The 56056-nt window shown below is 57.9% G+C and carries 52 protein-coding genes, 2 tRNA genes, 3 rRNA genes and 1 other RNA gene (2 of these 58 running past the window's edge); 40 read left to right on the forward strand and 18 right to left on the reverse strand.

The genetic code is table 11. The features are described 5' to 3' along the window. From secY to J8Z22_RS01430, 9 genes are all read left to right on the forward strand, one after another. On the forward strand, nt 1–360 hold the 3' portion of the coding sequence (gene secY / locus J8Z22_RS01390) for a preprotein translocase subunit SecY (RefSeq protein ID WP_028115042.1). It extends 963 nt beyond the left edge of the window; 360 of the gene's 1323 nt are visible here — the last part of the coding sequence; the start codon falls outside the window, past its left edge; it ends in the stop codon at nt 358–360. Between the two features lie 23 nt (nt 361–383). Then, the gene (gene rpmJ / locus J8Z22_RS01395) at nt 384–497 is read left to right on the forward strand and encodes a 50S ribosomal protein L36 (protein WP_083938388.1); all 114 of its coding nucleotides are present in this window, start codon (nt 384–386) and stop codon (nt 495–497) included. A gap of 142 nt (nt 498–639) precedes the next feature. Next, the gene (rpsM, locus tag J8Z22_RS01400; protein WP_028115043.1) at nt 640–996 is read left to right on the forward strand and encodes a 30S ribosomal protein S13; all 357 of its coding nucleotides are present in this window, start codon (nt 640–642) and stop codon (nt 994–996) included. Nucleotides 997–1009: 13 nt separating this feature from the next. Next, entirely contained in the window at nt 1010–1399 is a 390-nt protein-coding gene (gene rpsK, locus J8Z22_RS01405) for a 30S ribosomal protein S11 (RefSeq protein ID WP_028110678.1), read from the forward strand. Nucleotides 1400–1429: 30 nt separating this feature from the next. Further along, nucleotides 1430–2050 (forward strand): 30S ribosomal protein S4, encoded by a 621-nt coding sequence (rpsD, locus tag J8Z22_RS01410; protein WP_028115044.1) that lies wholly within the window; start codon nt 1430–1432, stop codon nt 2048–2050. A gap of 25 nt (nt 2051–2075) precedes the next feature. After that, nucleotides 2076–3068 (forward strand): DNA-directed RNA polymerase subunit alpha, encoded by a 993-nt coding sequence (rpoA, locus tag J8Z22_RS01415; RefSeq protein WP_028115045.1) that lies wholly within the window; start codon nt 2076–2078, stop codon nt 3066–3068. A gap of 38 nt (nt 3069–3106) precedes the next feature. After that, on the forward strand, nt 3107–3505 hold the full coding sequence (gene rplQ, locus J8Z22_RS01420; protein ID WP_028115046.1) for a 50S ribosomal protein L17: 399 nt from the start codon (nt 3107–3109) through the stop codon (nt 3503–3505). Between the two features lie 100 nt (nt 3506–3605). Further along, complete coding sequence (locus J8Z22_RS01425) at nt 3606–4970, forward strand: nodulation protein NfeD (protein ID WP_252008435.1); 1365 nt, start codon at nt 3606–3608, stop codon at nt 4968–4970. Beyond that, entirely contained in the window at nt 4960–5736 is a 777-nt protein-coding gene (locus J8Z22_RS01430) for a slipin family protein (RefSeq protein ID WP_252008437.1), read from the forward strand. Before J8Z22_RS01425 ends, J8Z22_RS01430 begins: the two co-directional genes overlap by 11 nt. 24 nt (nt 5737–5760) lie before the next feature. Here J8Z22_RS01430 and ccmE read toward each other — a convergent pair whose 3' ends face one another. From ccmE to ccmA, 5 genes are read right to left on the reverse strand one after another with little or no spacing between them, the layout of a single operon-like run. Then, a complete protein-coding gene (ccmE, locus tag J8Z22_RS01435) occupies nt 5761–6246 on the reverse strand; it encodes a cytochrome c maturation protein CcmE (protein WP_028115049.1) in 486 nt (161 codons plus the stop codon). Continuing rightward, the gene (gene ccmD / locus J8Z22_RS01440) at nt 6243–6455 is read right to left on the reverse strand and encodes a heme exporter protein CcmD (RefSeq protein WP_028115050.1); all 213 of its coding nucleotides are present in this window, start codon (nt 6453–6455) and stop codon (nt 6243–6245) included. Before ccmD ends, ccmE begins: the two co-directional genes overlap by 4 nt. Then, complete coding sequence (gene ccmC, locus J8Z22_RS01445) at nt 6456–7202, reverse strand: heme ABC transporter permease CcmC (RefSeq protein WP_028115051.1); 747 nt, start codon at nt 7200–7202, stop codon at nt 6456–6458. A 1-nt stretch (nt 7203) separates the two neighbouring features. Continuing rightward, nucleotides 7204–7890 (reverse strand): heme exporter protein CcmB, encoded by a 687-nt coding sequence (gene ccmB, locus J8Z22_RS01450; protein ID WP_028115052.1) that lies wholly within the window; start codon nt 7888–7890, stop codon nt 7204–7206. A gap of 10 nt (nt 7891–7900) precedes the next feature. Further along, nucleotides 7901–8542 (reverse strand): cytochrome c biogenesis heme-transporting ATPase CcmA, encoded by a 642-nt coding sequence (gene ccmA, locus J8Z22_RS01455; protein ID WP_028115053.1) that lies wholly within the window; start codon nt 8540–8542, stop codon nt 7901–7903. 334 nt (nt 8543–8876) lie between these two features. On the opposite strand from ccmA, the gene J8Z22_RS01460 reads away from it, so the two are divergent. Beyond that, complete coding sequence (locus tag J8Z22_RS01460) at nt 8877–9176, forward strand: cytochrome c5 family protein (RefSeq protein ID WP_028115054.1); 300 nt, start codon at nt 8877–8879, stop codon at nt 9174–9176. A 124-nt stretch (nt 9177–9300) separates the two neighbouring features. Here J8Z22_RS01460 and ccmI read toward each other — a convergent pair whose 3' ends face one another. Beyond that, nucleotides 9301–10548: a c-type cytochrome biogenesis protein CcmI gene (ccmI, locus tag J8Z22_RS01465; protein ID WP_028115055.1), complete on the reverse strand. Its 1248-nt coding sequence runs from the start codon at nt 10546–10548 to the stop codon at nt 9301–9303. 407 nt (nt 10549–10955) lie between these two features. Here ccmI and J8Z22_RS01470 point away from each other — a divergent pair, with 407 nt between their 5' ends. From J8Z22_RS01470 to J8Z22_RS01515, 10 genes are all read left to right on the forward strand, one after another. Continuing rightward, nucleotides 10956–12920, forward strand: a complete 1965-nt coding sequence (locus J8Z22_RS01470; protein ID WP_028115056.1) for a heme lyase CcmF/NrfE family subunit — start codon at nt 10956–10958, stop codon at nt 12918–12920. 14 nt (nt 12921–12934) lie between these two features. Next, nucleotides 12935–13492 (forward strand): DsbE family thiol:disulfide interchange protein, encoded by a 558-nt coding sequence (locus tag J8Z22_RS01475; protein ID WP_028115057.1) that lies wholly within the window; start codon nt 12935–12937, stop codon nt 13490–13492. Next, on the forward strand, nt 13492–13974 hold the full coding sequence (nrfF, locus tag J8Z22_RS01480; RefSeq protein WP_028115058.1) for a heme lyase NrfEFG subunit NrfF: 483 nt from the start codon (nt 13492–13494) through the stop codon (nt 13972–13974). The genes J8Z22_RS01475 and nrfF overlap by 1 nt, the downstream gene beginning before the upstream one ends. Before the next feature lie 3 nt (nt 13975–13977). Next, the gene (locus J8Z22_RS01485; protein ID WP_035416484.1) at nt 13978–14517 is read left to right on the forward strand and encodes a TlpA disulfide reductase family protein; all 540 of its coding nucleotides are present in this window, start codon (nt 13978–13980) and stop codon (nt 14515–14517) included. Between the two features lie 529 nt (nt 14518–15046). Beyond that, nucleotides 15047–16602, forward strand: a 16S ribosomal RNA gene (locus J8Z22_RS01490). Between the two features lie 362 nt (nt 16603–16964). Next, nucleotides 16965–19853 (forward strand): 23S ribosomal RNA (locus tag J8Z22_RS01495). 94 nt (nt 19854–19947) lie between these two features. Beyond that, nucleotides 19948–20062: ribosomal RNA gene (gene rrf / locus J8Z22_RS01500) — 5S ribosomal RNA — on the forward strand. The 16S, 23S and 5S rRNA genes sit together here with 2 tRNA genes alongside, the layout of an rRNA operon. A gap of 46 nt (nt 20063–20108) precedes the next feature. Continuing rightward, a tRNA-Thr gene (locus J8Z22_RS01505) sits at nt 20109–20184 on the forward strand. A 61-nt stretch (nt 20185–20245) separates the two neighbouring features. Beyond that, nucleotides 20246–20321 (forward strand) — tRNA-Thr (locus J8Z22_RS01510). A 103-nt stretch (nt 20322–20424) separates the two neighbouring features. After that, nucleotides 20425–21726, forward strand: a complete 1302-nt coding sequence (locus tag J8Z22_RS01515; protein WP_252008439.1) for a CinA family nicotinamide mononucleotide deamidase-related protein — start codon at nt 20425–20427, stop codon at nt 21724–21726. Here the strand turns inward: J8Z22_RS01515 and J8Z22_RS01520 are convergent. The 3 genes from J8Z22_RS01520 to argE all read right to left on the reverse strand — a co-directional run bounded on the left by J8Z22_RS01520 (nt 21723) and on the right by argE (nt 26217). Next, nucleotides 21723–22265 (reverse strand): DUF1439 domain-containing protein, encoded by a 543-nt coding sequence (locus J8Z22_RS01520; RefSeq protein ID WP_028112788.1) that lies wholly within the window; start codon nt 22263–22265, stop codon nt 21723–21725. The two genes, J8Z22_RS01515 and J8Z22_RS01520, sit on opposite strands and share 4 nt — an antisense overlap. 48 nt (nt 22266–22313) lie before the next feature. Beyond that, entirely contained in the window at nt 22314–24956 is a 2643-nt protein-coding gene (gene ppc, locus J8Z22_RS01525; RefSeq protein WP_028112789.1) for a phosphoenolpyruvate carboxylase, read from the reverse strand. Nucleotides 24957–25056: 100 nt separating this feature from the next. Continuing rightward, nucleotides 25057–26217 carry an acetylornithine deacetylase gene (gene argE / locus J8Z22_RS01530; RefSeq protein ID WP_028112790.1) on the reverse strand — a complete coding sequence of 387 codons (1161 nt, stop codon included), beginning with the start codon at nt 26215–26217 and terminating at the stop codon, nt 25057–25059. 205 nt (nt 26218–26422) lie between these two features. Here argE and argC point away from each other — a divergent pair, with 205 nt between their 5' ends. Genes argC through argH form a run of 5 tightly spaced genes read left to right on the forward strand, consistent with a single transcriptional unit; the run spans nt 26423 to nt 32220 of the window. Continuing rightward, nucleotides 26423–27430, forward strand: coding sequence for an N-acetyl-gamma-glutamyl-phosphate reductase (gene argC, locus J8Z22_RS01535; RefSeq protein ID WP_252008441.1), 1008 nt, complete (start codon nt 26423–26425; stop codon nt 27428–27430). Beyond that, a complete protein-coding gene (gene argB, locus J8Z22_RS01540; protein WP_252008443.1) occupies nt 27427–28197 on the forward strand; it encodes an acetylglutamate kinase in 771 nt (256 codons plus the stop codon). Before argC ends, argB begins: the two co-directional genes overlap by 4 nt. Before the next feature lie 12 nt (nt 28198–28209). Continuing rightward, entirely contained in the window at nt 28210–29112 is a 903-nt protein-coding gene (locus tag J8Z22_RS01545) for an ornithine carbamoyltransferase (protein ID WP_028112793.1), read from the forward strand. A gap of 11 nt (nt 29113–29123) precedes the next feature. Further along, entirely contained in the window at nt 29124–30332 is a 1209-nt protein-coding gene (locus J8Z22_RS01550) for an argininosuccinate synthase (RefSeq protein WP_028112794.1), read from the forward strand. 1 nt (nt 30333) lies between these two features. Next, nucleotides 30334–32220, forward strand: a complete 1887-nt coding sequence (argH, locus tag J8Z22_RS01555) for an argininosuccinate lyase (RefSeq protein WP_028112795.1) — start codon at nt 30334–30336, stop codon at nt 32218–32220. Between the two features lie 57 nt (nt 32221–32277). Here the strand turns inward: argH and J8Z22_RS01560 are convergent, their stop codons facing one another. Next, nucleotides 32278–34839, reverse strand: coding sequence for a penicillin-binding protein 1A (locus J8Z22_RS01560; protein WP_252008445.1), 2562 nt, complete (start codon nt 34837–34839; stop codon nt 32278–32280). Between the two features lie 164 nt (nt 34840–35003). On the opposite strand from J8Z22_RS01560, the gene pilM reads away from it, so the two are divergent. From pilM to J8Z22_RS01605, 9 genes are all read left to right on the forward strand, one after another. Further along, the gene (gene pilM, locus J8Z22_RS01565; protein ID WP_051252627.1) at nt 35004–35918 is read left to right on the forward strand and encodes a type IV pilus biogenesis protein PilM; all 915 of its coding nucleotides are present in this window, start codon (nt 35004–35006) and stop codon (nt 35916–35918) included. Further along, entirely contained in the window at nt 35905–36474 is a 570-nt protein-coding gene (locus tag J8Z22_RS01570; protein WP_028112797.1) for a PilN domain-containing protein, read from the forward strand. Before pilM ends, J8Z22_RS01570 begins: the two co-directional genes overlap by 14 nt. After that, nucleotides 36471–37055, forward strand: a complete 585-nt coding sequence (locus J8Z22_RS01575) for a type 4a pilus biogenesis protein PilO (protein ID WP_252008447.1) — start codon at nt 36471–36473, stop codon at nt 37053–37055. The genes J8Z22_RS01570 and J8Z22_RS01575 overlap by 4 nt, the downstream gene beginning before the upstream one ends. Further along, a complete protein-coding gene (locus J8Z22_RS01580) occupies nt 37052–37588 on the forward strand; it encodes a pilus assembly protein PilP (RefSeq protein ID WP_028112799.1) in 537 nt (178 codons plus the stop codon). Before J8Z22_RS01575 ends, J8Z22_RS01580 begins: the two co-directional genes overlap by 4 nt. Continuing rightward, entirely contained in the window at nt 37588–39597 is a 2010-nt protein-coding gene (locus J8Z22_RS01585) for a type IV pilus secretin PilQ (RefSeq protein ID WP_252008449.1), read from the forward strand. Before J8Z22_RS01580 ends, J8Z22_RS01585 begins: the two co-directional genes overlap by 1 nt. Before the next feature lie 148 nt (nt 39598–39745). Beyond that, on the forward strand, nt 39746–40261 hold the full coding sequence (gene aroK, locus J8Z22_RS01590) for a shikimate kinase AroK (RefSeq protein ID WP_028112801.1): 516 nt from the start codon (nt 39746–39748) through the stop codon (nt 40259–40261). A gap of 20 nt (nt 40262–40281) precedes the next feature. Continuing rightward, a complete protein-coding gene (gene aroB, locus J8Z22_RS01595; protein ID WP_028112802.1) occupies nt 40282–41364 on the forward strand; it encodes a 3-dehydroquinate synthase in 1083 nt (360 codons plus the stop codon). Then, nucleotides 41357–42832, forward strand: coding sequence for an AAA family ATPase (locus tag J8Z22_RS01600; protein WP_252008451.1), 1476 nt, complete (start codon nt 41357–41359; stop codon nt 42830–42832). The genes aroB and J8Z22_RS01600 overlap by 8 nt, the downstream gene beginning before the upstream one ends. 39 nt (nt 42833–42871) lie before the next feature. Beyond that, complete coding sequence (locus J8Z22_RS01605) at nt 42872–43693, forward strand: Dam family site-specific DNA-(adenine-N6)-methyltransferase (protein WP_252008453.1); 822 nt, start codon at nt 42872–42874, stop codon at nt 43691–43693. 13 nt (nt 43694–43706) lie between these two features. On the opposite strand, the gene J8Z22_RS01610 is transcribed toward J8Z22_RS01605, so the two are convergent. From J8Z22_RS01610 to J8Z22_RS01620, 3 genes are all read right to left on the reverse strand, one after another. Continuing rightward, complete coding sequence (locus J8Z22_RS01610) at nt 43707–43886, reverse strand: DUF2970 domain-containing protein (RefSeq protein ID WP_252008455.1); 180 nt, start codon at nt 43884–43886, stop codon at nt 43707–43709. Further along, nucleotides 43883–44134: a hypothetical protein gene (locus tag J8Z22_RS01615; RefSeq protein ID WP_035415768.1), complete on the reverse strand. Its 252-nt coding sequence runs from the start codon at nt 44132–44134 to the stop codon at nt 43883–43885. Before J8Z22_RS01615 ends, J8Z22_RS01610 begins: the two co-directional genes overlap by 4 nt. Nucleotides 44135–44252: 118 nt before the next feature. Continuing rightward, entirely contained in the window at nt 44253–44897 is a 645-nt protein-coding gene (locus tag J8Z22_RS01620) for a TorF family putative porin (protein WP_252008457.1), read from the reverse strand. 187 nt (nt 44898–45084) lie between these two features. Here J8Z22_RS01620 and rpe point away from each other — a divergent pair, with 187 nt between their 5' ends. From rpe to trpS, 3 genes are read left to right on the forward strand one after another with little or no spacing between them, the layout of a single operon-like run. Beyond that, nucleotides 45085–45759, forward strand: coding sequence for a ribulose-phosphate 3-epimerase (gene rpe, locus J8Z22_RS01625; protein WP_252008459.1), 675 nt, complete (start codon nt 45085–45087; stop codon nt 45757–45759). Next, nucleotides 45759–46457, forward strand: a complete 699-nt coding sequence (locus tag J8Z22_RS01630) for a phosphoglycolate phosphatase (protein ID WP_028112805.1) — start codon at nt 45759–45761, stop codon at nt 46455–46457. The genes rpe and J8Z22_RS01630 overlap by 1 nt, the downstream gene beginning before the upstream one ends. Then, nucleotides 46454–47455 (forward strand): tryptophan--tRNA ligase, encoded by a 1002-nt coding sequence (trpS, locus tag J8Z22_RS01635; protein WP_028112806.1) that lies wholly within the window; start codon nt 46454–46456, stop codon nt 47453–47455. The genes J8Z22_RS01630 and trpS overlap by 4 nt, the downstream gene beginning before the upstream one ends. Before the next feature lie 52 nt (nt 47456–47507). On the opposite strand, the gene dolP is transcribed toward trpS, so the two are convergent. Genes dolP through J8Z22_RS01655 form a run of 4 tightly spaced genes read right to left on the reverse strand, consistent with a single transcriptional unit; the run spans nt 47508 to nt 50857 of the window. After that, a complete protein-coding gene (gene dolP / locus J8Z22_RS01640) occupies nt 47508–48068 on the reverse strand; it encodes a division/outer membrane stress-associated lipid-binding lipoprotein (protein WP_028112807.1) in 561 nt (186 codons plus the stop codon). Between the two features lies 1 nt (nt 48069). Next, nucleotides 48070–48660 (reverse strand): phosphoheptose isomerase, encoded by a 591-nt coding sequence (locus tag J8Z22_RS01645; RefSeq protein WP_028112808.1) that lies wholly within the window; start codon nt 48658–48660, stop codon nt 48070–48072. 11 nt (nt 48661–48671) lie between these two features. Continuing rightward, on the reverse strand, nt 48672–49007 hold the full coding sequence (locus tag J8Z22_RS01650; RefSeq protein ID WP_252008461.1) for a YraN family protein: 336 nt from the start codon (nt 49005–49007) through the stop codon (nt 48672–48674). Continuing rightward, the gene (locus J8Z22_RS01655) at nt 49004–50857 is read right to left on the reverse strand and encodes a penicillin-binding protein activator (protein WP_245595584.1); all 1854 of its coding nucleotides are present in this window, start codon (nt 50855–50857) and stop codon (nt 49004–49006) included. Before J8Z22_RS01655 ends, J8Z22_RS01650 begins: the two co-directional genes overlap by 4 nt. A gap of 60 nt (nt 50858–50917) precedes the next feature. Between J8Z22_RS01655 and rsmI the strand changes: the two genes are divergently transcribed. The 3 genes from rsmI (at nt 50918) to J8Z22_RS01670 (ending at nt 54552) form a co-directional block, all read left to right on the forward strand. Then, nucleotides 50918–51757 (forward strand): 16S rRNA (cytidine(1402)-2'-O)-methyltransferase, encoded by an 840-nt coding sequence (gene rsmI, locus J8Z22_RS01660; protein WP_252008463.1) that lies wholly within the window; start codon nt 50918–50920, stop codon nt 51755–51757. A gap of 19 nt (nt 51758–51776) precedes the next feature. Further along, nucleotides 51777–52160, forward strand: an RNA gene (gene rnpB, locus J8Z22_RS01665) — RNase P RNA component class A. 787 nt (nt 52161–52947) lie between these two features. Beyond that, nucleotides 52948–54552 carry a methyl-accepting chemotaxis protein gene (locus J8Z22_RS01670; RefSeq protein ID WP_252008465.1) on the forward strand — a complete coding sequence of 535 codons (1605 nt, stop codon included), beginning with the start codon at nt 52948–52950 and terminating at the stop codon, nt 54550–54552. 74 nt (nt 54553–54626) lie between these two features. Here the strand turns inward: J8Z22_RS01670 and J8Z22_RS01675 are convergent, their stop codons facing one another. Further along, nucleotides 54627–56056: the 3' portion of a SulP family inorganic anion transporter gene (locus J8Z22_RS01675; RefSeq protein WP_028112812.1), read on the reverse strand. It continues 58 nt past the right edge of the window; only the last 1430 of its 1488 coding nucleotides appear in the window; its start codon lies beyond the right edge, outside the window; it ends in the stop codon at nt 54627–54629.

Raw genomic sequence — 56056 nt, forward strand, 5'->3', positions numbered from 1 at the left:
ATCGTTTTCTTCTGTTTCTTCTACACTGCGTTGGTGTTTAACCCGCGCGAGACGGCAGATAACCTGAAGAAATCTGGTGCGTTCATCCCTGGTATTCGTCCAGGTGAACAGACCGCCCGTTATATCGATAAAGTGATGACTCGCCTGACTCTGGCAGGTGCGGCATACATCACCTTTATCTGCTTGATTCCGGAATTTATGATGATCGGACTGAACGTTCAGTTCTACTTCGGCGGTACTTCACTGCTGATTATGGTCGTGGTTATCATGGATTTCATAGCTCAAGTACAGACTCATATGATGTCTCATCAGTATGATTCTGTTCTGAAAAAGGCGAATCTTAAGGGCTATAGCCGTTAAGTCGCCCAGACGGAGTAGCAAAAATGAAAGTTCGTGCGTCCGTAAAAAAGATGTGTCGTAACTGCAAAGTTATTAAACGTCACGGCGTTGTGCGTGTTATCTGCTCTGAGCCGAAGCACAAACAGCGTCAAGGTTAATCAGAGATCTCTCTGAGCTAACCAACAAAAAACGTAGCGCTAGGCTGACCTTGGTCGGCCTATGCGTTGTTGCAAACTAGTCGATTGTCGAGTATCCTACCGGGCTTTTCACAATCGATCCTTGGAATTGAGGAGTGCTATAGTGGCCCGTATCGCTGGCATTAACATTCCTGAGCATAAACATGCGGTTGTTGCTCTGACCGCCATTTTCGGCATTGGCCGTACTCGCGCACAGCAAATCTGTGTCGAGGCCGGTATTGCTGAAGATGTGAAGATTAAAGATCTGGACGAATCTACCATTGATAAGGTTCGTGACGTTGTAGGTCAATTCACCGTTGAAGGTGATCTGCGTCGTGAGATCTCTATGAACATCAAGCGTCTGATGGACCTGGGTTGCTACCGCGGCCTGCGTCATCGTCGTAGCCTGCCACTTCGTGGTCAACGTACTAAGACTAACGCTCGTACCCGTAAGGGTCCGCGTAAGCCGATCAAGAAGTAAGGGGAACTAAGCAATGGCTAAAACTCCTTCTCGTACCCGTAAAAAGGTACGTAAGCAGGTTGCAGACGGTGTGGCCCACGTGCACGCATCTTTCAACAACACAATCGTGACCATCACCGATCGCCAAGGTAACGCTCTTGCATGGGCCACCGCAGGCGGCTCCGGTTTCCGTGGTTCTCGTAAATCTACTCCGTTCGCTGCTCAGGTAGCTGCCGAGCGTTGTGCCGAAATGGCCAAAGAGTACGGTTTGAAGAACCTGGAAGTTGAAGTTAAGGGTCCGGGTCCGGGTCGTGAGTCCTCTATTCGTGCGTTGAATGCTGCGGGTTTCCGCATCACCAACATCACCGATGTGACTCCAATTCCGCACAACGGTTGTCGTCCGCCTAAGAAACGTCGCGTATAACGCCCGTTTCAGGATAGTTGGAGAAAGAACATGGCAAGATATTTGGGTCCTAAGCTCAAACTAAGCCGTCGTGAAGGAACAGACCTGTTCCTGAAAAGCGGCGTACGAGCAATCGATTCTAAATGTAAGATCGATAATGCTCCTGGTCAGCACGGTGCTCGTAAGGCCCGTCTGTCTGACTACGGTCTGCAGCTGCGTGAAAAGCAAAAAGTTCGTCGTATCTACGGCATTCTGGAAAAGCAATTCCGCAACTACTACAAAACTGCTGCTAGCAAGAAAGGCAATACTGGTGAAAACCTGTTGCAGCTGCTAGAAAGTCGTTTGGATAACGTTGTTTACCGCATGGGTTTCGGTGCTACTCGCGCTGAAGCACGTCAGCTGGTAAGCCACAAAGCAATCATGGTTAATGGCCGTGTTGTTAACATTCCATCTTTCGTTGTTGCCGCTGACGATGTGGTAAGCATCCGTGAGAAGGCTCAAAAGCAAGCTCGTATTAAGGGCGCTCTTGAGATTTCAGAACAACGTGAGAAGCCGACTTGGGTTGAAGTAGACAGCGCTAAGCTGGAAGGCACTTTCAAGCGCCTGCCAGAGCGTAGCGATCTGTCTGCCGACATCAATGAACAGCTGATCGTCGAGCTTTACTCTAAGTAAGGCTTAACCGTTAAGAGAGGACACAATGCAGGGTTCCGTTACCGATTTTCTTAAGCCACGTCTTGTCGATGTCGTGCAAGTCAACCCAACTCGGGCTAAAGTGACTCTGGAGCCGCTTGAGCGTGGCTTCGGTCACACTTTAGGTAATGCGCTTCGTCGCATCTTGCTCTCTTCAATGCCTGGCTGTGCTGTAACCGAAGTTGAAATTGACGGCGTGTTACATGAGTACAGCAGCAAAGAAGGCGTGCAGGAAGACGTGCTTGAGATTCTGTTGAACCTGAAGGGTTTGGCAGTAAAAATCGAGGGCAAGGACGAAGTGACACTGACACTGAGCAAGTCTGGTTCAGGCCCTGTTACTGCAGGTGACATTACCCACAGCGGTGATGTCGAGATCATGAATCCTGATCACCTCATCTGTACTCTGACTGGCGATGACGCTGAAATCAGCATGCGCATCAAGGTTGAGCTGGGCCGTGGTTATGTACCCGCGTCTGCCCGCGCTCAATCCGATGAAGACGAGCGTCCTATCGGTCGTCTTCTGGTTGATGCGTCCTTCAGTCCTGTTGTACGAATTGCCTACAATGTAGAAGCAGCTCGTGTTGAACAACGGACTGACTTGGACAAGCTGATTATCGACATGCACACCAACGGCACCCTGGATCCTGAAGAAGCGATCCGCCGTTCAGCCACTATTTTGGCTGAGCAACTGGATGCGTTCGTTGAGCTGCGTGACGTGAGCGAGCCAGAAGAGAAAGAAGAGAAGCCAGAATTCGATCCAATTCTGCTGCGTCCTGTCGATGATCTGGAACTGACTGTTCGTTCGGCGAACTGCCTGAAAGCAGAAGCCATTCATTATATCGGTGATCTGGTTCAGCGCACTGAGGTTGAGTTGCTGAAGACCCCTAACTTGGGTAAGAAGTCTCTCACTGAAATCAAGGATGTACTGGCCTCTCGTGGTCTGTCCCTTGGTATGCGGTTGGAAAACTGGCCGCCAGCCTCACTCGCCGACAACATGTAACCAGGTCTGGTAAAGATTTAGGTTAAAAGGATAAGGTCATGCGCCATCGTAAGAGTGGTCGTCAACTGAACCGCAACAGCAGCCATCGCCAAGCTATGTTCCGTAACATGGCAAGCTCACTGGTACGTCATGAGATCATCAAGACTACCGTGCCTAAGGCGAAAGAACTGCGTCGCGTAGTTGAGCCCCTGATTACACTTGCTAAAACTGACAGCGTTGCCAATCGTCGCCTGGCGTTTGCACGTACTCGTGACAACGATGTAGTAAGCAAGCTATTCAATGAGCTGGGTCCACGCTACCAAGAGCGTGCAGGTGGTTACACCCGCATTCTCAAGTGTGGATTCCGTGCCGGTGATAACGCCCCTATGGCGTACATCGAGCTGGTAGACCGCCCACAGGCGGACGCTACCGAAGAAGCAGCCGCTTCTGAAGAGTAATAAAAAGGCCGGTCTCTGACCGGCCTTTTTCTTTTCCCTGTTTTATTCCCCAAACTCCGTCCTTTACTAAACTTGTACTAGGCCTCCAGCTGAGGTGCCTATGCGAGTCTCCCTGTTGTTTTGCTTAAGCCTGCTGCTGTGCGTTGCGCCTTTATGGGCGAGTGACGGTGTCGAGTCCGGGTCTGTGCCGGCCAATGAGGTGTGGGTGGTGCCCATCAAAGGGGTGATCTCCCCGGCCTCATCACAACTGCTGTTGAGAACCCTGGAACAGGCCCGTGAGGCCGAGATCCAGCTGCTGATCGTGGCCATGGACACTCCCGGAGGACTGGATACCTCAATGCGGGAGATGATTCAAAGCATCCTGGCCAGTCCGGTGGCCGTGGTGGGCTACGTCAGCCCTCAGGGAGCCAGGGCAGCCAGCGCCGGCACCTTTTTAATGTACGCCAGCCATGTGGCGGCCATGGCGCCTGCCACTAATCTGGGGGCGGCGACGCCGGTGGCGTTGACCCCCTCTTCCCCGTCCGACAGTAAGCCCGAGCAAGCGAAGGAGCAGGCGCCGGATAACGCCCAGAGTCTGCGCAACAAAGCGGTTAATGACGCGGTGGCTTACATTCGAAGTCTGGCTGAGCTCAGGGGGCGCAACGCCGACTGGGGCGAAGCTGCGGTGCGTCAAGGCGCCAGCCTGTCGGCCACCGACGCCCTGGAAGCCGGGGTGATTGATCTGATGGCGGCCAACGTGGCGGATCTGCTGGTTCAACTCGACGGGCGGGTGGTGACGCTGGCATCCGGTGAGCGAACGCTCACCACCGCTCAGGCGTCGGTGGTGCATAAGGACCCCGGTTGGCGCTATCGACTGCTGGCGACATTGACCAATCCGAATGTGGCGTTGTTACTGATGATGTTGGGCTTCTATGGACTGGTGCTGGAGTTTTACAGCCCGGGTGTTGGCTTGCCGTCGGTGGTGGGCAGCGTGTGCCTGTTGCTCGGTCTGTATGCCCTGAACTTGTTGCCGGTGAACCTGGCCGGTGCCGCCTTGATGGTGCTGGGGATTGCGCTGATGGTGGCCGAAGCCTTCGCCCCGAGTTTCGGCCTGTTTGGCATTGGCGGGGTGGCGGCCTTTGTGGCCGGTGCGGTGTTGCTGATGGACACCGATGTGCCGGAATTTCAATTGGCTCTGCCGCTTATCAGTGCGTTGGCGGTGGTCTCGGCGCTATTTACTGCGGTGGTGGTCAAGATGGCATTGGCCAGTCGGTCGGTGGCGACCGTGACCGGCATCGATACCCTGATCGCCCGCCGAGTGTTGATCGATGCCCGTTACCTGGACAGTGGCGTGGTGGAGCTCAATGGTGAGGTGTGGTACGCCCGAGCCAACCAACCGCTGTCTGAGGGGCAGTGGGCGCGAGTCGAGGCCATCGATGGTCTGACACTGGTGTTGCATCCTGAGGAGACGGACGATGATTGCTGAGAGCTTTGGTGCCTACTTTGGCATAACCGTGACCCTGCTGGTGCTGGGGTTGCTGATCAGCACCTTTCGGATTCTGCGTGAGTATCAGCGCGGCGTCATTTTTCTGCTGGGGCGGTTCTATAAGGTTAAGGGGCCGGGGTTGATCGTGGTGGTCCCGATCGTGCAGCAGATGGTGCGGGTCGATCTTCGGACGCTGGTGATGGATGTGCCGACTCAGGATGTGATTTCCCGCGATAACGTATCGGTGCGGGTGAACGCGGTGGTGTATTTTCGAGTGGTGGATCCTGAGAAAGCGATCAACCAGGTGGAGGATTACCATGAGGCCACCAGTCAGTTGTCACAGACGACGTTGCGGTCGGTGCTGGGGCAGCACGAGTTGGACGAGATGTTGTCGCAACGGGATGTGCTCAATGTGGACATTCAGAAGATTCTTGATAAGCAGACCGACGTCTGGGGCATCAAGGTCAGTAATGTCGAGATTAAGCACGTGGATCTGGATGAAAGCATGGTGAGGGCGATTGCCCGTCAGGCCGAGGCGGAGCGGGTACGCCGGGCCAAGGTGATTCATGCCACCGGTGAGCAAGAGGCGTCCACCAAGTTGGCCGAGGCAGCAGCGGTGCTGGCCAGCGAGTCGGGGGCATTGCAATTACGTTACCTGCAGACCCTGACCGAGATCGCCGGCGATCGCTCCAGCACCATCGTGTTTCCGTTGCCGATGGAGCTGGCTCAGTGGCTGAAAAAAGACAATAAAAAAGCCGGTCCATGACCGGCTCTTAAACTGGATTAGCTGCTAGTAACTGGCACTGGGTGCCTGAGTGTCGTAATCCATCTTTTCATGCTTTTTGCCCATGGCCTCGGCCACTTCCGGCGGCATGTAGTTTTCGTCGTGCTTAGCCAGTACTTCGGTGGCGTCAATCACGGCGAATTCGGTCATCGGACCCTGAGCGACAATGCCTTGTCCTTCACGGAACAGGTCAGGCAGCATGCCGTCGTAGCGAATGGTCACGGCCGGTCCGGTGTCGGCGACCTGGAATTCGACCTTGAGGCTGTCCGGGTCGCGCTTTACGGAACCTGGAACCACCATGCCACCGATTCGCAGGCGCTGACCGATCTCAGGTTTGATACCGGTGCCTTCTTTGCCCATATGGATCTCGGTGGCGGTGTAGAACAGATCCAAGTTGCTGTTGAGTGCATACAGCAGCAGTGAGGCGATGGCCGCCACCCCACCGATTAAGGCCGAGGCGAAGACCAGGCGTTTTTTACGGCGTGGGTTCATGCAGCTTTGCTCCTGTGTTGTTTCAGGCGGGCTTCTCGAGCCTGCTTCTGACTGATCTGTTTAATGACGCGCTTGCGCTGGGACAGGCAACTTACCACCAGAATGCCGTAAACAGCAAATGATACCCCGTAGGCCAGCCACACGTAGAAGGCATAATCGCCCATGCTCAGAAACTCAGACAGGCTGCTAAATTGGAAGTTCAAGTTCATTTATCGTTTCTCCTCAGCAGCAACAATGTCACGCACCCAAGGGCGCATGGCATTTCGGGCCAGCACTTCGGCTCGGAACCTCAAGATGGTCAGGGCACCAATCATCATGGCAAAGCCAAAGATATTCAGCAACAGTGGCAGCAACATCTCCGGGGGCATGGCGTTGCTCTTGCCGACGGTGATGGCGTTCGGTTGATGCAGGGTGTTCCACCACTCTACGGAGTACTTGATGATCGGCAGGTTGATGGAGCCGACGATGGCCAGGATGCCCGAAGCCTTGGCGGCCAGCACCTTGTCTTCAAACGAGGCATACAGGGCGATGACACCCAGATACAGGAACAGCAGCACCAGTTCCGAAGTCAGTCGCGCGTCCCATACCCACCAAGTGCCCCACATGGGCTTGCCCCAGGTGGCACCGGTAAACAGGGCGACGACGGTGACGGCGGCGCCGATGGGGGCGATGGCCGCTGCGGCGATGTCGGCTAACTTGACTTGCCAGACGAGGCCAATGAAGGCGGCAATGGCCATGGCGAAATACGCGGACATGGACATGGACGCGGCGGGCACATGGATAAAGATGATGCGGTAGGAGTTACCTTGTTGGTAATCCACGGGAGCAAAGCCTAAACCCAGTACGGTGCCGGTGGCGATTAACAGAATAGCCAGGATGGCAAACCAAGGCAGCATCTTACCAGCAAGCTGGTATGCCTTTTCTGGGTTGGCGTAGGGGTGAAGCCATTTCCACATATCAGTTTGTACTCACTCTCAATGACGCTCCAATTGCAACCGGAGCCAGGACTAATGCGCCTACCAACATCGCTGCCAGAATCGACAGGTGGCCGGTGAAGGGCAGGTTCATGCCGGCAGCGTCGATGGCGCTGGTGGCAAAAATCAAAATCGGAATATAGAGCGGCAGAATCAGCAGACTGATCAGTACCCCTCCTTTGCGCAGCCCGACGGTCAGTGCTGCACCAATGGCACCCAGTAAGCTTAGAACCGGTGTGCCCAAAGCTAAAGTGGCCATCAAGGCACCGTAGCTGTTGCCATCCAGATAGAGCAGGGTGGCCAGCAGGGGCGAGGCAATGATCAGTGGAACGCCGGTGACGATCCAGTGTGCCAGTACCTTGGCCAGCACCATCAGTGATAATGGCTGCGGGCTCATCATCATCTGTTCCAGTGAGCCGTCGGCAAAGTCGGTCTTAAACAGCCGCTCCAGTGACAGCATGGCCGACAGCAGGGCTGCCACCCAGATGATGCCCGGTGCGATGCGGGCCAGAACCTGAGGTTCCGGGCCGATGCCCAGGGGAAACAAGCTGACGACGATAAAAAAGAACATCAGCGGATTAAAGATATCGTTCCGGTGGCGAAAGGCCACCTGGAGATCCCGTTTCAGGACCGTATTGAAGGCCCGGCTGTAGCTTACATCTCTGCTCATGTTGGGATCCCTAATCGAATTGATATTCCAGGCGGAGCTTCTTAAGGCGGTCCGCCCCCACCAGTTGCAGATCCTGGTGAGTGGTCAAAATAACGCAGCCGCCACGATTGGCGTGATCCAGCATCAACTGCTCCAGTTCGGCAACGCCCTTTTTATCGATGGCGGTCAGCGGTTCATCCAAAATCCAGATTTTGGCCTCGCTGTGCCACAGGCGGGCCAGGGCAATGCGCCGATGCTGACCGGCGGACAGGTGCCCGGCGGGGTGTTCCTCGAATCCGGTCAGGTTCACTTTCGCCAGAGTGGCGCGAATATCGACGTCATTATATCCGGCAATGTTTAGATTGAATGCCAGATTTTCTTCCGCCGTCAGTTCGCTTTTTACACCGGGCAGGTGCCCCAGATACAGAAGGTCGGCGTGAAAGTCATCACGAACCTCGGTGGTGGGATTGCCTCGGTAGTGAACGTCGCCGGCGTACGGGCGTGACAGGCCAGCCAGAATGCGCAGCAAGCTGGTTTTGCCGGCGCCGTTGGGGCCCTCGATTTGGATGATGTCGCCCCCATGGACGGCAAAGCTGAGGCCATCGAACAGGATGCGCTCCTCGCGGATGCACGTGAGCTCGTTGGCACTGAGTAGTCGATCGCTTTCCTGCATTCTTTTACTGTTCACACCTGTATTAGATGAAGCCGATTCTATCATAACCCGACCGTGTTACTTGGGGCTTGCTCGCATTCTCGACACTTGCTAGGGGGAGCTGGATCACAGCCGCCACTATGGTGCCTGAACTTAACGTATTTCGTTTTATTTAACAAAAGATTAGCTATTATGACTCCGGTGCCGACAGATAAGTTGCATCTCGATGCCGCAAATGGTGATTTGTGTCAAAAAAAGATGAACGACCGTGATGTCTGTGGTATTTTAATGTCGAGCTTGCCGGTGAGAATGCTTCACCGAGGCGCATAATAATGTCAACAATTTGGAACGTAGCATGAAAAAGATTATCGCTTTTGCTGCAGTAGCTATGCTGGCTTCTGCGACCAACGTTATGGCCCAAGAGGGTGAAGCGGTCTACAACAAAGCTTGTCAGACCTGCCACGCCATGGGCATCGCTGGTGCACCGAAGTTGAACGACGCAGCTGCCTGGGAGCCTCGTATGGCTAAGGGCATGGATACTCTGGTTCAGAGCGTCAAGACTGGTCTGAACGCCATGCCTCCTGGTGGCATGTGCATGGACTGTAATGACGATGACTACAAGGCAGCCATCGAATTTATGGCAGCCAAGAAGTAAGTCTGAACAGACTGCAATGATTTCAAAAGGCCCGCATCGTGCGGGCCTTTGTGTTTTCTGGTTCGAATTCAGCCCAAAAAAAGACCCGCACGATGCGGGTCTTTTTTGTGGCTAGGGTCGTGGGTTACTGCACCAGGGTGTCGATAACCACTTGAACTTCGCTGCCCAGTTTGACCGCGTCGTGCTTGCCCAGCAGATCCCCAGGGGTGGGGGCAGGGTTGCTGTCGTGATTGATCACCACTTCGATGGCCACCTGTTCCTGGCCGCTCAGGACCATCTCCGGGGTCATGGCGTCGCTGTCGCGCAGCACCACCAGAGTCGGCAGGTCAGAGACTTTCAGGCGCTTAATGGCCACAGGCATCATGCCACCATTGAGCGGACGGGCCATCACCAGCACGTTGGCATTGGCGTCGGCTTTGGCCAGCATCTCATCGGAGACGCTGATGGACACGCGTACGCTGTTGGCGCGGGCTTCGACGTCTTGATTCAATTCTGGGTTGTCGACGCTGTCGGTGCCCAGGAAGCTCTTAGCCTGCATGATGGCGCCTTGAATCGCCTGACGGTCAAAGTCATCCCGAGGGCTGGTCAACAGAATTTCCCAGTGGCGGATGGCGTCTTCGTAGTTGGCGCTGAAGAAGGCATCCATTCCCAGCAGCAGGCGGGTTGATGGATCTTTAAAGTCGCTTTCCAGTGCCTTCTTGATGATGGCGTCGATCTCCGGAGTCATCTTTTCACCGGCCAGGTAGTACATGGCGGTGGCCTTAGGTCCCAGCAGTTCGGCGTGCTCGCCCACCAGGTCGATGGTGGTATCGAAAGCGGCGATCGCTTTCTCATACTGGCTGCCTGAGATGTAGGCGTGCCCCAGAGAGAACCAAGCCTGGCTGTTGTTAGGCTCGTTCATGACGGTGCCTTCCAACTGGGAGATGCGCATCTGTTGCATCTGCTCCGGGGTCATGCCCTGGTGAGGGTTGGCCTGTGCTTCCGCTTCTGGACGGGCATTCTGCCACTCGTCGAAACGACCCAGGTCCAGGTAGGTGTACCCGGAGATGGTCACCACGGCAACGCTCAAAATGATTGGCCACAGTGGTCCGCGTCGATCGTTGACGATGTCGGAGTCGTTGCTGTCGTTGACGTCCTGCAGCAGGTTCAATTCCTGCTCCTGCTTCAATACATCGAACTCTTGCTGGGTCAGGCGACCCTCTTGCATCTCCACTTCAAACTCGGCGATGCGCTCGTTGAACAGTTTTACGTTGGTTTGCTTGCGTAACTCTGTTTGTTGGGCCCCTTTTGCCTTGCTTCTGAAAAAGGGCAACCAAACCAACAGTAAAGCCAATGCGGTAAGGCCCGCGATACCGATCCAAAAAGTCGTCATAGCTGCTTCTGTAGTCTGTGATTTGCTTAAAAGTGGAGTGTTTCGCAGTCAGGGGCGCGTCACACCAACTTGAAAAATTTGCAGAAGGATTATACGACAACGACGTTCATTGGCTAGTGAAGCCGATCCGGTCGTGCCCTAAGCAATCGCATTTGCGGTGGTTGTCACATTATCCGAATCTAATACAAAATGTTAAGAAACTTTTTGTAAGCTTTGCGTATCAAAGGGTGGAGCACCGTCAGGGCATGCTGGAAAGGCATGGGTGTGAGCTATATCGTTTTAAGCGTGATTAAAGGCAGACAAGCAGCGCAACTCTGCCTAAAATGGCGTCAATGAGCATTATTCGGTAGGGAGCCCAGTCCGGCTCTCGGCCGATAAACGGATTAATTCCCTCGCAGAGGTACTTCATGTTTCCGGAACTTGGACATTACGCACTCATCATCGGCATGGCCTTCGCGGCACTGATGTCGATCGTCCCCCTAATCGGGGTGGCAAGGCGAGATGCCTTCCTGGTGAGTTACAGTCGCCCCTTGGCCTACGGTATGTTTGTGTTTATGGCACTCTCCGTCGTGTGCCTTGGATACGCATTCGTCACCGATGATTTCTCGGTCGCCTATGTGGCTCACAACTCCAACAGCCACCTGCCGACGGCGTTTAAGATCGCTGCCATCTGGGGTGGTCACGAGGGCTCCCTGTTGTTCTGGGTGTTCTCCATGTCCGTATGGGGAGCGGCGGTTGCGTTGTTCAGCCGTAACCTGGACGATGCCTTTACCGCCCGTGTTCTGGCGGTGATGGGGATGATCACTGTAGGCTTCTGTCTGTTCATGCTGCTGACCTCCAGCCCGTTTGAACGCTTCCTGCCGAATGTGCCTGCCGAAGGCCGGGACCTGAACCCGATGCTGCAGGACGTGGGCCTGATCTTCCACCCGCCGATGCTGTATCTCGGCTATGTGGGTTTCTCTGTGGCCTTTGCATTCGCCATTGCGGCATTGATGAGCGGCCGTCTGGATTCGGCCTGGGCTCGCTGGTCCCGCCCCTGGACGCTGGCAGCGTGGGTATTCCTGACCGGTGGTATCGCTCTGGGTTCCTGGTGGGCGTACTACGAACTCGGCTGGGGTGGCTGGTGGTTCTGGGATCCGGTAGAGAACGCATCGTTTATGCCTTGGTTGGTGGGTACCGCTCTGGTGCACTCGCTGATCGTGACCGAGAAACGGGGCACCTTCCGTAACTGGACCATCTTGCTGGCCATCTTTACCTTCTCTCTGAGTCTGCTGGGTACCTTCCTGGTGCGTTCCGGGGTACTGACGTCGGTGCACTCGTTCGCGGCTGACCCTACCCGGGGCATGGCGATTCTGGGGCTGTTGGGATTGGCGGTCGGTGGTTCGCTGACGCTGTTTGCGGTGCGGGCGACTCAATTTGCCAGCCCGGCCAAATTCGAACTGTTCTCCAAAGAAACCATGATGCTGGGGTGCAACATTCTGTTGGTGGTTGCCACCGGTTCGGTGTTGCTGGGTACCCTGTACCCGTTGCTGGGTGACGCCCTGGGTCTGGGTAAGATCTCCGTAGGTCCTCCGTACTTCAACACCGTGTTCAACCCCATTGTGTTGACGCTGTTCGTGCTGATGGGCATCGGTCCGTCGATTCGCTGGAAGAAAGCCAAAGACAGCGAGATGCGTCAGTTGCTGGTGCCCGGAGCGATCGCTTTGGTGGTCGGTCTGGCGACGCCCTTCATCGTTAAGGGCGAGATGAACCTGTGGGTCAGCGCTGGCGTGGCCACCGCACTGTGGATCACTCTGACTCTGCTGATTGACGTGTACCGTAAGTCGAAAGAGAACGACGGCAGCTTCACCACCAAGCGCTTTACCCGCAGCTACTGGGGTATGCAGGTGGCGCACATGGGCATCGCCATGGCCATTGTTGGTGCGGCGATGGTTTCTCACTACGCCGAAGAGAAATCCGTACGCATGGGCCCAGGCCGGACTCACGAGCTGGCGGGCTACACCTTTGCCTACAAAGACACTCGTATGGTACAAGGTCCTAACTACACCGCCGAACAGGCTCGCATTGTTGTGACCAAAGACGGTGAACCGGTAACCACCCTGTACCCTGATCGTCGTAAGTACAATGTTCGTACCATGGACATGACTGAGGCGGGCATCGACTGGGGCTTCTTCCGGGATCTGTACGTGACCATGGGCGATCCTCTGGACGCGACCGACTACGCGGTTCGACTGAACTACAAGCCGTTCGTTCGCTGGATCTGGATCGGTGGCGTGCTGATGATGATTGGTGGCACGCTGGCCGCGACCGATAAGCGCGCCCGAAGCCGTAAATCTGCTCCTGTTAAGGATGCTCAGGTCGCGACAGCCTAAGGTAGATGTGAACAATGAAACGCGTATTACTGTTTTTACCTCTGCTGATTTTTATCGGCATGGCAGTGTTCTTGTATAAGGGGTTGTTCCTCAACCCCAAAGAGCTGGACTCGGCACTGGAAGGCAAGCCAGTGCCGGCGTTCACGCTGGAATCACTTGAAGACGCCGAACTGACTATCAGCAACACCGACCTCAATGGCGAGGTCTACCTGCTGAACGTCTGGGCGACCTGGTGTCCGTCTTGTAAGTACGAGCACCCGTTCCTGAACCGTCTGAATCAATCTGGTACGGTGCCAATTTATGGCATCAACTACCGGGATGAGCGCGGCCTGGCGCTGCGCTACCTGGCTAAGAGCGGCGACCCCTATACTAAGAACCTGTACGATCCTGATGGACGTCTGGGTCTGGACCTGGGTGTCTACGGTGCTCCGGAGACCTTTGTGGTCGATGCCAAGGGTGTGATTCGTTATCGCTTTGCCGGAGTGCTGGGACCTCAGAACTGGGCAGAGACCTTTATGCCGCTGATCTCTGAGTTGCGTAAAGAGGCGCAAGCCGCCAAGGGAGGTGCGTAATGAGAGCGTTGATGAAAGTTCTGTCGACCTTTGCCTGCCTGGCGCTGTTTGCCGGCCTGGCTCACGCCACCCCCATCGATACTTACGAGTTTAAAAACGACTCGAACAAAGAGCGGGGCATTCAACTGGCGAACGAACTGCGGTGTCCGCAGTGTCAGAACCAGAATTTGATTGACTCCAACTCGCCGGTGGCCCGGGATCTGCGACTGCAGGTCTATGCCATGGTTGACGAAGGCAAGAGTGACGACGAGATCGTCAAGTTCATGACCGATCGCTACGGTGACTTTGTTCGCTATCGTCCGGCCTTTGACAGCCGTACGCTGGTGCTGTGGTTGGGGCCGGTGGCCTTTGCGGTATTCGGAATTGGGATTGGTTTGTTCTTCATTCGTGGTCAGCGTCAGCGCAATAAGAAAGCGCCGGCAGCGATCAGCGAAGCCGAACGGCAACGCCTGGCTCAGATGCTGAAAGAGAACCGGGACTAATCGATGATCAGAATGATGATTCTGGCGCTGACGCTGCTTTCGAGCAGCGTCTTTGCGTTTCCGGGGATGAATAAAGCCGGCGACGATCCTGCGCTGCAGCGTTTTGTGGAGCTGACCTTTCCTCAGCAGTTGGAGGCCTTCACCATCACCGATGCTAAAGGTGAGGCAGTGGATCTGGCGCAGTACAAAGGCAAACTGGTGGTCTTGAACCTATGGGCGACCTGGTGCCCCCCTTGTGTTCGGGAGTTGCCTTCATTGGCTCGATTCCGCACCCAGTTGGAGCAGCATGACGCCGTGGTGCTGCCGGTGGCCATCGATCAGGACCCTGAGGTTGTGCCACCGTTCTTAGCGGATTTGGGGTTGGCATCGTTTTCGACCTTGTACGACACCACCAATGAAGTGGGACGGGTGCTACCGACGGATCTGGTTCCGGCGACCTTTATTCTGAATGAGAAGGGTGAGCTGGTGGCCTTCGTCCGCAGCTTTGTCGATTGGGATAACCCCAAGGTTCAGGCATTGGTAGAGAAGTACCTGCCGCAATAATGGGCCGTTTGGTGATAGAAAAGCTCCCGCAAGGGGGCTTTTGTCTATTTAGTGCCCGGTCGATCACTTTTGATCGTTTTAGGGGTTGCCTTAGAAATTACGATCCCTATAATGCGCTCCTCGTTGACGGGGCAAACACTTTCGAGTGAAACACTACTGGTCAACAGGGCGTCAGCCACTCAGATAACTCGGTAAAAAAGTCCTTGACTCGCCAAGTTAAATGATTAAAATGACGCTCCACTTGAGACATTGAGCTGAAAGGCTTAAAACATCAAGTTAAGTCGAACAGCAGCGGCTTCAAATTAAATTTGAAATTGTGCTTGACGGCGACAGAGGAAAGCGTAAGATACGCACCTCGCTTCGCTACTCCAACGAGCTAGCAAGCAACGTTCTTTAACAATTAGTCAGACAATCTGTGTGGGCACTCGCGCAGGATTGATATCTCATATATCAATGTTGCACTGAGTGACTATAACAAGTTAATTCAGTAATTCATTGAGTCGAAGTTTTCGGACTTCAAAAAACTTTTTAATTGAAGAGTTTGATCATGGCTCAGATTGAACGCTGGCGGCAGGCCTAACACATGCAAGTCGAGCGGAAACGACAACAAAGATTCTTCGGATGATTTGTTGGGCGTCGAGCGGCGGACGGGTGAGTAATGCTTAGGAATTTGCCCAGTCGAGGGGGATAACCATTGGAAACGATGGCTAATACCGCATACGCCCTACGGGGGAAAGAGGGGGATGCTTCGGCACCTTTCGCGATTGGATAAGCCTAAGTGAGATTAGCTAGTTGGTGGGTAAAGGCTCACCAAGGCGACGATCTCTAGCTGGTTTGAGAGGATGATCAGCCACACTGGAACTGAGACACGGTCCAGACTCCTACGGGAGGCAGCAGTGGGGAATATTGCACAATGGGCGCAAGCCTGATGCAGCCATGCCGCGTGTATGAAGAAGGCCTTCGGGTTGTAAAGTACTTTCAGCGAGGAGGAAAGGTTAGTAGTTAATACCTGCTAGCTGTGACGTTACTCGCAGAAGAAGCACCGGCTAACTCCGTGCCAGCAGCCGCGGTAATACGGAGGGTGCGAGCGTTAATCGGAATTACTGGGCGTAAAGCGCATGCAGGCGGTTGATTAAGCGAGATGTGAAAGCCCCGGGCTTAACCTGGGAACTGCATTTCGAACTGGTCAACTAGAGTCTTGTAGAGGGAGGTAGAATTTCAGGTGTAGCGGTGAAATGCGTAGAGATCTGAAGGAATACCAGTGGCGAAGGCGGCCTCCTGGACAAAGACTGACGCTCAGATGCGAAAGCGTGGGGAGCAAACAGGATTAGATACCCTGGTAGTCCACGCCGTAAACGATGTCTATTAGGAGTCTGTGCCCTTGAGGCGTGGGTTCCAAAGCTAACGCATTAAATAGACCGCCTGGGGAGTACGGCCGCAAGGTTAAAACTCAAATGAATTGACGGGGGCCCGCACAAGCGGTGGAGCATGTGGTTTAATTCGATGCAACGCGAAGAACCTTACCATCTCTTGACATCCACGGAAGCTTAGGGAGACCTGAGTGTGCCTTCGGGAACCGTGAGACAGGTGCTGCATGGCTGTCGTCAGCTCGTGTTGTGAAATGTTGGGTTAAGTCCCGCAACGAGCGCAACCCTTGTCCTTAGTTGCCAGCACGTAATGGTGGGAACTCTAGGGAGACTGCCGGTGATAAACCGGAGGAAGGTGGGGACGACGTCAAGTCATCATGGCCCTTACGAGATGGGCTACACACGTGCTACAATGGTCGGTACAAAGGGTTGCCAGCTAGCGATAGTGAGCCAATCCCATAAAGCCGGTCGTAGTCCGGATTGGAGTCTGCAACTCGACTCCATGAAGTCGGAATCGCTAGTAATCGTAGATCAGAATGCTACGGTGAATACGTTCCCGGGCCTTGTACACACCGCCCGTCACACCATGGGAGTGGGCTGCAAAAGAAGTGGGTAGTTTAACCGTTCGCGGAGGACGCTCACCACTTTGTGGTTCATGACTGGGGTGAAGTCGTAACAAGGTAGCCCTAGGGGAACCTGGGGCTGGATCACCTCCTTACGAAACAGATACGGTTTTGCGTTGAGTGTTCACACAGATTGTCTGAAATCATCCTAACGGATGATTTTGGCGTTTTTGCTTATGGCAAAAACTTGCTCTTTAACAATTTGGACAAGCTGATAAATTTCTCGAGATATTTGCAATTTTTGCAAGTGCCTTGAATATCTGGCGATAAATTAACGTATTGGTTGTTTAATCGATTAATACAAACCCGAAAAGACCGTTTCGCGACGGGATTTTGGTTTCAGGTTAGGCGAGATTTGAGCGAGTGAGGGAGTTAACGTCCGTTAATGACCGACACGAGCGAAAAACTCAACGACACCTGAGAGCAAAAGAACCAGCGAAACCCATTGGGGTTGTATGGTTAAGTGACTAAGCGTACACGGTGGATGCCTAGGCAGTCAGAGGCGATGAAGGACGTAGTAACTTGCGATAAGCGATGATTAGGCAGTAACAGCCACTTGAGTCATCGATTTCCGAATGGGGAAACCCGGCCACGTAAGTGGTCACTGTGCACTGAATACATAGGTGTATGGAGCGAACCAGGGGAACTGAAACATCTAAGTACCCTGAGGAAAAGAAATCAATTGAGATTCCCTAAGTAGCGGCGAGCGAACGGGGATTAGCCCTTAAGCGTAGAGGGTGTTAGTGGAACGGTCTGGAAAGTCCGGCGATACAGGGTGATAGCCCCGTACACGAAAACTAACTTTGCGTGAAATCGAGTAGGACGGGACACGTGATATCTTGTCTGAACATGGGGGGACCATCCTCCAAGGCTAAATACTCCTGACTGACCGATAGTGAACCAGTACCGTGAGGGAAAGGCGAAAAGAACCCCTGTGAGGGGAGTGAAATAGAACCTGAAACCGTGTACGTACAAGCAGTGGGAGCCGACTTGTTCGGTGACTGCGTACCTTTTGTATAATGGGTCAGCGACTTACATTTTGTAGCGAGGTTAACCGCATAGGGGAGCCGTAGGGAAACCGAGTCTTAACTGGGCGAATGAGTTGCAAGGTGTAGACCCGAAACCCGGTGATCTATCCATGAGCAGGTTGAAGGTTGGGTAACACCAACTGGAGGACCGAACCCACTAATGTTGCAAAATTAGGGGATGACTTGTGGATAGGGGTGAAAGGCCAATCAAACCGGGAGATAGCTGGTTCTCCTCGAAAGCTATTTAGGTAGCGCCTCGTATCTCACCATTGGGGGTAGAGCACTGTTAAGGCTAGGGGGTCATCCCGACTTACCAACCCTTTGCAAACTCCGAATACCAATGAGTGCAATTACGGGAGACACACGGCGGGTGCTAACGTCCGTCGTGGAGAGGGAAACAACCCAGACCGCCAGCTAAGGTCCCAAAGTTCTAGTTAAGTGGGAAACGATGTGGAAAGGCTCAGACAGCCAGGATGTTGGCTTAGAAGCAGCCATCATTTAAAGAAAGCGTAATAGCTCACTGGTCGAGTCGGTCTGCGCGGAAGATGTAACGGGGCTAAACTAGACACCGAAGCTGCGGATGCACACTTGTGTGCATGGTAGAGGAGCGTTCTGTAAGCGGTTGAAGGTGTGTCGAGAGGCATGCTGGACGTATCAGAAGTGCGAATGCTGACATGAGTAACGTTAAAGCGGGTGAAAAACCCGCTCGCCGGAAGACCAAGGGTTCCTGTCCAACGTTAATCGGGGCAGGGTGAGTCGACCCCTAAGGCGAGGCCGAAAGGCGTAGTCGATGGGAAACGGGTTAATATTCCCGTACTTCTTCTTACTGCGATGGAGTGACGGAGAAGGCTAGGCCAGCGCACTATCGGATGTGCGTTTAAGGTTGTAGGCTGTGTGTTTAGGCAAATCCGGACACACATTAGGCTGAGAGCTGATGACGAGGTGCTACGGCACTGAAGTGGTTGATGCCATGCTTCCAGGAAAAACTTCTAAGCTTCAGGTAAGAAGGAATCGTACCCCAAACCAACACTGGTGGTCAGGTAGAGAATACCAAGGCGCTTGAGAGAACTCGGGTGAAGGAACTAGGCAAAATGGTACCGTAACTTCGGGAGAAGGTACGCCGCTGACGGTGATGGGACTTGCTCCCTAAGCTGTTGGCGGTCGCAGATACCAGGTGGCTGCAACTGTTTATCAAAAACACAGCACTGTGCAAACTCGTAAGAGGACGTATACGGTGTGACGCCTGCCCGGTGCCGGAAGGTTAATTGATGGGGTTATTCTTCGGAAGAAGCTCTTGATCGAAGCCCCGGTAAACGGCGGCCGTAACTATAACGGTCCTAAGGTAGCGAAATTCCTTGTCGGGTAAGTTCCGACCTGCACGAATGGCGTAATGATGGCCACGCTGTCTCCACCCGAGACTCAGTGAAATTGAAATTGCGGTGAAGATGCCGTATACCCGCGGCTAGACGGAAAGACCCCGTGAACCTTTACTACAGCTTGGCACTGAACATTGACCCTACATGTGTAGGATAGGTGGGAGGCTTTGAAACCATGTCGCTAGATGTGGTGGAGCCGACCTTGAAATACCACCCTTGTAGTGTTGATGTTCTAACTTAGGCCCCTGAATCGGGGTTGAGGACAGTGCCTGGTGGGTAGTTTGACTGGGGCGGTCTCCTCCCAAAGAGTAACGGAGGAGCACGAAGGTTGGCTAAGTATGGTCGGACATCATACGGTTAGTGCAATGGCATAAGCCAGCTTAACTGCGAGACAGACACGTCGAGCAGGTACGAAAGTAGGTCATAGTGATCCGGTGGTTCTGCATGGAAGGGCCATCGCTCAACGGATAAAAGGTACTCCGGGGATAACAGGCTGATACCGCCCAAGAGTTCATATCGACGGCGGTGTTTGGCACCTCGATGTCGGCTCATCACATCCTGGGGCTGAAGTCGGTCCCAAGGGTATGGCTGTTCGCCATTTAAAGTGGTACGCGAGCTGGGTTCAGAACGTCGTGAGACAGTTCGGTCCCTATCTGCCGTGGGCGTTTGAGAATTGAGAGGAGCTGCTCCTAGTACGAGAGGACCGGAGTGGACGAACCTCTGGTGTTCCGGTTGTCACGCCAGTGGCATTGCCGGGTAGCTAAGTTCGGAATCGATAACCGCTGAAAGCATCTAAGCGGGAAGCGAGCCTCAAGATGAGTTCTCACTGGGACTTTAAGTCCCCTGAAGGGCCGTGGAAGACTACCACGTTGATAGGCAAGGTGTGTAAGCGTTGTGAGGCGTTGAGCTAACTTGTACTAATGACCCGTGAGGCTTAACCATACAACACCCAATGGGTTTTGATATCCCAGATAGTTAAGCGCTTGCAAGAATGCAAACGAGAAAATCAGCTTGTGCGAATTGATAACAGTTTTTGTCTGACGACAATAGCGCTGTGGCCCCACCTGATCCCATGCCGAACTCAGAAGTGAAACACAGTAGCGCCGATGGTAGTGTGGGAGTTCCCATGTGAGAGTAGGTCATCGTCAGACTCCCTTTTAGAGAATCGACGCAGTCGGTTGTCTGCACAGTTTGTGTGCTGATATAGCTCAGTTGGTAGAGCGCACCCTTGGTAAGGGTGAGGTCCCCAGTTCGACTCTGGGTATTAGCACCATCTTTTGAAGAACCCTGACCTCGTGTCAGGGTTTTTTCTTAGGATTTTTCCTGAGAAATACGCTGATATAGCTCAGTTGGTAGAGCGCACCCTTGGTAAGGGTGAGGTCCCCAGTTCGACTCTGGGTATTAGCACCAGACTTTAAGCCCTGACCTGACGGTCAGGGCTTTTTTTATGCCTGCGATTCATTGCTTTCCCGTTGGCGCTTCTCTAGTGTGGCTATCAACAAGGAGATGCACTATGAAGATTGAGATGATCTGCACCGGTGAAGAGGTGCTGTCGGGTCAAATTGTCGATACCAATGCCGCGTGGGTGGCCAATACTCTGATGGAACAGGGGTATGAACTGAGTCGAAAAACCACGGTTGGCGATCGAATGGATGATCTGGTGGCGGCGTTTCGTCACAGCGCCGAACGGGCCGACCTGGTGATCGTCAATGGTGGCCTGGGGCCGACCAGCGACGACCTCAGTGCCGAAGCCGCGGCACAGGCGCTGGGAGAGCCGGTAGTGATGTTTGAGCAGTGGCGAGCGGTAATGGAGCAGATGTTCAGCGCCCGGGGCCGGGTTATGACGCCGAGCAACTTGAAACAGGCGATGCTGCCTCGTTCGGCCATTGTGGTGGACAACCCGGTGGGTACCGCCTGCGGATTTCGAGTGCGGCTGGGCAAGGCCTGGCTGTTCTTCACTCCGGGGGTGCCCCATGAGCTGTTTCGTATGGTGAATGAACAACTGCTGCCGTTCTTACATGATCTGGACCCTCAGCAAGGGGGCTCGGTCAGTGTGCACAAGTTGTTGACCCTGGGCCAGGCAGAGTCGGCCATGGCCAATGACATCGATGCGTTGACCGTGCCCTGTCCAGAGGGGGTCACGGTAGGCTATCGGGCATCGATGCCCCATATTGAGGTTAAGCTGTTTCGGCGCTCGGCGGTGGATCTGGCACAGTGGCACGCCTATGTGGAGGCGGTGAAGGTTGCCCTTGGCGATTCGCTGGTGGCGGAAAATCAACCGCTGCTGGCCAATGAGATTCACCGATTGCTGACGGAGCAGGGGGCGACCCTGGCCCTGGCCGAGTCGTGTACCGGCGGTATGATCGCCGATCAGCTGGTGACGCTGGCAGGCAGTTCGGCCTATCTGCAGGGATCACTGGTGACCTACAGCAATGAGGCCAAGCAAATTTGCTGTGGTGTCCAGGCCAGTACGCTGCAGCAGCATGGGGCGGTGTCGTTGCCGACGGTGGTGGAGATGGCCGAGGGGGCCCGTGCTCGCCTGCGCAGCGACTACGGCGTCAGTGTTAGCGGCATCGCCGGCCCGGATGGTGGTACTGAAGATAAGCCGGTGGGTACCGTCTGTTTCTGTGTCAGCGGCCCTACAGGCAGTTGGAGCCAGACCCTGGCCTTTGGTTCCGGTGCCAACCGTTCCAGAACGCTGATCCGCAAGCTGTCGGCAGCGGTCGCCCTGGATATGCTGCGGCGACTGTTATTGGGGCAGCCGGTTATTGCCGACTACCCGTTCCTGAAGCGGGTGGACCGCCTTCCCGGTTAATCACCGCTGCGTAAGTGAAACCTCAGGGCGCCGGGCTCAATGGTGAGTTCGCGCCCGAACTGGGCCAGCAACTCCTGCTTCCAGTCTTTTTGATCCAGGGTGTAGATGGGTTGATTGCTAAGGAATAGCTGCACCGCGGTCAGGCTCTGGCTGGACAGTTGTTGCAGCGGTCCGTTCAGCTCCTTCGGGGTGGCGGTGATCTCCACCACCTGCAGATCCCTCAGGTAGATGCTCTGATCTTCCGGCCGGTACCAGGGGACGGCCGACAGGGTGGCGGTCAGCGAGGCCCGGATCGGCAGCAGTGGGGTTCGAATCACCAACTCGGAAACGGTACTCACTTCCACGTTGTCGCCGCTGCGGCCAATGGCGACGTCGATGCGATTGAGGGTCATCTCGGCATCGACAAAGGGCAGTGGCGATTGCCGTTGCTGCACCGTCATGTTGTCGCTGAGGTAATCCTGCAGCTCATTCTCGGTCAGGGTGTAGCTGGTGGCGCAACCGGTCAGCGCCAGTATCCACGGGATCAACAGCCAGCGCATGCGCGTCCTCCTGTAAAAAAGCGGGCCGGAGCCCGCTGTGATTGATGGTTAGCCGGTGTTGCGCATGCCGGCGGCGATGCCGGCGATGGTGATCATCAGTGCCTGACGAATGTCGTCCAACTCCTCCTCCTTGCCTCGGCAACGTCGTAGCAGTTCCGCCTGCAGGAAGTTAAGGGGATCGATGTAGGGATGACGCAGCTCCACCGATTCCCGGTTCCAGGGGGTGTGCTCCATCAGTGCCTGTTCCTGAGTCAGTTGCAGCACGGTTTGAATGTCCTGCTCCAGCTGTTGGCGCAAGGTGGTACCCAGACCATGCAGATCCTGCGGTACCAGTACCCGGTCGTAGTAAGCCGCCAGGTGCGGTTCGGCCTTGGCGTACACCATCTCCAGCATCGACAGTCGAGTGCGGAAGAATGGCCAGGATTGGAACATGGCGGTCAGGGTAGGCTGATCGCCGGCATCGATGGCTGTTTTCAAGCCTGCCCCGGCGCCGAGCCAGGCTGGCAACATCAGGCGGTTCTGAGTCCAGGCGAAGATCCACGGAATCGCCCGCAGGGACTCGACGCCGCCGTCGGCACGGCGTTTGGCAGGGCGACTGCCCAGGGGCAGATCGGCCAGTTCCTGCTCCGGGGTTGCGGCACGGAAGTAGGGCACAAACTGTGGCTCGTCGCGGACGATGCTGCGGTAGGCGTCCACCGAACTGGCGGCAATGCTGTCCATCAGTTCCCGCCAGGCCTGCTTAGGCTGAGGCGGTGGCAGCAGGGTGGCTTCCAGGACTGCCGAGGTATAGAGGGCCAGGCTCTGAACTGCCACCTTGGGCAGGCCAAACTTAAAGCGGATCATCTCGCCTTGCTCGGTCACTCGCAGGCGACCGTCGACTGAGCCTGGAGGCTGAGACAGGATCGCTTCGTGAGCCGGGCCGCCGCCTCGACCAATGCTGCCGCCACGGCCGTGGAACAGGGTTAAATCCACGTTGGCGGCTTTGCACACCTCAACCAGGGACTCCTGCGCCCGGTACTGGGCCCAGGAGGCGGCCATCACACCGGCGTCCTTGGCGGAGTCGGAGTAACCGATCATCACCTGCTGTTTGCCGCGGATGTACCCATGGTACCAGTCGATGGCCAGCAACTGTTCGATGCTGTCGGCGGCGTTTTGCAGGTCATCCAGAGTTTCGAACAGCGGCACGATGGGCATGGTGAACGGGCAGCCACACTCTTTGAGCAGCAGGGCTACCGCCAACACATCCGACGGTGAACTGGCCATGGAGATGACGTAGGAACCCATGGCTTCCGCCTGCTGTAGGGCGATCAGCTTGCAGGTGTCGAGTACCTCTTTGGTGTCGTCGGAAGGGGTCCAGTTGCCGGGCAGCAGCGGCCGTCGGTTGGCCAGCTCCCGCAGCAGGAAGGCTTGCTTCTCTTCCTCCTGCCAGTGTTCGTAGTCGCCCAGTCCCAGGAAGCGAGTGATCTCGGCCAGGGCACTCTCGTGACGGGCCGCATCCTGACGAATATCGAGTCGAATCAGACCGATACCGAAGCAGTGAATCCGGCGCAGGGTATCCAGTAGCAGACCGTTGGCGATCAGGCGCATCTTGCATTGCAGCAGGCTGTCGTAGATCAGTTGCAGTGGCTGCAACAGGTCGTCACGGGATTGAATTCGTTGTTCTGGCTCCAATGAGGAGGGGAATCCGTCCAGTTGGGCGTTGACCTCTTCCAGGTTGATCAGCAGGCGATCGCGCAGGCGGCGTAATTCCACCCGGTAGGGTTCGTTGGTGGTGCCGACCCGGGCCGCCAACTCGTCGCTGCACTCAACCATGGACAGTTCGCTGATCAGGGTTTTGACGTCCTGCAGGTACAGGCTCAAGGCCATCTTGCGGTTTTTCAGCAGCACTCGGGCGCTGACTTTGGCGGTGACATTGGGGTTGCCGTCGCGGTCGCCTCCCATCCAGCTGGAGAACTTCACCGGTACGGTGTCTGGTGGTAACTGCACGCCGGCGTGGGCTTCGAGGCGATCGTTCAACTGGCGCAGGAAGTCCGGTACCGCGTGCCACAGGCTGTCTTCGACTGCGGCCCAGCCCCAGGAGGCTTCGTCTTCCGGTGTGGGGCGCTGGGTGCGAATCTCATTGGTGTGCCAGATCTGGGCAATCAGCTGACGCAGGCGCAGGCTCTGCTGGTGGCGTTCTCGCTCGCTCAGCTGAGGGTTTTCCAGTTCGGCCAGGCATTCAATGATGGCGCTGTATTTGGTGATCAGGGTGCGGCGGCTGATTTCGGTTGGGTGGGCGGTCAGGACCAGATCGATCTCCAGCCGTCCTAACTCCTTCAGCAACACCTGAGGATCCAGTTGCGCCTTGCCATTGAGCAGGCGTCCGAACAGCAGGTCCACCGGATCCGGTACGCACACCAGCTGGTCGCAGTTGCGGGAGATGGTGTGGAACTGTTCGGCCAGATTGGCCAGGTTCAGAAACTGGTTAAAGGCGCGGGCAAAAGGGACTAATTCTTGATCGGAGAGCTGATTCAACAGTTCCAGCATCTTGTGGCGGGCGCCGGGCTCGCGCTGTCTGGAGGCTTTAGCCAACTGGCGGATGGTCTCCACCTTATCGACGAAACCTTCACCCAAATGATCGCCGATGGTGTCACCCAGCAGCTGCCCCAACAGGTTGACGTTGGCTTTGAGTGGTGCGTTGATATCGCTCATCTTGATCGTACTCCTTAGCAAAGATACCGCTTTCGCAATCGTTCAAAGTATCACGAATGACCCGGCTCAGATAGCCTCGGTCACCATATTAACCAGTGGTTTACTCGGCCAATAAACAGAATTTATTGATGAAATTACTTAATAGCCTGGGGGTGGCGGTGAGATAGTCCATGTGAACAAACTCATCCGGCTGGTGGGCTTGCTCGATGCTTCCCGGGCCAAGCACCAGCGTCTGGCAACCCAACTGGTTGATGTAGGGGGCCTCGGTGGCGTAGTTCACCGCCTCGGCGTCCTGGCCACTGAGTTGCTGGGCCAGATCCAGCAGGGTGTTGTCCCCCTGGTAGGCAAATGGCTCCGACCCAGGAAACAGCGGAGTAATGCTGATGCAATCCGGGTATCGGTTCATTACGGGTGCCAGCGCCTGCTCCAGCAAATGCTGCAGTTGCGACAGGTTCATGCCGGGCAGGGGGCGCATGTCGAGGTTGAGTTGGCAGCAGCCGCAGATGCGGTTGACCGCGTCACCCCCATGGATGTGGCCAAAGTTCAGGGTCGGGTAGGGCACACTGAAGCCAGGTTGATTGTAGCGGTCTGCCAGAGTGCGCTTCAGGGTCATCAATTCGCCAATCACCCCATGCATGACTTCGATGGCGTTGAGCCCCTTTGCGGGGTCCGACGAGTGGCCGCTGCGACCGCTGACCCGAATGCCATGAGCGGCGTGGCCTTTATGCATGTGCACCGGGCGCAGGCCGGTGGGCTCGCCAATCAAGGCGTAATCTGGTGCGATCTGTTTGCTGGCGGCGAAGGCTTTGGCACCGGCCATGGTGGTCTCTTCGTCGGCGGTGGCCAGGATGTACAGTGGCCGCTTCAGTGTCGACAGGTCGAATTGCAGCGCCGCTTCCAGGATCAGGGCGAAGAAGCCCTTCATGTCACAGGTGCCCAGGCCATACCAGCGCTGATCCTTTTCGGTAAGCTGAAACGGATCCTGACTCCAGCGTCCCTCATCATAGGGAACGGTGTCGGTATGCCCGGCCAGCAACAGGCCGCCGGCACCCGCCGGGCCGATGCGGGCCAATAGGTTGGCCTTGTTCGTTTGGCCGGGCAGTGGCAGTACCTCACACTGAAATCCCAGATGGCTGAACCAACCGTACAGCAACTCAATGACCGGCAGGTTGCTCTGATCCCATTCCCCCTCCAGGCCGCTGATGGAGGGGGTGGCGATGAGTTGCTGGAAGCGCTGTTTCAGGTCCGGGAAATTCTTCATAATTATTTATTCAAATTATTTGCATAAGTATAAATTGATGGTAGTCTATCAGGGTGACAGTAAATAGACGACAACTACCGCTATGAAATTTGCATTCTGGAAACATCAGCCCGCCCCACTACGACGACGATAAAGTCGGTCGTCGCCTCCGTTATGGCTGCCCCCACGTTTTCCTGTTGTTACGTTTGCCAATGGACTCTTCCTCATGACCACTATAGCCATAATTGGTGCATCCGGGTATGCCGGTGCCACGCTGGCCAAATTGATTGCCACCGATGACTCCCTGACCCTGGGCGGGTTGTACGTTTCCGAAGCCAGCGTCGACGCCGGCACGCCGCTCAGCAGCTTGTATCCGGAGATGCTCGGGCTGGTGGACCAACCGCTGCAAGGGCTGAGTGCCGAGGCGTTGCAGCAACTGTGTCAGGATCACCAGGGCGTGTGCCTGGCCACCGAGCATCAGGTCAGCGCGACTCTGGTCCCAACCCTGTTGGAGGCCGGACTCAGCGTGTTTGACCTGTCCGGCGGCCATCGCTTCAAGGATGCCGCCATCTACCCCGAGTACTACGGCTTCGAACACCCCCACCCAGAGCACCTGCTGCAGGCGGAATACGGCCTGGTGGACTGGTACCCGCACACCCTGAATAAGAGCAAGCTCATTGCCGTGCCCGGGTGTTACCCCACCGCCTCTCTGTTGGCGCTCAAGCCGTTGCAGCAAGCCGGTTTGCTGGCCGAGTCGGCGATGCCGGTGATCAATGCGGTCAGTGGAGTCAGTGGCGCTGGTCGCAAGGCGCAACTCAACACCCATTTCTGTCAGGTCAGCCTGACGCCCTACGGCGTTCTGGGGCATCGGCATCAGCCAGAGATCGAGACCTACCTGGGGCATCCGGTGGTGTTTACCCCACACCTCGGAAATTTTAAGCGCGGCATCCTGGCGACCATCGTCTGCCAACTGAAAGCGGGAATTACCGATTCTGAGATTGCCGAGGCTTATGCGGTGTATCAAGGCAATGCCGGCGTCAAACTGCTACCACAGGGGAGCTGGCCTAAGGTGGATGACGTCGCCGGCAGTGACCGCTGCCTGCTGGCCTGGAAGTTCGATGCCGGCAAACAGACTCTGGTGGTGGCCAGTGCCATCGACAACCTGATGAAGGGGGCGGCCAGTCAGGCGCTCGATTGCATAAACATTCATTTTGGTCATGAGGTGTATTCATGAAGACGATGGTCATAAAAGTGGGCGGCGCGCTGCTGGAGTGCGACAAGGGCATGGTGCGCTTGTTCGACACCCTGACCCAGTTGCAGCACAAGGGCTGGCAACCGGTGCTGGTGCACGGTGGCGGCGTATTGGTGGAGCAGCAGTTGAGCGCCAACGGCATGACCACCACCAAGCATCAGGGGCTGCGGGTGACCCCCGCGGCGCAGATGCCCATCGTCGCCGGCGCGCTGGCGGGCATTGCCAACACCAAGCTGGTGGCTGCCGCCAAGCAAGTGGGTTTGGTGCCTGTGGGGCTGACTCTGGCGGACGGCAACCTGGTGCAGGCACAGGTGCAGGACCCCGAGCTGGGCTGCGTCGGGCAGGTGACCGCCAACCAACCTCAACTGCTGCAGCAACTGTTAAGTCTGGGTATGTTACCCATTATCTCTTCGGTGGCGGCCGACGCTCAGGGGCAGTTGCTGAACGTCAATGCCGACCAGGCGGCCACGGTCATCTGTCAGTTACTGAAGGCCCCGCTGACCCTGCTGTCAGACGTGTCCGGCGTGCTGGACGGCAAGGGGCAGTTGATTCCCGAGCTGACTCCGGAGCTGGCCCAAAGCCTGGTCAAAAGCGGGGTCATCGATGGCGGCATGAAGGTCAAAGTGGAGGCGGCTCAGGCGGCGGCCCGGGCCATCGATAATCGGGTTCTGGTGGCCAGTTGGCGCTACCCGGAACAGCTGGCTGGTCTGATTGAGGGCCACAGCGTTGGCACTCAGGTTTACCCCTAAAGGAATTGAATGATGCAGAACTTGTTGACGTTGAAAGACTGGACGCCGGAACAGATTCTGGCGGTGCTGGATAAAGCCAAAACCCTGAAGGCCGATTACGGCCCTTATCAGGACGCCCTCAAGGGGAAGAGCGTGGCCACCCTGTTTGAAAAGCCATCGCTGCGGACCCGGGTCAGTTTCGATGTGGGCATCAATAAGCTCGGTGGCCATGCGGTCTACCTGGATCAACAGAATGGCGCCCTGGGTAAACGCGAGTCGGTAAAAGACTTCGCCCAGAACCTGTCGCGCTGGTGTGATGCCATCGTGGCACGGGTGTTCGATCATGCCACCCTGGTGGAGCTGGCTGAGCATGCGACGGTGCCGGTGGTCAATTCGCTGTGCGATCTGTACCACCCGTGCCAGGCGATGGCCGACATGCTGACCATCATGGAACACAACCCCAATTGGCAGCAGTCCAAGCTGGCGTACGTCGGCGACGGCAACAACGTCACCCATTCGCTGATGATCATCGCCGCCAAGCTGGGCGTCGACATGGTGGTGGTGTGCCCTGCGGGCCACTTCCCCGATGGCCAGCAGGTACTGGAAGCGCAGGCGTTGGCGACTCAGTCGGGCGCCAGCCTGACCCTCAGCAGTGACGTCGCCGCCCTGGAAGGGGTGGACGTTATCTACGCCGATACCTGGATCTCCATGGGCGATGCCACGCCGATGGAAGAGATCAAAGCCAAGTTCGCCCCTTATCAGGTGAATGCACAGATGATGGCCGCCAGCGGCGCCAGTCATTTCCTGCATTGCCAACCCGCCCACCGCGAGGTGGAAGTGACTTCAGAGGTGATGGACTCGGAGCAGTCGCTGGTCATGGACCAGGCTGAAAACCGGATGCACGCCCAAAACGCAATTCTACTGACTCTGATTTAAAGGACACCCCCATGACAAAGATTAACAAAGTGGTACTGGCTTATTCCGGCGGCCTGGATACTTCCGCCATTATCCCTTACCTGAAAGAGCAGTACGATTGCGAAGTGGTGGCCTTTGTGGCCGATGTTGGCCAGGGCGCCGAGGAGTTGGTGGGCGTTGAGGAGAAAGCGATTGCTTCCGGTGCCTCCAGCTGCCACGTGGTGGATCTGAAGGAGGAGTTCGTCGGTCACTACATCAACCCGATCCTGCAGACCGGCGCCCTGTATGAAGGCACCTATCTGTTGGGTACCGCCATGGCCCGTCCCATTATCGCCAAGGCCCAGGTAGAACTGGCGCTGCAGGTGGGCGCCGACGCGGTGTCCCACGGCTGTACCGGCAAGGGCAACGATCAGGTGCGTTTCGAGTCCACTTATGCCGCCCTGGCGCCGCAGTTGAAGGTGATTGCCCCCTGGCGGGACTGGACCATGAAGTCGCGGACCGACCTGCTCAACTACCTGGCCAGCAAAAACATTCCGACCACCGCTTCGGCGGAAAAGATCTACAGCCGTGATGCCAACTGTTGGCACATCTCCCACGAAGGGGGGGAGCTGGAGGATCCAAACTGTGAGCCGTCCGAACAGGTATGGACCTGGAGCGTGTCGCCAGAGCAGGCGCCGGATGCGGCCGAGTACGTCACCCTGGGCTATGAGCACGGCGTGCTGACTCAGGTTAATGGCGAAGCCGTAACCCCGTTTAACGGCCTGAGCGTGCTCAACGAATTGGGGGCCAAGCATGGGGTCGGTCGCATCGACATCGTCGAGAACCGCCTGGTGGGCATGAAGTCCCGCGGCTGTTACGAAACCCCGGGTGGCACCATCGTCAATGCCGGCCTGCGTGGCCTGGAGACGCTGGTACTGGATAAGTCGGCGTTCAAGTTCCGGGAACAGATTGGGCTGGAGTTCTCCCACGTGCTGTATGACGGTCGCTGGTTTACTCCGGTGTCCAAGGCATTGCTGGCGGCGGCCGCCAGCCTGGCCGAGCCCCTGACCGGCGAGATCGTGGTTAAGCTGTACAAAGGTCAGGCGGTGGTGGTGAAGCGGACCAGCCCCAACAGCCTGTACTCGGAAGCGTTCTCCACCTTTGAAGAGGACGAAGTCTACAACCAGAAGCACGCGGAAGGCTTCATTCGGTTGTTCTCATTGTCGAGCCGGATTGCGGCCCTGCATAAGGAGCAGAACTGATATGGCGTTATGGGGTGGGCGGTTCAGCGGCGCTGCAGACAGTCGCTTTAAGCAGTTTAACGATTCTCTGCCGGTGGACTACCGTCTGCTGCAGCAGGACATCACCGGATCCATCGCCTGGGCCGGTGCCCTGACCCAGGTGGGGGTGCTGGATCAGCTGGAGCACGGCCAATTGGTTCGTGCCCTGCATCAGCTGGCCGAGGAGGTGACCGAAGAGCAGATCCTGGCGTCCGGCGCCGAGGACATCCACAGCTTTGTGGAGCAACAGCTGATCGCCAAGGTCGGTGACCTGGGCAAGAAACTGCACACCGGCCGCTCCCGTAATGATCAGGTGGCCACGGATCTGAAACTCTGGTGTAAAGATCAGGGCCAGATTCTGGTGGAGGCGCTGGTGAAGGCGCAGCAGCAGTTGCTGATCCTGGCCGAACGCGAAGCCCAGACCGTGCTGCCTGGCTACACCCACCTGCAGCGGGCCCAGCCGATCACCTTTGGTCACTGGTGTCTGTGTTATGTGGAGATGCTGGAGCGGGACCTGACCCGGCTTAAAGATGCCCTCAACCGGCTCGACACCTGCCCCCTGGGCAGTGGCGCACTGGCGGGAACCGCCTACCCGGTGGACCGGCTTAAGCTGGCTCAGGAGCTGGGTTTTCGCGGAGCCGTCAGCAACAGCCTGGACGCGGTCTCCGATCGGGATCATGTGATCGAGCTGTGTGGGGTGGCCGCCACCTCGATGATGCACCTGTCGCGGCTGGCGGAAGACATGATCTTCTACAACAGCGGCGAAGCCGGTTTTATCGAGCTGGCGGACGCGGTCACGTCCGGGTCCTCGCTGATGCCGCAGAAGAAAAATCCCGATGCACTGGAATTGATTCGGGGCAAGACCGGCCGGGTCTACGGCTCGCTGATGACCATCATGACCACCATGAAAGCGCTGCCGATGGCCTACAACAAGGACATGCAGGAGGACAAGGAGGGGTTGTTTGACGCCCTCGATACCTGGCTGATGTGCCTGGACATGGCGACGCTGGTGCTGGAAGGGGTGCAGGTCAACAGTCAGCGGACCCTGGCGGCGGCGCAGCAGGGCTACGCCAATGCGACCGAACTGGCGGATTACCTGGTGGCCAAAGGGATTCCGTTCCGGGAAGCCCACCACATTGTCGGTGAGGTGGTGCTCGGCGCCATCGCCCAGGGCAAGCCGCTGGAGGACTTTACCCTGCAGGAGTTGCAGGTGTATAGCTACCGCATCGAGTCGGACGTGTATCAGCACCTGACCATCGATGCTTGCCTGGCCAAGCGGGAAGCCCTGGGGGGCACCTCCATCAAGCAGGTTCAGCATGCGCTGTCACTGCAAAACGACTCGCAGATCGAATCGCCGGCCATCGAAGAGGCGCTGGGAGCCAGTCAGCAGCGACTCAATGCCCACAAGGCCGAGATGCTGATGGTGCGCCCGGCCCGATTGTCGGACGTGGATGCCATTCACACCATCAATGGTCACTGGGCCCTCAAGGGCGAGACCCTGCCGCGCAGTCGCGACGATCTGCTGCGTGACATTCTCGATTTTGCGGTGGCGGAACAGGACGGCGAAGTCGTCGGCTGTGCCTCTCTGTACATCTATGAGACTGGGCTGGCGGAGATGCGTTCCCTGGGGGTAGATCCCAACAACCATGGTCAGGGACAGGGTAAGGCGCTGGTGGATTACATGCTGCAGCGGGCGCGGGAGTTGGAACTGAAACGGGTGATTGTGCTGACCCGAGTACCACAGTTCTTTACCAAGGCGGGCTTCAATCACACCGATAAGGAGACCTTGCCGGAGAAGGTGATGAAGGATTGCGACCTGTGTCCGAGAAAGCATGCCTGTGACGAGATCGCCATGGAGTACTGCTTCTGATTTCGATCCGAGCCATAAAAAACGCCGCTGTTTAGCGGCGTTTTTTATGGTGGCGGGTTAGAACAGCTCTTCGGTTTCCTGTTCGAATACCGGCTGCTCTTGTTGCTGGTTGTCCGCGTACTCGGTCGGCTCGGTGCCGGCGACAAAGAACTCGAACCGAGAGGTGTAATCGTTGCGCCGTGACAGCTTACCGGACGCCAGATCGATGCGGGCGGTGACCACCCCTTCCGGTGGTGTCATCGGTACCGTGGGTACCCCCTTGAGGGCCTGGTTCATAAACTGGTTCCAGGCCGGGCCGGCGGTCTTGGCACCGGACTCGGCGCCGGTGATCTGGTTGCGGGGGCCGTAGTTGTCCCAGGCGGTACGCCCTAACTGGCGGCTGTGGTTATCAAAGCCAACCCAGGAGGTGGCGACGATGCCGGGGCCAAAGCCGCTGAACCAGGTGTCTCTGGATTCGTTGGTGGTACCGGTTTTACCACCGATGTCCCGACGTTTGATCAGCTGAGCCGCCCGCCAGGCGGTGCCGTTCCAGCCGGTGCCCTTGCTCCAGTCGCCGCCGCCCCAGATGACGCTGCTGAGGGTGTCTTTGATCAGGAAGGCCACCTGAGGAGACAAAATTCGCGGCGCCAACTGGCTGGCGGGGATCAGGCATTGGGCCTGAATGTCGACGGCGTACTGCTCAGGTTGCTGTTGCAATGCCTGCTCACACTCGGCACAGGCGATCTTGGGCTGGGCCTGATACAGCACCTGACCGAAGCTGTTCTCGATGCGCTCGATGACGTAGGGATCGACCTTAAAGCCGCCGTTGGTAAAGGTGGCAAATCCTCGGGCCACGTCCATGGGCGTGGCGACGGCACTGCCCAGTGCCAGCGATTCGTTGCGCGGCAGGTCGTTGCGATCAAAGCCAAACTTCTGCAGTTGGGCGATGGCACCATCGATGCCGACATGGCGCAGCGTCCGTACCGCCATGACGTTGACCGACTGACCCAGACCCCGCCGGACCCGGGTGGGACCGGTGTAGACGTCGGGGGAGTTCTTGGGGCGCCAGGCGGTTCCCTGGCTGCGATCCCACTGGTTAATGGGGGCGTTGTTGACCAGAGTCGCCAGGGTATAGCCCTGTTCCAGTGCCGCAGAATAGATAAAGGGTTTAATGTTGGAGCCTAACTGGCGCTTGGCCTGGGTGACCCGGTTGTACTGGCTGTCCTGGAAGTTGTATCCGCCCACCAGGGCCCGCACGGCACCGTCGTCGGGGTTCAGGGCCACCAGGGCACTGCTGACCTGGGGTACCTGCGCCAGCATCAGTCGCTGCGGCTGCTGGCGTACCCAGATGAGATCCCCTTCACTGAGGATATCGCTGGCCTGTTTCGGGGCGGCACCCTGGCGGGTGTCAGAAATAAACTCCCGTCCCCAGTTCATGCCTTCCCAGCTCAGAACCGCGTCGCTGCCGTCGGCCATCATCAGCATCGCTTGTTTGGCTTCGGTGCTCATGACCACGGCCGGCAGCAGATCCTGAATCGGCTTGGTGTCGGCCAGGGTCTGCAGAATGCGGTCGCGCTCCCATGGGGTGCTGGCGCTGGCATCGTTGCGGGCGGTGTCCAGTGAGCCGGTGCTGGCCAGGGCGGTATCGGCCGCCGGCTGCGGTTGCCACAACGAAGCGATGGGGCCACGGTAGCCATGGCGGCGATCGTAGCTGTACAGATTGTCGCGCAGGGCCTGCTGAGCCTGACGTTGGGTGGTGGTTTCGATGGAGGTATACACCTGGTAGCCACCGGTGTAGGCGGCGTCTTCGCCGAAACGCTCCACCATGATGTCACGGGCCATTTCGGCCACGTAAGGGGCATCCAGTTCGATCTCGGCACCGTGGTAGCGAGCAGAAATAGGCTGAACCCGGGTGTCGTCGAACTGTTGTTGCGAGATAAAGCCGACGTCCAGCATGCGTCCGAGCACCACGTTGCGGCGGGTGAAGGCGCGCTGCGGATTGCGAATCGGGTTGGCGGCGGAAGGTGCCTGTGGCAGTCCGGCGATCATCGCCATCTGCGCCAGCGTCAGCTGATCGACGTCTTTGCCGTAATACACCTGGGCGGCGGCGCCAACTCCGTAGGCCCGGTTGCCGAGGAAACTGCGGTTCAGGTACAGCTCCAGGATCTCCTCCTTGGACAGCAGCTGCTCGATCTTCAGGGCCAGAAAAATCTCTTTGACCTTTCGAATGTAGGTTTTTTCACGGCTGAGGAAGAAGTTACGGGCCACCTGCATGGTGATGGTGCTGGCTCCCTGGGCTTTTCGACCTGTGGTGATCAGCACCACCGCCGCCCGAATAACACCGATGGGATCGACCCCTTTATGCTCGAAAAAGCGGGCATCCTCGGTGGCCAGGAAAGCATCGATCAGCGGCTGTGGCACATCCTCATAACGCACCGGGATGCGGCGTTTTTCACCAAACTGGGACAGCAGGGCACCGTCTTTGCTGTAGATGCGCATCGGGGTTTGAAGCTGCACCGTTTTCAGGCTGTCGACGTCCGGCAGGGTCGGCGCAATCCACAGATACAGCGCCGCCAGAGCCCCCAGACCCAATACCCCACAAAGCACCAAAAACAGAAAAATTCGCTTAAACCAGCTCACCAGCCACCTACTCAGGATCAATCACAGCGGACCAGTATACTAAGATGGGCCTGAATGCTCAAAAATCATCAGGCTGAGTTTTGAGCAAGCCGACGCCGGTCTGGCCGGCTTGTGCTACGCTCAAAAGACGCAAACGGAATTGCGGCCGCTCAGGATACAGGTGGATGCTGTCTTTGTTTTCCCGCTCTGCCCCCACTTTCGTTGGGGTCGACATCGGAACCTCCCAAATAAAAGCCGTGGTGTTGGACAACAGCGGCGCGGCCCCCCGCATTGGTCATGCCTGCAGTGTGGCCATCGATCCCAGCGACGGTGCCGACGCCCTGGCGGCGGCCATGAAACGATTGCGACAGCAGTTGCCGGCCGGCAGTGAACGGGGCGCAACGGCGGTCAGTGGTGCCACGGTGATGACCAAGGTGATCACCATGGAGGCCGGCCTCAACGATCTGGAGCTGGAGACTCAGATCGAAATCGAAGCCGACAGCCTGATTCCCTATCCCCTCGACGAAGTGAATCTGGACTTTGAGCGCCTGGATAGCATCGATGGCAACCGGGTCGAGATCCTGCTCAGCGCCTGTCGGCGGGAGGACGTGCATGCCCGGGTGGAGGCGCTGGCGGCGGCGGAGCTGCGCACTGAGGTGGTGGACGTCGAAGCCTACGCGCTGGGGCGGGCCGCCGCCATGATGGTGGTCTCCGAAACGGTGGTGGCCTTGGTGGAGGTCGGCGTCAGCAAGACCTGTGTGGCCATCAACTGCGGTGACCAAACCACGTTTGTGCGTGAGCTGTCACCGGGTTCGAGTGCTCTGGATCCTGACGACAGCGACCCCGATGTGGCGCAGTTGGCCCAGCAGCTGCAGCGTACCTTTCAGATCTACGTTAACGGTGACACCAGCAAGGCCATTGGTCGGGTGTTGATCTGCGGCGCCATGGCGGAATCGTTGCTGGCACCGTTGCAATCCGCCCTGTCCATTCCCTGTTCGTTGGCCGAGCCCAGATCGGTGTCGCTGCCTGAGCCGCTGCCCGCCAGCGCCTACATGGTGGCTTGTGGGCTGGCCCTGAGGGGGAGCGATGGCACACATTAACTTACTGCCGTGGCGAGAGACCCGACGTCAGCAACTGAAACGCCGGTACCTGGGACTGTTGCTGGTGTCAGTGCTGGCGGCGGTGGTGTTGGTGGTGGCGGTAGAGCAGGTGTTGTCGGCGCTGGTGGCGTCTCAGCAGCAGCGCAATCAGTTTTTGCAGCAGCAGATCGGCGAGGTGGAGCGGCGCATCGCCGAGGTGGCCGAGGTACAGCGCCAGTCTGATGCTTTGCATCAGCGGCTGGACCTGATCGTGGATCTGCAGCGTCATCGCAGTGTGCCGGTGCACCTGATGTCGGAGCTGCACCGGGTGGTGGTGCCCGGGGTGTATCTGACCGAACTGATGTTGCAGGGATCGACTCTGCGTCTCAGCGGCTTCTGCGAATCCAACAATCACCTGGCCAACCTGCTGCGCCAGGTGGATGCCTCGCCATGGTTGTTCAATGCCCGAGTACAGGAGATCGTCGCCAGCCGTCAGCAGTCGTTGCGTCAGCACCGTTTTAGCCTGTCGATGTCGCTGTCGGCCCAGCCGCGACCGACCGAGGAGGCGACCCCATGAACCTTGAGCAGTTTAACGAGCTGGATTTTGACAGCATCGGCAGCTGGCCGCCGGTGGCGCGCTGGGCTCTGAACCTGATGCTGGTGATGTTGGTGCTGGCGGCGGGGGGCTACCTGTGGATTGGCGAGCGCTACGGCGAGTTGCAGGCCGGCGTTCGCCAGGAGCGGCAGTTGAAGCAGGAGTACCGGGACAAGTATCAGTTTTCCGCTCACCTGGAGCGTCATCAGCTGGAGTTACAACAGACTCGGCTGGAACTGCATCAACTGTTGAGCATGCTGCCGAGCCGGGATGAGATGCCGGGGCTGTTGGATGACGTCACCTTCCTGGCGACTGAAACCAACCTGTCCATTGTCAGCATCGGCTGGCTGCCGGAGCGCACCGGTGAGCTGTATATCGAACTGCCGCTGAGCATCGAACTGCGAGGTGGCTACGTGGAGTTCGGTCATTTTGTGGCTGGAATGGCGGCGCTGCCACGGATCGTTAGCCTGGATGATTTTTCCGTTACCCGGCAGGAGACACAGCTATCGATGAAAGTGGTGGCCACCACCTACCGGTTGTTGGCGTCGGCGGAGGCACCGTGAGCGGCGGTCGGTGGTGGTTGTGGGCAGGGCTGCTGTTGAGCGGTTGCCAGGGGGATACCGGCGATCTGCAGCGGTATCTGGATCAGGTTCATGCCAATCCGCCCCCGTATCAGGGGCGCCCCCGCAGTCTGCCCCACTTCGAACCGGCTCGTTATGATCCAGGCGCAGGCCGCAGTCCGTTTATGGCTGCCCCCATGGTCACGACGTCGGCGGCTCAGACCGCAGATCGGCCCGGTTGCCTGGGCCCGCCCGCCGGAGTGTCTGGCCATCCGCTGCAGGGTGTGGCGCTGGACAGCCTGGTGATGCGGGGCACCCTCAGTGACCGTCATAATCGCTGGGCGCTGCTGGAAACCGCCGATGGTCTGGTGCACCGGGTTCGAAAAGGGGATTTGGTGGGGATCTTTGCCGGGCGGGTGGTGGCAGTGCACGGCGATCGGGTGGAGTTGGTGGAACGGGTCGAGCAGGGGCTGGGCTGTTACGTCGAACGTCAGGCCAGAATCGTGTTGGTGAGTCAGGACAAGGAGCGACTGTGATGAGAGGGCGGGCATTCTGGGCGGCGGTGCTGATGATGATGGCAACCTCGGTGCAGTCGGCGTCATTGCTGCGGGTAACGGTGGCGGATGAACCGGGCAACCAGTTGCAGCTGGGGTTGGAGTTTGATGGCCCCACCCAGACACCCCAGATTCAGTATCAGGCGCAGTCGCAGCAACTGTGGCTGGACTTTGACGGCGCCGAGTCTGCTCTGCCCGACGGGGTGATCGAGGTGGACGCCCAGGGCGTGCAACAACTGCAGGCACGCAACCGGCCCCAGGGGCTAAGGGTGGCACTTCAATTGACGGCGGCACGTCCGTATCAGGGCCGTTGGCAGGGCGATCGTTACCTGCTGACCTTTGCCGACGCCAATGCCGAGGTGGCGGCGCTGCGCCAGGGCAGTGACAGCGCGGTGGCACTGACACAGGTGCGCGGCATCGAGTTTCAGTCGCCTCAGCCTGGCGTGGGGCTGCTGAGTCTGCATCTGAATCAAGCCCTGGGCGGGGTGCAGGTGATTGAACAGGGGCGGGAGGTACGTTTGCTGTTGCCGGACAGCGAACTTGCCGCTGACCAGTTGCTGGTGATGGACGTGTCGGAGCTGGAGACACCGGTACACAGCTATGAAACCTTCTCCGAGCCGGGGCTGACCTCGGTGTTACTCAGAGTCAGTGAGGCGGTGTCGGTGTCCCAGAGCCGCCAGGGGCAGACGCTGCAGATTCGGGTTGCCGGGCAGCGGTCCGAGACCGTGGCCGACACGGCCGTTTATCGGGGCAAACGACTGTCGATGAATTTTCAGGATGTGCCGGTGCGCACCGTGTTGCAGATCATTGCCGAGCATCAGGGGCTGAACCTGGTAACCAGTGATTCGGTGACTGGCAACGTGACCCTGAGGTTGAACGACGTGCCCTGGGATCAGGCGCTGGCGCTGGTGCTCAAGGTGCGGGGCTTGGCCAGCCGGCTGGATGGCAAGGTGCTGCTGGTGGCGCCCAGGGAGGAGCTGGCGGCGCAGCGGCAAAGCGAGTTGCAGCTGCAGCAGGAGGCTCGGCAGTTGGCTCCGCTGGTGGCCCGCCACTATAAGATCAACTACGCCAAGGCCGATGACATCGCTGCCCTGCTCAAGGGGGATTCCGGCAGCAACCGACTGCTGTCGGAACGGGGATCGGCCACGGTGGATGAGCGCACCAACATCCTGTTGTTGCAGGACACCCGGGCCCAACTGCAGGAGGTCGAGGCACTGATCGAGGTGTTGGATGTGCCGGTAAAGCAGGTGGTGATCGAATCAAGGATGGTCAATGTGCGGGACAACGTCGATTCGGAGCTGGGGATCCGCTGGGGGTTGTCGTCGGGTCAGAGTGATGGCTCGTTTTCCGGCAGCATCGAAGGCAATGACAGCATCCGTCAGGGCGTGGTGCCCGCCATCGGCGATCGCCTCAACGTGAATCTGCCGGCGGTGGCCAACAACGCCTCGACCTTTGCGTTTCAGGTTGCCAATCTGGGGGACGAATTCATTCTGGACCTGGAGTTGTCGGCGCTGGAGGCGGAGGATCGGGGTGAGATCATCGCCAGTCCCAGGTTGACCACCTCCAATCAGTACACCGCCTTTATCGAGCAAGGGGAGGAGATTCCTTACGAGGAAAGCACTTCCAGTGGTGCCACCTCGGTGGCCTTTAAGAAGGCGGTGCTGAGCCTGACGGTGACCCCGAGGATCACCTCCGACAACAAGGTCGTGCTGGATCTGCTGGTGACCCAGGATACGCGAGGACGGGAAAGCTCTAGCGGCGAAGTGGGCATCAATACTCAGAGAATTTCCACCCAGGTGCTGGCAAAAAATGGTGAAACCGTGGTACTCGGTGGTATATTTCAGAAACAGGAGTTAAAAACCGTCACTAAGGTCCCTCTGCTGGGGGATATCCCGTACGCGGGCTGGTTGTTTCGCAATACCCGCAACACGGCGATTAAATCGGAACTGCTGATTTTTGTGACACCTAAGATAATCATTGAGCAGTTTTAGCTCCCTGCCTCAGAGGAAGGGTGAGTCTCTATTGCCTTCACCTAGTCTTCCTTGCGATAATCGACGACCAAATTTATGTCACAGTGGTGTTTTAAAGCCATCTGCTGATGGTCGATTAGTTATAGAATTGAGTAATTAGACGTAGAAAATGGCTGAAAAAAGAAACATTTTCCTGATTGGCCCTATGGGTGCCGGTAAGAGCACCATTGGCCGCCATCTGGCTCAAATGCTGCATTTGGACTTTTACGATTCCGATCACGAGATCGAAGCACGCAGTGGTGCGGACATCGCCTGGGTGTTTGATGTTGAAGGTGAAGAGGGCTTCCGTCAGCGCGAAGCCAAGGTGATCGAAGAGCTGACCGAGAAGCAGGGCATCGTCCTGGCGACCGGTGGCGGCTCCGTCAACAGCAAAGACATCCGCAACCGTTTGTCCGCTCGCGGCATCGTGGTGTACCTGGAAACCACCATCGATAAGCAGGTAGCCCGCACCCAGCGCGACAAGCGTCGCCCGCTGCTGCAGGTGGACGATCCGCGTGAAGTGCTGGAGAACCTGGCCGAAGAGCGTAACCCGCTGTACACCGAAGTGGCTGACGTGGTCGTTCGTACCGACGATCAGAGCGCCAAAGTGGTGGCCAGCCAGATCGTAGAACGCCTCGGCTTCTGATCCCAATAAGAAGAGTGACCATGGAACGGATTCAGGTAGACCTGGGGCAGCGCAGCTACCCCATCATGATTGCCGAATCGGTACTGAAACAGCCGGATCTGTTTCAGCCCTATGTTGCCGGCCGCCGTTTACTTGTGGTCAGCAACGACGTGGTCGCTCCGCTCTACCTGTCGACCCTGACCTCGACCCTGGAACAGGCGGGGGCGACGGTCGAGTCGCTGGTGCTGCCCGATGGCGAGCAGCACAAGAATTTAGACAACCTGAATGCCATCTTCACCCGCCTGCTGGAAGCCAACTTTGGCCGTGATGCAGTGCTGGTTGCCTTAGGTGGCGGCGTCATCGGTGACATGGTCGGCTTTGCTGCTGCCTGTTATCAGCGTGGCGTTTCCTTCATTCAGGTGCCCACCACCCTGCTGTCGCAGGTGGATTCCTCGGTCGGCGGTAAAACCGCCATCAATCATCCGCTGGCGAAAAACATGATCGGGGCCTTCCATCAGCCTCAGGCGGTGTTTATCGATACCCTGTGTCTGGCGACGTTGCCGGCGCGGGAGTTTGCGGCAGGGATGGCCGAAGTCATTAAATACGGCATCATCTGGGATCGGGCGTTTTTCGATTGGTTGGCAGAGCACGCCAATGCCCTGCAGCATCTCGATAGCCAGTTGATTGCCCGTGCCATTGGTCGCTGCTGCGAGATCAAGGCCGAAGTGGTGGCCGAGGATGAGACTGAGCGCGGTGTCCGTGCCTTGTTGAATCTGGGGCATACCTTTGGTCATGCCATCGAGGCCGATCAGGGGTACGGCGTGTGGTTGCACGGTGAAGCCGTGGCCGCAGGCACCGTGATGGCCGCCAGACTGGCTCATCGCCGCCAGCAGATGACCGACGACGAACTGGCTCAGGTGATCGCCATCCATGGCGCCTACAACCTGCCAGTGACGCCACCTCAGGAGATGGATTTGCAACGCTTCCTGGTGCCGATGCAGCGGGATAAGAAAGTGGTCGCCGGATCGCTGCGTTTCGTGTTGCCGGTTCACCTGGGTCAGGCCGAACTGGTTGCCGACGTGTCGCACCAGGAGCTGGCCGACATCGTCAATGCCAATGGCTGAATCGACGCTGCCCTTCTCTTTGCTGCCCAGCCAGCATGTCCTGCTGGAACGGCTGAAATACCTGATTGAATACGGTGACCATGCGATTCTGTTGCATGGCCGTCCCGGTGTGGGCAAGTCGGTGGTGTCGCGGGCACTGCTGGACAAGGCCGAGGGCTTTAATCAGGGCCTGATTCAGTGCCAGCCACAACCGGACCCGGCCCAGTTGCGGGTGGACATCCTGCAGCAACTGTTTACCAATCCGCTGTTTGATCCCCATGAACCGCTGGTAGACAGCTTTGAACGCATTCTGGCGGACAGCCAGCAGCGGCTGTTTGTGGTGATCGACGATGCCCATTACCTGCCTCAGGTGATTTTGGCTGAGCTGCTGGCCATTCTGCTGGGGCAGGAGCAGCGTCACTGGCGCATGACCCTGGTGCTGGTGTCGCAGCCGGTACTGGTGGAGCACCTGCTGGCGGAGTTGCCGTCGGAGTGCCAACAGCACCTGTTGCCGGTGACCATCGAGCCCTTGTCCCTGGCCGAGCAGAAACAGCTGTACCATCAGCTCACCGGCGATCGTCCTTTAGCGCGTTTTATCAGCCAGATGAGCATCGATGCTCAGTTGCAGCAATCCGATGGCAGTGCCGCGGCGGTGGTGGCTCTGGCCGAGGGGTTGTCTACCGGTAAGGCGATCCCGGTCAGTGCGCTGCGGCATCGGAACTGGATTATGGCCATCGCTACGGTCATTTTGATGTTGATGCTGTGGGTGTGGGTGTCGCCGACGCGGCCGGCAGAGATCGAACCCGAGCATGGTGGTCGCTCCGCCAGCGTTAAGTTGGTTGAAGTGGCCCCGGGCCTGCAGGAAAACCACGCTTCGGCAGCGGAGGCTGTGGAGGGGAAGGATGTCCCGGGCAACGCCGAAGCGGCCTCCGAGGTGGCCGAGTCGGCGCAGTTGGGACTGGCAGGCGAATGGCAGGCCATTAACCAACCGGCCGCCCCCCTGCCTCAGCGCAAACGGAAACAGGCCGAGGCAGCGGATCCGCTGCTGGAGTCAGCCCGGGCCGGTTTGCAGGAGCTGGAACAGGAGTTGTCCCGGCCTAAGCCTAAGGTGGAGAGCCAGCCTAAGCCCAAGCCGGCGCCGACAGCAACGGCCAAGCCGGTGCTACCGTTGCCGCAACAGCCGCTGATGGAACGCCCGGCCAGCGGTTATACCCTGCAGTTGGCGGTGTACTCCTACCCGCAACTGGCGCAGCGTTACCTTCGCCGCCTGCCCTCAACCGATGGGCTGGCGGTATACAAGAAGCGTCGCGACCCCCAACCTTGGTTTGTGGTGGTCTACGGCGGTTATGTCGATAAAGCGGCGGCTCAGGCGGCCGTGGCAACCTTGCCACAATCGATTCAGGACAGTAAACCCTACGTGAAACCGGTACGGGATGTGCAGCGGGAGTTGCTTGAGCAACTCGATTTAGCTGCGTTTTTATCTGAGTGACGGTAGAATCACGTCTTTTCCACGGTGATTGGCGAGCGAATGAACATTAAGACGCGGGCATTTTTGAAATGGGCAGGCGGGAAGTACTCTCTCGTCGAAGAGATTGCCCGTCGCCTGCCAGACACCGACAGGCTGGTGGAGCCTTTTGTGGGCGCCGGCTCGGTGTTTCTGAACACCGATTATCCCAGTTACCTGCTGAGTGACATCAATCCGGATCTGATCAACCTGTATCAGACCCTGCAGACCGATTCCGATCACTACATTCAGGAAGCGCGGAAGCTGTTTGTGGCCGAGATGAACCACAAGCCGGCATACTACGACATGCGCACCCGCTTCAATGCCACCAACGATACTTTTGAGCGGGCGGTGATGTTCCTGTACCTGAACCGCCATGGCTACAACGGCCTGTGTCGTTACAATAAGAAGGGCGGTTTCAACGTGCCCTTTGGCTCCTACAAGCGCCCCTATTTTCCCCAGAAAGAGCTGGAGTTCTTCGCCGAAAAAGCCCAGAAAGCCACCTTTATCTGCGCCGACTATCACGCTACCTTTGCCCAGGTGAATGCCGGTGATGCGGTGTACTGTGATCCGCCGTACCTGCCGCTGTCCAACACCGCCAGTTTCACCAGCTACGCCAGTGGTGGCTTCAACCTCGATGCCCAGCAGGCCCTGGCCCGGTGTGCCTATGACGCCGCCGCCAAAGGGGCGACGGTGCTGATCAGCAACCACGATACCCAGCAGGCCAGAGAGATTTACTGCGATGCGGATCGGCACGAGTTTTTGATGGTGAAACGCACCATCAGCCAGAAAGGGGCCGGCCGTAAGAAGGTCAACGAGATTTTTGCCGGCTACGGTCAGGCCTGAGCGGCGGCGTCGCTCAGTCGAGCACCGCAGACACCACGGCCATCAGTCCGAGCACAAACACCACCACCATCACCACCGCGGTGATCATGTAAGGCAGTGGCGACTGTTGACTGAAATCGTGTTGCCGATTGGCTTCGCTCTGAACTCCCAGCAGGGCGGCGAGTACGCTGGCCACCACCCGCAGCGGATTCATCGCTGCTCCATCGGCGAGTTGGCGTTGTCGGTGTCTTTATGAGTGGTGCGGTACAGCAGTTCCAGCAGATCCACATAGTGAAACTGATTCGAGCCGCTGCTGCCGGCCAGCCAGGTACGCCATTTCAGCGATTCGATGCTGGCATGGGCACACTGGTTGTCACAGTGATGCAGGTTCCACAGTACGGCTGCGCCCGTAGGCAGGGACAGGGTCAACACCAGTAGCCAAATTTTCCGTTTTTTCAGCATGGTTGCTCAGTCCTGGAACATGAAAGGTTACACAGTATAACAACCTGGCCACAAATTGAACACCCTTAATCGATCCGGTCGGTGACAGACTCTGTCACCGACCGGTTCATTCGCTGAATCAGTAGCTGAAGGTGACACCGACCACGTAGGTGTCGTCCAACTCCTCGTGGTAGGCGGCGCCGGCATACAGGTCGATGTTGGGGTGCACCACATAGCCGACGGTGGCCATCAGATCGTAGAAGCCGTCGCCTTTGTCCGGTTCGGCGTAGCCGCCGTGGAGGCTGACGTACAGCGGCTCGGTGATGTTGATGTCGTAGTTGACCTCACCGTACCAGGACTCCAGGGTTTGATCGTAGTGCAGGGCGGTACCGATGCCGTACAGATCCAGGCCGACGTGCCATTCGGTGGTGTGGCCACCGACATCGGCGTAGTAGTAGCGGATGGCACCGACATCGACACTGACGTCGTCGTTGATGGCAAAGGTGTAGCCACCGTACCAATCGATTTCGATCTCATCGTCGCCATCCAGATCATAGCTGGAGGCCCAGATTCCGGCATAGAGGCCGCTGTCATGGGCATAATCCACGCCGCCCTGATAGGCCACATCCTCATCGGACAGGGACACACCACGGAAGATGTAGTTGCTCACCAGACTGGCATTTACGCTGATTTCGTGCCCGCCATCCAATTCGACGGCGCAAACACTGGCGGAGGCCATTACCAGAGCGGCAACGGCAGAGGTTTTGAACAGAGTTGTCATCATCCTGACCCTTATTTATCAATTGGCATCAGTGCCATAAAAGCTTGAAAAACGAGTCGGACCTGGGGGGTAGTTATGAAACTAATTACTTTTTATTAACAATGCAAGGGCTTTTTGCCCCTTGGGTCGAATCGGTAATGGGGCTAAAATGAGCGCCAATAGAGTGACTTCAACCCCCCGAGGAAAGCTGATGAGCAAGTTTCTGATCGCTCCGTCCATTTTGTCTGCCGATTTTGCCCGCCTGGGCGAAGAGGTCGAAAAGGTGCTGGCGGATGGCGCCGATGTGGTGCATTTCGATGTGATGGACAACCATTACGTCCCTAACCTGACCATTGGCCCCATGGTGTGCCAGGCCCTGCGTGACTACGGCATTCAGGCTCCCATCGACGTCCATCTGATGGTGAAGCCGGTGGATCGCATCATTCCCGATTTCGCCAAGGCCGGGGCATCGATCATCACTTTCCACCCGGAAGCGTCTGAGCACGTCGACCGCAGCCTGCAGTTGATCAAGAGCCTTGGCTGCCAGGCCGGCCTGGTGTTCAACCCGGCGACGCCGCTGCACTACCTGGATTACGTCATGGACAAGGTGGATGTGATTCTGCTGATGAGCGTCAACCCGGGCTTTGGCGGTCAGTCATTCATTCCGGCCACCCTGGACAAGATTCGCGAAGTGCGTCAGCGTATCGATGCCAGCGGTCGCGACATTCGTCTGGAGATCGATGGCGGCGTGAAGGTCGACAACATCGGTGAGATTGCCGCGGCGGGTGCCGACATGTTTGTGGCCGGTTCCGCCATCTTCGCCAAAGATGACTACAAGGCCGAAATCGACAAAATGCGTGCCGAACTGGCTAAGGTCACCGGCTAATGACGGACTTCTCTGCCATCAAGGGCATAGGCTTCGATCTGGACGGCACCCTGGCGGACAGTGTGCCGGATCTGGCGGTGGCCTGTGATGCAGCCTTAAAACAGTTTAATCTTGGGGGCTGCACCGAGGCGCAAGTGCGCCACTGGGTCGGCAATGGTGCCCGGGTGTTGGTGCAACGGGCGTTGGAGTCGGTGATGACCTCGCCGTCCGAGGCGCTGGTTTCCGAAGCGCTGGCGGCGTTTGAGTGTCATTATCAGGCCACCAATAACCGCGGCAGTCGCCTTTATCCGGGCGTGGCTGACACCCTGGAAGTGCTGGCGCGTCGTGGCTATAAGATGGCGGTGATCACCAACAAGCCGATGCAGTTTGTGCCCGAGCTGCTGGAGTCGCTGGGCATTGCCCACTACTTCAGTCAGTGCCTGGGAGGCGACTCGCTGGCCGAGAAAAAACCGTCGCCGCAACCCCTGCACCATGTGATGGGGCAGTGGCAACTGCCGGCCTCGGCGTTCCTGATGGTGGGAGACAGTCGCAACGACATTCTGGCTGCCGAGGCAGCCGGAGTGGCCAGTGTCGGCCTCAGCTACGGTTACAATTACGGCGAGGACATTCGCCTGAGCCAGCCAACGCTGGCTCTGGATCATTTTGAAACTCTGCTGGCGCACCTGCCAGCGCAAACAGAAGAGAGCACAAGGGTATGACTAAACCTGTCGTTTTGAGCGGCGCCCAGCCGTCCGGCGAACTGACCATCGGCAACTACATGGGGGCGCTGCGTCAGTGGGTCAAACTGCAGGAGAGCCACGATTGCCTGTTCTGTATTGTTGATCAGCACGCCATTACCGTGCGCCAGGATCCCGAGGCACTGCGTAAGGCTTGCCTGGATACCCTGGCCCTGTACCTGGCGGTAGGGATCGATCCGAACAAGAGCACGGTGTTCGTGCAGTCCCATGTGCCGGAGCACGCGCAGTTGGCTTGGGTGCTGAACTGCTACACCCAGATGGGTGAGCTGAACCGCATGACCCAGTTCAAGGACAAGTCTCAGAAGCACGCCAGCAACATCAACGTTGGCCTGTTCAGCTACCCGGCACTGATGGCGGCCGACATCCTGTTGTACCAGGCCGATGAGATTCCGGTGGGCAGCGATCAGAAGCAGCACCTGGAACTGACCCGCGACATCGCCGCTCGGTTCAACAACGTCCATGGTGACATCTTCACCATTCCTGAGCCGTTCATTCCGCCGGTGGGCGCTCGAGTGATGAGCCTGCAGGATCCGACCAAGAAGATGTCCAAGTCCGATGACAACAACAACAACGTCATCGGCTTGCTGGAAGATCCGAAGAAGGTCACTAAGAAGATCAAGCGAGCGGTGACCGACTCCGATGAGCCGCCAGTGGTGCGTTTCGATATCGACAACAAGCCTGGTGTGTCTAACCTGCTGAGTATCCTGTCCGGTGCGACCGGCAAGAGCTTTGAAGAGCTGGAAGCGGAGTTTGAAGGCAAGATGTATGGCCACCTGAAAGGTGCGACTGCCGAGGCGGTCGTGGCCATGTTGGAGCCGTTGCAGGAGCGCTACACCGCCATTCGTAATGACCAGGCCTATCTGGAGCAGGTGATGCGCGATGGCGCCGCCGCCGCTCGGGAACGTGCCGCCAAGACCCTGAAGCAGGTGTATCAGGCCATCGGTTTCCCGGTGCTGTAAGGGTCAGACACAAAAAAGCCGGGCAGCTGCCCGGCTTTTTTTATGCCTGAGATCAGAGGAACTCGAACACCTTGACCACCTTGCGCACTCCGGCGGTATTGCGGGCAATTTCTACCGCTTTCTCGGCTTCCTCCCGGGTCACCAGGCCCAGCAGAAACACCTCGGCGTTTTCGGTGATGACCTTGACCCGGGTGCTGTCGAACTCGTCGGCGGTCAGCATGCGGCTTTTCACCTTGGTGGTGATCCAGCTGTCGTTGCTGATGGTGCTAAAGCCCACCGGGTTGCCGATGCGCACCTGGTTGTGTACCACCCGCACCTCCCGCAGGGGGCGCACCAGTTCAACGGCTTTGCTGCGCAGCATCTCGTTGGGCGCCTGCCCCACCAGCAGTATCGCCTGGTTCATGCTGATGGCGGTGATGTGGGTCTGGTTCTTGATGCCGTCATCGGCGCTCAGGGCGTTGTTGACCTTCACCTCCAGGGTCTGGTCATCAAACTGACTGCCCACACTGCGGCGATCGTTGAGCATCATCGCCCCGCCGACGGTGCCCACGACCACGGCGCCGGCACAGCCATTCAGGATCAGGACGATGAGCGCCATTACCCCCCAGCGCATATCAATCTTCCTGTTGCGGGAACAGGGTGCGATCGATGGAGTCGCACAGGCAGTGAATCGCCAACAGGTGCACCTCCTGAATGCGGGCGGTGCGATTGCTCGGCACTCGAATCTCCACATCCCGGTCGGACAGCAGGCCAGCCATGGCACCGCCGTCTTTACCGGTGAGGGCGATGATGGTCATGTCGCGGTTGACCGCCGCTTCCATCGCCTTGATGACGTTGTCGGAGTTGCCACTGGTGGAGATCGCCAGCAGGATGTCGCCGGGCTGACCCAGAGCGCGTACCTGCTTGGAGAACACCTCGGAGTAGCTGTAGTCGTTGGCGATGGAGGTCAGGGTTGACGAATCTGTGGTCAGGGCGATGGCCGGCAGGCTTGGACGCTCGGTCTCAAACCGGTTCAGCAATTCGGAAGAGAAGTGCTGCGCATCGCCGGCACTGCCACCGTTGCCGCAGGTCAGAATCTTGTTGCCATTGAGCAGGCATTGCACCATGGCGCCCGCGGCTTTTTCCAGTGACTCCGGCAGCGCCTCCAGGGCGTCAATTTTGGTCTGGATGCTTTCGGTGAAACTCTCTTTAATCCGCTCTAGCATGGATAACCCTCTTAAAATGCATTTTGAATCCAGTCGATGCGATCGCCCACTACGGTAACCACATCGAAGCGGCAGGGACGGTCATTCCAATCCCGCTGCTGTAAAAATAGGGCTGCGGTCTGGCGCAGTCGTCGTTGTTTGGCCTGGGTAACGGCGCCAATGGCGCCGCCAAAGCCCGGAGTCTGGCGGTATTTTACCTCAATAAACACCAATTCGTTACGCTGTTGCATCACTAAATCCAACTCACCCATTCGGCAGTGGAAGTTGTGGGCCACCGGCGTCAGGCCACGCTGTTGCAACCAGGTTTGCACCTGCTGCTCAACGATTTGACCTTTTTCCCGGCTCATTGTTCAGCGCGTAACTTGCCGCGGCGGTATTGAGCCCAGCCCAGCTGACGGCTGAGAACGCCCTTATCGGTGACCGCTAACTGCCCCGACAGCCCTTGAACCCGGTAGCCGGAGAACACCCGCATCTGTGCCAGGCGGTCGATCAGGGCCCAGCTGTCGTGGCCCATGGCGTACAGGCGCAACTGACTGTCGCTGCGATCCGGCCACAGAGTGTGGACCTGCTGGCGATTGGTGGTGTTGCCCAGCAGCCACGGCATGTCACTGACGTACAAGCCATCGAGCTCGCCTCGAGCCTGACGGCTGTCGCTGCGGGCATTGGCGCGACTGCTGGTGTACAGCTGTGGGGGCTCGGCGAACACCGCGATGTTGACGTCGATAAACGGCTTCAGCAGCCTAACCTCGTTGACGTCGGCCACCACGAAGATGGCGTCGATGTCGCGGCGGGAGCGGAAGTCGGCAATGGTCTTGTTGCCAAAGGCCTGTTTCACTTCGGCAATTTGAGCCAGGCTGGCATCCACCAGCAGCGCGCTGCGAACCGCCGCCTGCATGGTATCGGTGCGATCAAAGTAGTGTACTTCCACCGGCTTGCTGGTGAGGGTCTGCCAGGTGGCATCGAACTCCCTGGCCATGCGCCGGCCCACCGATGAGGCGGGAGCCAACACCAGTGGCGTGGTGCGTCCGTCCTGATACAGGCGTTCGGCCACGTGCATCGCTTCCTCTTCCGGCGACAGGGCGAAGAAGAAGTGGTTGTCTTCGTTATTGAACTCGATGCCCGGTTGATTGAGCATCAGCATCGGCAACTGCGGATCGGCGATGGCCATCACCTTGTCGACATTGGTTTTCAGCAGCGGGCCGATGATGAACTCGGCGCCGTCGCTGACCGCCTGTTGATAGGCGTCGGCCGCATCCAGCTTGCCGGTGTCGTAGAAGCGCACCTGACGGCCGGTTTCCTGCTCCAGGGCCCGGGCCAGGATGCCATCCTGAATCGACTTGGCCTGGGCGGCCACTCGGCCACTCAGGGGCAGCAGCACGGCTACGGCCTGGGGCCGGTAAGGCTGTACTGTCAGGGCCAGTTGCAGATCCGCCGGCAGATTACGGGCCGCCGGGTGCTGCGGATTATCCCGTTGCCAGCGGGCCAACTCGCCCACCAGGGTCGAGGGTTGAATGGCGAAATGCTTGGCCAGCCACGCCAGTTCCAGCCAGCCGCGCCACAGGGGATCCTGAGACTCGCCGATGGCGGTTCTCAGCTGGGTTTCATCGGCCTGGCCCAGGCTTTGCCACAGGCTGTCCTGGCTTTGCTGGCGTTCCCCCTTGGGCTGGTAGCGGGACAGGGTGTAAAACGATGCCGCCGCCGGTAGCGGTGCCGCCGACGCCTGGTACAGCTCACCTTTCAATCGGTAGTAGTGTTGCCACTGGGCGTTGCTCAGGGGCCAGTTCAGGGGCCAGTCCAGCAGAGTCAGGGCTTCGGCGCGTTTCTGAGCCGCCATCGCCTGTTCACTGAGCAGCAGCCGGTATTCCGCCTGTAACTGGGGGGCCTGGCCCAGACGCGACTCCAGCCCAGTCAGGATCTGAGCGGCGTCGGCCAGATCCCCCTGTTCGGTGTAGGCCCGGGCTGCCAGCAGCAGCCAGCGCTGCTGTTTGTCGCCCTCAGCCTGGCTGGCTTGTTGCAGGTAATACTGCGGCGTGTCGGTGACCACCCCCAGCTCAACCTGAGTCTTTGGCGCCGACGTCGGGGCGCTGGGGCCCGAGGCGCAGGAGGCCAGCAGCATGGTCAAAGCCAACAGACTGGCGGTTTTTGCCAGTTTTGAGGAGAAGTTTTTCAACACCGGAACCCACTCTGATAAAATCACAGCCAATAGTGTAACCCTCTGTCGATGCTAAACCAATCAACAGTCACCAAGAGTTTATCCATGGAATCCAAGCCAACGCTCTACATCGTGCCAACCCCCATTGGCAATCTGGACGACATTACCCAGCGCGCGCTGACGGTGTTGGCTCAGGTGGATCTGATCGCCTGTGAAGATACTCGCCACAGCGGCAAGTTGCTGAGTCACTTTGGTATTAAAACCAAAACCTTGTCGGTTCACGACCACAACGAACGGCAACGGGCGCAGTGGCTGATCAGCAAGCTGGACAGCGGCGAGTCCATTGCCCTGGTGTCGGATGCCGGTACGCCGCTGATCTCCGATCCGGGCTATCACCTGGTGTCTCAGGTGCGCGCCGCCGGCCACCCGGTGGTGCCGCTGCCGGGCCCCTGTGCCGCCACCACCGCCCTGTGCGCGGCGGGGCTGCCGTCAGACCGCTTCAGTTTTGAAGGTTTTTTGCCGGCCAAGAGTAAGGGCCGTCAGGATAAGCTGCAGGCGCTGTTGCAGGAGCCTCGCACCATGATTTTCTACGAATCGCCCCGGCGGGTGCTGGATACTCTGGCTGACGTGGTGGCGGTAATGGGGCCGGATCGGGACGTGGTGCTGGCGCGGGAGATCACCAAGACCTTTGAGACCATCGAAGGACGGCCGGCGGCGCAGCTGCTGGAATGGTTGCAGGAAGACGACAACCGTACCCGTGGTGAGATGGTGCTGATGATTGCCGGTTTCCGCATGCAGGACGATACCCTGCCGGCGGAGACGGTGAAAGCGCTGAAACTGTTGGCGCAGGAGTTGCCTTTGAAGAAGGCCGCTGCCATCACCGCCGAACTGTTCGGTCAGAAAAAGAACGCTCTGTACAAGTATGGCTTGGAGCAGGGCTGGTAGCGGGGTATACTCCCGCCTCGGAGTTGGCTAGGCAATCGCTGCCTCGTCGTTGTGTTCCTCTTTCGGGAGGGGCAGACGGGCGAGGGGGAGGAAAGTCCGGGCTCCACAGGGCAGGGTGCCAGGTAACACCTGGGAGGCGTGAGCCTACGACCAGTGCAGCAGAGAGCAGACCGCCGATGGCTCCTTCGGGAGCACAGGTAAGGGTGAAAGGGTGCGGTAAGAGCGCACCGCGCGGCTGGCAACAGTTCGCGGCACGGTAAACTCCACCCGGAGCAAGACCAAATAGGGGTTCATTGGTGCGGCCCGCACTGAACCCGGGTAGGTTGCTTGAGCCCAGGAGCGATCCTGGGCCTAGAGGAATGATTGTCCACGACAAGACCCGGCTTATCGGCCAACTCCAACCTACAACTGAAAACCCGCTGATTCGACAGAGTCAGCGGGTTTTTGTTTATAAGGGATTTACCCTGATGGCTGCAGGCAACAGCGGCGGTGCCGGGGAGAGCGTCCACTCCGCTAGCACAAGAGCGGCGGCTTATCGGCCAACGCCAACCTACAACTGAAAACCCGCTGATTCGACAGAGTCAGCGGGTTTTTGCTTTTCTGTGGTGTGCTTTGGTGGCCGCAGGCAACGGCGGCGGTGCCGGGGAGAGCGTCCACTCCGCTAACATAAGAGCGGCGGCTTATGGGCCAACGCCAACCTACAATAGAAAACCCGCTGATTCGACAGAGTCAGCGGGTTTTTGTTTAAAAGGGATTTACCCTGATGGCCGCAGGCAACAGCAGCGGTGCCGGGGAGAGTGTCCACTTCGCTAACATAAGAGCGGCGGCTTATGGGCCAACGCCAACCTGCAACTGAAAACCCGCTGATTCGACAGAGTCAGAGGGGGTTTTCCTCTGTGACGGGCACCGGGTGAGTTGTGGGATCGGTACAGCGAACGGCTTGGTGGTGTGGATGTTTCTTCAAGATAGATTGGCGCTTCGGGTCTCAAAATGGGGAAAAACATGATCCAGCTCGGCTTTGGTGTGGCGGGATCGTGGTACAACTCGCATTGAAAAATTGAACCCGCTTCACAGAATGGCGTTCAATCCACATTTTGCACTTACATGGATGGTGCATACGGTCGATATCAAGATTTGTATGCCAGAAGAATCAAAGGCGGCAGTCGATCGCCGATAAAGGAGAGGTGTTCATGGCGAACCAACTTAATCAGTGGCTTCATCAGTGTTTTAGGGCCGTCGGTATTCGGTCGGTTAAACGTCAGTTTTTGGTGATTTATGCCCTGCTGTTCCTGTTGGCATCGGTCAATGCGGTGATGTTGTACGCCACTTCAGGCAATAGTGCCGAGATGATCAATGTCGCCGGGGCACAGCGAATGTTAAGTCAGCGCTATGCCAAGGAGGCGCTGCTGGTGGTGCAGGGCGGAGTCGATCACGCTGCCCTGGACAAAACTGTGGCCCGATTTGAGCGGGCCCATCGCCTATTGCTGGAGGGGGACGCCAATCGAGGCCTGCCACCGGTATCGGAACCCGCCATTGTGCAGCAGTTGAATCGAGTCGGGGAGTTTTGGAGTAGCTATCGTCAGCAGGTGGATGCCTATTTAATGACGCCGTCGCCTCAGCAGCTGCCTCAGATTCAGGAGTTGTCGGTACAGGTGCTGAAAAACATGCATCAGGCGGTGGGGATGATGGCCTCGTCGGCCAATGCCACGGTAGCCTTGCAACAGCAGGTGGCTCTGGGCACCTCGGTGGCCATTTTGCTGATGGTGTTGCTGGGGCAGTGGTATGGCCGTTGCAGTCTGATTGAGCCCTTGGCTCAGATGGCCGTGGCGTTGCAGAAAGTCGGCCGGGGTGAGTTCTCCCACCCTATTGCCGCCACGGTGATCAGTCAAGACAACGAACTGGAGCAGCTGCACAGCGCTTACAACAGTATGTTGAGTCAGGTCAGTGCCCTATTGACCCGAATTCAGACGGTGACCGAACAGGTCGAGCAGCGGGCGTTGTCGGTTCGGCAAACCGCATTAACTGCCAGTGAAGGCATGACCCGTCAGTCTGATGAAGTGGCGCGCATTGCCCAGTCCATGAACGAGATGAATCTTACCGTGCACCATGTTACCAGTAACATTGCTCAGGCGTCGGAAGCTGCCACTCGGGCCGATGGTGAAGCCCACCTGGGCTCAGAAACGGTGGCGGACACCGCGGTAAGCATCAATGCCATGGCCTGCCAGGTGGACTCGGCCTCAGAGGAACTGTTGAAACTGGAGCAAGAGAGTCGCCAAGTGGGACGGGTACTGGAGGTGATCACCGGCATTGCCGAGCAGACCAACTTACTGGCGCTGAATGCCGCCATTGAAGCAGCACGGGCCGGAGAGCAGGGGCGTGGCTTTGCGGTGGTGGCCGATGAAGTCCGTTCCCTGGCGCAAAAAACCCAGCAGTCTACCGAGGAGATTGGCAACATCGTTCGGCGTCTTCAGAGCCAGGCTCGCAACGCAGTGTCTGTTATGGGGGAGAGTCGCGATCAGGCCCAGGGGAGTGTTCAGAAAACCGAACAGGCCAATGAAGCTCTGGGAAAAATCGTGACGTCGGTGTCGGTGATAAGCGATATGAATCGACAGGTTGCAACTGTGGCGGAGCAGCAAAGCGCGGTGGCCGAGGAGATGGATGCCAGCATGGTGAACGTGTCCAGTCTGGCTCAGGATACCTCCCAGGCGGCGGCCCGTATGCTGGCATCGGCGCAGCAGATTGAGCAGGAGATGCAGGAGCTGCACGGCCTGGTGGCGCGCTTTACTCACTTGTAATTGTGCCGGCTCTCCGGTTCCGGGGAGCCGGCCTGTTGTCCGGTTCTGGGCAATCGCCGGGCGTCGCCCCGGATTTAGTGCCCGGCCAGCAGCGCGTCCGCCTGCTCCGGTTTATGGTGCACGGCCAGTTTGTCGATGATGGCCTGGGTGGCCGGGTTCATCCCTTCCAGGTTGACCGTGGCGCCCTGGCGCCGAAACTTGATCACCACCTTGTCCAGTGCCGACACGGCGCTGATGTCCCAGAAGTGGGCCTGGGACAGATCCAGGGTGACGGTCTCCACTGTCTCTTTGAAGTCGAAGCCTTCCATAAAGTGGTCTGCCGAGGCAAAGAACACCTGGCCGATCACCTGATATTCCCGCATCGACGGCTGCGGAGTCTGGCGTTTAACCACCATCAACCGGCTGATCTTATGGGCGAAGAACAACGAGGCCAGCAGCACGCCGACAAACACGCCCAGCGCCAGGTTGTGGGTCAGCACCACGATGCAGACGGTGGTCACCATCACGACGTTGGTGGACAGCGGATGCTGTTTCATCTGGGTAATGGAACGCCAGGAGAAGGTGCCGATGGCCACCATGATCATCACCGCCACCAGCGCGGCCATGGGGATCTGTTGTAACCACGGCCCCAGAAACACCACCATCAGCAACAACCAGGCGCCGGCTGCCAGTGACGACAGCCGGCCGCGGCCGCCGGACTGAATGTTGATGATCGACTGGCCGATCATGGCGCAACCGGCCATGCCGCCAATCAGTCCGGTGAGGATGTTGGCCATCCCCTGGCCCTTGCACTCGCGGTTTTTGTCACTGGCGCTGTCGGTCAGCTCGTCCACGATGGTGGCGGTCATCATCGATTCCAGCAGGCCCACCACCGCCAGTGCCGCCGAGTAGGGCAGGATGATCAGCAGGGTGTCCAGGGTCAGAGGCACATCCGGCCACAGCAAAACCGGCAGGGTATCCGGCAATTGCCCCATGTCGCCGACGGTACGAACATCGATATGAAACACCATGGCGGTGGCGGTCAGCACCACGATGCACACCAAGGGGGAGGGGAGGGTTTTGCCGATGAGCGGCAGGTAGGGAAACAAGTAGATGATCGCCAGTCCGGCGGCCGTCATCAGGTACACCTGCCAGGAGGCACCGGTCAGTTCCGGTAGTTGCGCCAATAGGATCAGGATTGCCAGTGCGTTGACAAAGCCGGTGACCACAGAGCGGGACACAAACCGCATCAGGCTGCCAAGCTTAAGGTAGCCACAGCCGATTTGCAGGACGCCGGTGAGCACCGTGGCGGCCAGCAGGTACGCCAGGCCATGTTCTTTGACCAGGGTGACCATCAGCAAGGCCATGGCGCCGGTGGCGGCAGAGATCATGCCGGGCCGACCGCCACTGAAGGCGATGACCACCGCAATGCAGAAGGAGGCGTACAGCCCGACTTTCGGGTCGACGCCGGCGATGATGGAGAAGGCGATGGCTTCGGGAATCAGGGCCAGGGCGACCACAATGC

The organism is Ferrimonas sp. SCSIO 43195, from assembly GCF_023716685.1.
Taxonomy (GTDB): domain Bacteria; phylum Pseudomonadota; class Gammaproteobacteria; order Enterobacterales; family Shewanellaceae; genus Ferrimonas; species Ferrimonas kyonanensis.

What these genes read in the sequence shown, in the direction of transcription:
- rpmJ (WP_083938388.1), top strand. Translation starts at nt 384, where the DNA reads ATGAAAGTTCGTGCGTCCGTAAAAAAGATGTGTCGTAACTGCAAAGTT.
- rpsK (WP_028110678.1), top strand. Translation starts at nt 1,010, where the DNA reads ATGGCTAAAACTCCTTCTCGTACCCGTAAAAAGGTACGTAAGCAGGTT.
- rpsD (WP_028115044.1), top strand. Translation starts at nt 1,430, where the DNA reads ATGGCAAGATATTTGGGTCCTAAGCTCAAACTAAGCCGTCGTGAAGGA.
- rpoA (WP_028115045.1), top strand. Translation starts at nt 2,076, where the DNA reads ATGCAGGGTTCCGTTACCGATTTTCTTAAGCCACGTCTTGTCGATGTC.
- rplQ (WP_028115046.1), top strand. Translation starts at nt 3,107, where the DNA reads ATGCGCCATCGTAAGAGTGGTCGTCAACTGAACCGCAACAGCAGCCAT.
- J8Z22_RS01425 (WP_252008435.1), top strand. Translation starts at nt 3,606, where the DNA reads ATGCGAGTCTCCCTGTTGTTTTGCTTAAGCCTGCTGCTGTGCGTTGCG.
- J8Z22_RS01430 (WP_252008437.1), top strand. Translation starts at nt 4,960, where the DNA reads ATGATTGCTGAGAGCTTTGGTGCCTACTTTGGCATAACCGTGACCCTG.
- ccmE (WP_028115049.1), bottom strand. Translation starts at nt 6,246, where the DNA reads ATGAACCCACGCCGTAAAAAACGCCTGGTCTTCGCCTCGGCCTTAATC.
- ccmD (WP_028115050.1), bottom strand. Translation starts at nt 6,455, where the DNA reads ATGAACTTGAACTTCCAATTTAGCAGCCTGTCTGAGTTTCTGAGCATG.
- ccmC (WP_028115051.1), bottom strand. Translation starts at nt 7,202, where the DNA reads ATGTGGAAATGGCTTCACCCCTACGCCAACCCAGAAAAGGCATACCAG.
- ccmB (WP_028115052.1), bottom strand. Translation starts at nt 7,890, where the DNA reads ATGAGCAGAGATGTAAGCTACAGCCGGGCCTTCAATACGGTCCTGAAA.
- ccmA (WP_028115053.1), bottom strand. Translation starts at nt 8,542, where the DNA reads ATGCAGGAAAGCGATCGACTACTCAGTGCCAACGAGCTCACGTGCATC.
- J8Z22_RS01460 (WP_028115054.1), top strand. Translation starts at nt 8,877, where the DNA reads ATGAAAAAGATTATCGCTTTTGCTGCAGTAGCTATGCTGGCTTCTGCG.
- ccmI (WP_028115055.1), bottom strand. Translation starts at nt 10,548, where the DNA reads ATGACGACTTTTTGGATCGGTATCGCGGGCCTTACCGCATTGGCTTTA.
- J8Z22_RS01470 (WP_028115056.1), top strand. Translation starts at nt 10,956, where the DNA reads ATGTTTCCGGAACTTGGACATTACGCACTCATCATCGGCATGGCCTTC.
- J8Z22_RS01475 (WP_028115057.1), top strand. Translation starts at nt 12,935, where the DNA reads ATGAAACGCGTATTACTGTTTTTACCTCTGCTGATTTTTATCGGCATG.
- nrfF (WP_028115058.1), top strand. Translation starts at nt 13,492, where the DNA reads ATGAGAGCGTTGATGAAAGTTCTGTCGACCTTTGCCTGCCTGGCGCTG.
- J8Z22_RS01485 (WP_035416484.1), top strand. Translation starts at nt 13,978, where the DNA reads ATGATCAGAATGATGATTCTGGCGCTGACGCTGCTTTCGAGCAGCGTC.
- J8Z22_RS01515 (WP_252008439.1), top strand. Translation starts at nt 20,425, where the DNA reads ATGAAGATTGAGATGATCTGCACCGGTGAAGAGGTGCTGTCGGGTCAA.
- J8Z22_RS01520 (WP_028112788.1), bottom strand. Translation starts at nt 22,265, where the DNA reads ATGCGCTGGCTGTTGATCCCGTGGATACTGGCGCTGACCGGTTGCGCC.
- ppc (WP_028112789.1), bottom strand. Translation starts at nt 24,956, where the DNA reads ATGAGCGATATCAACGCACCACTCAAAGCCAACGTCAACCTGTTGGGG.
- argE (WP_028112790.1), bottom strand. Translation starts at nt 26,217, where the DNA reads ATGAAGAATTTCCCGGACCTGAAACAGCGCTTCCAGCAACTCATCGCC.
- argC (WP_252008441.1), top strand. Translation starts at nt 26,423, where the DNA reads ATGACCACTATAGCCATAATTGGTGCATCCGGGTATGCCGGTGCCACG.
- argB (WP_252008443.1), top strand. Translation starts at nt 27,427, where the DNA reads ATGAAGACGATGGTCATAAAAGTGGGCGGCGCGCTGCTGGAGTGCGAC.
- J8Z22_RS01545 (WP_028112793.1), top strand. Translation starts at nt 28,210, where the DNA reads ATGCAGAACTTGTTGACGTTGAAAGACTGGACGCCGGAACAGATTCTG.
- J8Z22_RS01550 (WP_028112794.1), top strand. Translation starts at nt 29,124, where the DNA reads ATGACAAAGATTAACAAAGTGGTACTGGCTTATTCCGGCGGCCTGGAT.
- argH (WP_028112795.1), top strand. Translation starts at nt 30,334, where the DNA reads ATGGCGTTATGGGGTGGGCGGTTCAGCGGCGCTGCAGACAGTCGCTTT.
- pilM (WP_051252627.1), top strand. Translation starts at nt 35,004, where the DNA reads ATGCTGTCTTTGTTTTCCCGCTCTGCCCCCACTTTCGTTGGGGTCGAC.
- J8Z22_RS01570 (WP_028112797.1), top strand. Translation starts at nt 35,905, where the DNA reads ATGGCACACATTAACTTACTGCCGTGGCGAGAGACCCGACGTCAGCAA.
- J8Z22_RS01575 (WP_252008447.1), top strand. Translation starts at nt 36,471, where the DNA reads ATGAACCTTGAGCAGTTTAACGAGCTGGATTTTGACAGCATCGGCAGC.
- J8Z22_RS01585 (WP_252008449.1), top strand. Translation starts at nt 37,588, where the DNA reads ATGAGAGGGCGGGCATTCTGGGCGGCGGTGCTGATGATGATGGCAACC.
- aroK (WP_028112801.1), top strand. Translation starts at nt 39,746, where the DNA reads ATGGCTGAAAAAAGAAACATTTTCCTGATTGGCCCTATGGGTGCCGGT.
- aroB (WP_028112802.1), top strand. Translation starts at nt 40,282, where the DNA reads ATGGAACGGATTCAGGTAGACCTGGGGCAGCGCAGCTACCCCATCATG.
- J8Z22_RS01600 (WP_252008451.1), top strand. Translation starts at nt 41,357, where the DNA reads ATGGCTGAATCGACGCTGCCCTTCTCTTTGCTGCCCAGCCAGCATGTC.
- J8Z22_RS01605 (WP_252008453.1), top strand. Translation starts at nt 42,872, where the DNA reads ATGAACATTAAGACGCGGGCATTTTTGAAATGGGCAGGCGGGAAGTAC.
- J8Z22_RS01610 (WP_252008455.1), bottom strand. Translation starts at nt 43,886, where the DNA reads ATGAATCCGCTGCGGGTGGTGGCCAGCGTACTCGCCGCCCTGCTGGGA.
- J8Z22_RS01615 (WP_035415768.1), bottom strand. Translation starts at nt 44,134, where the DNA reads ATGCTGAAAAAACGGAAAATTTGGCTACTGGTGTTGACCCTGTCCCTG.
- J8Z22_RS01620 (WP_252008457.1), bottom strand. Translation starts at nt 44,897, where the DNA reads ATGATGACAACTCTGTTCAAAACCTCTGCCGTTGCCGCTCTGGTAATG.
- rpe (WP_252008459.1), top strand. Translation starts at nt 45,085, where the DNA reads ATGAGCAAGTTTCTGATCGCTCCGTCCATTTTGTCTGCCGATTTTGCC.
- J8Z22_RS01630 (WP_028112805.1), top strand. Translation starts at nt 45,759, where the DNA reads ATGACGGACTTCTCTGCCATCAAGGGCATAGGCTTCGATCTGGACGGC.
- trpS (WP_028112806.1), top strand. Translation starts at nt 46,454, where the DNA reads ATGACTAAACCTGTCGTTTTGAGCGGCGCCCAGCCGTCCGGCGAACTG.
- dolP (WP_028112807.1), bottom strand. Translation starts at nt 48,068, where the DNA reads ATGCGCTGGGGGGTAATGGCGCTCATCGTCCTGATCCTGAATGGCTGT.
- J8Z22_RS01645 (WP_028112808.1), bottom strand. Translation starts at nt 48,660, where the DNA reads ATGCTAGAGCGGATTAAAGAGAGTTTCACCGAAAGCATCCAGACCAAA.
- J8Z22_RS01650 (WP_252008461.1), bottom strand. Translation starts at nt 49,007, where the DNA reads ATGAGCCGGGAAAAAGGTCAAATCGTTGAGCAGCAGGTGCAAACCTGG.
- rsmI (WP_252008463.1), top strand. Translation starts at nt 50,918, where the DNA reads ATGGAATCCAAGCCAACGCTCTACATCGTGCCAACCCCCATTGGCAAT.
- J8Z22_RS01670 (WP_252008465.1), top strand. Translation starts at nt 52,948, where the DNA reads ATGGCGAACCAACTTAATCAGTGGCTTCATCAGTGTTTTAGGGCCGTC.